Origin of the sequence: Bacillus mobilis (genome assembly GCF_001884045.1) — a bacterium.
Lineage (GTDB): Bacteria > Bacillota > Bacilli > Bacillales > Bacillaceae_G > Bacillus_A > Bacillus_A mobilis.
Genome location: NZ_MACF01000086.1, coordinates 57,672 through 115,342 on the forward strand (window position 1 = coordinate 57,672; position 57,671 = coordinate 115,342).

Consider the following 57,671-nt stretch of genomic DNA (forward strand, 5'->3'; position numbering starts at 1 on the left):
TGTAACTGGTGCGTTCGCCTTTACTGATATTCTACCAGTAAGGCAAATGGGGCTTGGCGTTGCATTAGCGATATTCCTTGATGCAACAATTATTCGTCTTATGCTCGTACCAAGTTTAATGAAATTGTTTGGAGACTGGAACTGGTGGTTGCCATTTCGAAAGAAAAGAGAGAAATCATCGTAAAAAATACTCATCTATAAGATGAGTATTTTTTTATGAATAGCAAGGCCTACATTTTGCAAATAGTATGTGATAAGAAGATTACATATAAGTAGGTGAAGGCAATGTTTCGTTATTTTAAGTTTAAGCTAAATGATACAGTACAGTTTGCAGAAAACGATGGGCATATGTATCGCATTGTCGGTTATCGGTTAGAAAAAGGATTTTATCCAAAAGATGAATGGACTCATATTATTTATGAATTACTGAGAGATTTTGATGGATATACGATGGATGCGGAAGAGGAGGAACTTGTAAAGGTCATTCAAGTAGAGGATGAGTATTACAAAATACAAGAGGTATCGGGCTATCGTTATCCAGTAAAAATGAAGCAAAAACAACACGTGATGAAAGTAGAAAAGATGGATGATTTATTAGATACGTATAATGATTATAAAAGATTGGCGGATTTCTTTAAAGATTTATCGTATGAGCAAAAAGCCGAAGAAGTATTGCAAGAAATGAAACGGCGTAGAGCGTGAGGGGGCAGTCTACTATAAGACTGCCCTCTATTTTTGACGGTGCATCAAAGTGTATTTTCCGTTACAATGAGAGAATCAATAGAAATAAGGTGATACAGTATGGAAACGAAGAAAAAGGGCGAATGGTGCGAAATTACTGTTCCAGCGAAATGGAATGGCATAAGTATTGATTCGTTATTAAAAATAGAATGGGAAATACCGAAAAAGTTGTTGCATCAGCTTCGTATGGAGAAAGGTGTTACCGTTAACGGAGAACAAAGAAGATGGAATGAGCTTTTAAAAGAAGGCGATAAGTTGCAAGTGCATATGTTTGTGGAGGAAGAATACGATGTAGAGCCTGAATATGGTGAATTACATGTAGTATATGAAGACGATCACGTACTCATCGTAAATAAGCCTGAGAAGATGGATACACATCCTGCTGAAAAAGGTGGAACGGGAACACTTGCAAACCTTGTTGCCTTTCATTTTCAAATGCAAGGTTTAGAGACGAAGGTTCGTCATATTCATCGATTAGATAAAGATACGACAGGCGGTGTCGTGTTTGCTAAACATAGAATTGCTGGTGCAATTATGGATCGTTTATTAATGGAGCGAAAAATTAAAAGAACATATGCCGCGCTTGTGGAAGGAAAAGTAAAAGGTAAGCAAGGAACCATTGACGCAGCGATTGGAAGAGATCGTCATCATGCGACGAGACGACGTGTTTCTCCAAAAGGAGATCAAGCAATCACATATTATAAAGTAGAGAAGTATTTTAAAAAACAAAATGTTACGCTCGTAACGTTACAATTAGAAACAGGTAGAACACATCAAATTCGTGTTCATATGAGTTATCATGGTAATCCGTTAGTTGGAGATGTATTATATGGTGGACAAACGCAATATATGTCCGGGCAAGCATTACATGCGATGAAGATAAACTTCTTACATCCCATTACGAAAGAAGAGATCGAAGTGGATGTACCATTTCCTGCAAAATTAAATAATACAATGAAAGAATTTCAAAGAATGAATGCGTAAAGTATAAGTTTAAATTTGAGAAAAGTAGATTTTTGCAGGAATTTCTCTAAAAGAAGCGAAGCCGTTAAGAGAAAAGAGAGGTGAGAATCGCTTGGTCAAATGTAAATATATACTCGGAATATTTTTCGCTTGTCTTGTATTTACTCTATGCCTCTATCCATATTTACCAAACCTTATGGCAGTACATTGGAATGAAAATGGTGCACCGAACGAGTTTATGAGTAAACAAGTTGTTATAGCATTTATTCCTTGTCTTATTATTTTTTTACATGGATTCGTGTATAGTATTTCACATAATATATATAAGTTTAATGAGGGCGAGCATGTCATTACAAATGGATTTATAAAAACAATTACTTTATTTATGTTGTTTATCCATATGCTCATTCTCTTTATTAATTTTGGAAGTATGATATCCTTTCAGACAGGACTAACGATTGGAATTAGTATGTTTCTTTTTATGCTTAGTAAAGGGTTTAAAACAGTTAAGAGTACGGAAAAAGACCCAATTAAATTACAAAAAATTCGTTTAGTGAGTAGGCGGATTTTCCAAGTGATGGCATGTAGTATATTGTTTTCACTGTTTTTGGACTTGAAGTGGGGGTTTTACGTGTTACTTAGTGTAATAAGCTGTGGCTCTATTTTGTTTATGTTCTACATAATGTACTCATACATAATAGAAAGTTATGAAACGTAAAAAAGAGTCTTCTCATTATGAGAAGACTCTTTTAATCTATTTACTTCGTAATAAATTGTTGTGTCCAGTAGTTGCCGCTTTCTACATAGCCAACACCGATGTGAGTGAAGCCGTTATTTAAGATGTTTGCACGGTGTCCAGCACTGTTCATCCAAGCTTGTACTACTTCTTCAGGTGTACGTTGGCCTTGAGCGATGTTTTCACCTGCAGATTTATAAGAAATACCAAATTTCTTCATCATGTCAAACGGAGATCCGTAAGTAGGGCTATTATGATCAAAGTAGTTATTTTTTTGCATATCTTCAGATTTAATACGTGCTACTTTGCTTAATTCAGTATCGATTTGTAATGCTGGTAAGCCTTGTTTTGTACGCTCAGCGTTTGTTAATTCAACAACACGTTGTTCGAACTCGCTTAAAGATTTTGCTTCTTCAGCAGGCTTTTGCTCAGCAGGTTTTTGTTCAGCTGGTTTTTGAGTATTGTTGTTTTCAGCTGGTTTTTGAGCTTCTGGTTTTTGAACTTGCTCAGCAGGTTTTTGCTCAGCAGGCTTTTGCTCAACAGGTTTTTGTTCAGTAGGCTTTGGAGCTACTGGTTTAGCTGTTGGTTGTTCAGTTACAACATTTCCATTAGGTTGTTGACCAGGAATATAGCAGTTTGGTTGGAAGTTTCCTTGTTGCCATTGTGCGAATGACTCAACTCCCATAGATTGTAAGAATGCTTGTAATTCTTGTTGACTCATTTGCTTCATCATCACTTTAGAATGCTGAATATTTTGAACCTTTATGTTAGATGGTTGTACTGTTGCAGCTTGTGCATCTAAAGAAGATACTCCTAAAGTAAGTGCTGTTGCAGCAGCTACAGATAATAGAACACGTTTTTTCATAATGTTTGCCCCCATATTGTCTATGTTTTTATTTATTTTTTGCCAGCCGTCTAACTGACAAATTCATCGTAGCATAGATTTTGCGAGAAAAAAGATGGAAAAAAATTCATAGACTCAAAATTTACCTAATTTATCCTAAGAGGGGAAATGGGGGAAATAAGAGAAACATAGAGTATAAAAGGAATTTTCAGCATTTTTATACTTGGTCTTAAAATGATTTTTTGGTTAAATATACCTCAAGCGAAAAAGGAGAATGCTTTTGTAGCAACGATTAGAGCGTTTTTTTTAGGGATTAACTGGATGATAATTTACAAAACTGTAATGTTTCTGTTGTTCTTTTTTATAATAAAGTAACATATTTTTAATGTTGTAGCAGACAAAAAAGCGGCTATCTCTTTACGTAGACGAAGGAGATAGCCGTTTTCTTATTATTACGTATGTTACGAGTTATTACGAGTTGGTTTCAATTGCTTCTAATAATAAATCTACAATGTGAATTCCTCTCATTTTATGAGAAAGACCTTCTCGCTCAATGCCCAATTTCATTTGTAATAAACAACCTGGATTTGCAGTAACAATGGTTGCTGCTTCTGTTTCATGCACGCGATCCATTTTATAATCTAGAAATTCCATGGATAACTCTGAATGAACAATATTGTAAATACCAGCAGAACCACAGCAGCGATCCGCATCCTTCATTTCACGGTATGTTGCGCCTTGAATTGCTTCTAGTAACATACGAGGTTCTGAAGATGTTCGCATAACATTGCGTAAATGACAAGAGTCTTGATACGTAATAATTTGCGGCTTGAGTCGTAAGTCATTCCGTTTATGGAAATCCAGTTCGACTAGAATAGCAGTAATATCTTTAATTTTAGAAACAAACTGCTTCGCACGTTCAGCCCACTGTGGATCGTCTTTTAAAAGATAATCGTAGTCTACAAGATAAGCTCCGCAACCACCAGCATTCGTAATGATATAGTCGATGTTTAAATCTTCGAAGGCTTTTATATTGCGTTTCGCTAATTCTTTTGCTCCACTTTTCTCACCAGCATGTCCATGTAATGCCCCGCAGCAACTTTGTGTTTTCGGAATAACGATATCACAACCAGCTAACTGAAGTAGTTTCATCGTTGCATTATTTGTTTCTAAAAACATCGTATCCATTAAACAACCTGTGAAGAATGCAACTTGTTTCTTCTTTGTACTTTCAGCAGGTAAAAATGCAGGACGATCTTTCATTTCTTTCATTTTTGGGACTTTTGGTAAAACGAGATCCATCGTTGCAAGTGTTTCAGGGAATAACTTCATAATTCCTGTTTTATGTGTTAGCGTTTGTAAACCGGAACGTTGGTAAAATCCGATTAATCCTGTTAATGTTCTCATTCGATTTTGATGCGGGAATAGTCCTTCAAAAACGACTTTACGAACAGCTTTCACTGGCACGGAGAACTTTTTATTTTGATTTATAATATCACGAGTTTCTTCTAATAAATGTCCATAATTCACACCTGATGGACAAACAGGTTCACAAGCGCGGCAGCCAAGACAAACATTTAATGTGTTTTCAACATCTTCATCTGGCTCAATTAAACCGTCAACGACCGCTTTCATTAATGCGATACGTCCACGTGGTGAATGTGATTCTTTATATCCAGATTGAATATAAGTAGGACAAGTTGGTAAGCAGAAACCGCATCGCATACAGTTTAGTAGTTCATCTTCACTTAATCGTTCTTTAAATTCCTTTTGAATGTTTTCTTTATTTAATGTTGTCATCGCTCAACCACCACTCTTTTACGAGTGTCCTTCGCGAACATCTTTCCTGGATTCATAATGTTATTTGGATCGAAGGCTTGTTTAATCCCTTGCATAGCAGCAATACCTTCTTTACCTAATTTCATTTCTAAATACGGAGCTTTCATCGCACCAACACCATGTTCACCAGTAATCGTGCCGCCAAGTTCAATTGCTTTTGCAAATATCTCAGCAAATGCTTGTTCAGCTCGGTGCATTTCTTCTTCATTACGAGCATCTGTCATACAAGTTGGATGTAAGTTACCATCACCAGCATGTCCAAATGTACAAATAGGAATATTATATTTTTTTGCAATGGCATTAATCGCTTCAACCATTGGAGCGATTTGTGAACGTGGTACCGTTGCATCTTCCAGTATTGTAGTAGGCTTTAATCTTGCAAGTGCTGATAGTGCACTACGGCGAGCTGTCCGAAGCGCATCTGCTTCTGCTTCATCTTTGGCAACGCGAACATCAACTGCATTCATAGAGCGGCAAACGTTAGCCATTTTTTCAATATCTCGATTGACAACTTCAGGCGGACCATCTTGCTCAATTAATAAAATTGCTTTTACGTCAGTTGGTAAACCGATTTGAGCAAACTCTTCTACTACTTCAATTGTCGGTTGGTCTAAAAACTCAAGTGTCGCTGGAATGATTTTATTTGCAATAATAGAAGAAACAGCACGAGCAGCTTCATTAATATCTTCATAGAGCGCAAGCATCGTTTTCTTCGTTTCAGGCATAGGAACAAGTTTTAAAATTGCTTCTGTTACGACACCAAGTGTTCCTTCAGAACCGATAAATAACCGAGTTAAATCGTAACCAGCTACATCTTTTGCTAATTTACCACCAGTGCGAATAATATCGCCATTCGGTAAGACAAGTTCAAGACCCATCACATAATCACGTGTTACGCCATATTTCAATCCGCGTAAGCCACCTGAGTTTTCATTAATGTTACCGCCAATTGTAGAAATTTTCATCGAGCTTGGATCTGGTGGATAAAATAAACCTTTTTCTTCTACCGCTTTAATAATATCAAGCGTAATCACACCAGCTTGTACTGTGATTGTTAAATTCTCTTCATCAATTTCTAAAATGTTATTCATATGACGGAAGATAAGGACGATACCGCCTTCAAGTGGACATGTTCCTGCGCAAAGGTTTGTTCCAGAGCCACGAACATATACAGGAATGTTGTGAGTGTTACATACTTTTAACACTTCTGCTACTTCATTTGTATTACGAGGAGCAATGACAGCATCAGGCATTGCTTGGAAGTTTGGAGTGGCATCATAACTATACGTTAAACGCCCCATATTGGATGTATCTACATTATCTTCGCCAACAATGGATACGAATGAATGAATAATTTGCTTTTCTAACATTGGAAATCCCCCTCAAACTGTTAACGTATTTAGTCATTATAAAAAACGTTGTCACAGTGCTTTCATTATAATGATAAAAAAGTTGGGGGATTCTTTCTATGTATAATCATCTAAAGATTACTCTATTTTATCGTTCTTTTTTGTGTGATTATCTAATAAGAGGAGCGAGAAGTATAGAATATGTAAGTCTTTGAATTGTTTCGGATCAAGTCCTGTATGCTCCTCGACCTTTTTAAGTCTGTAATGCAATGTGTTAATGTGTATATGTAATTGTTCAGCTGTTTGTTTATAGGATTGGTTATAATCGATAAATAAGCGTAAAGTGTGCATAAGCTCAGGAGATGATAGTAAGTTTTCAATCGTGCGCCTTAGAAACTGTTCCCGCGTTTCTGCAGAAATATCTTGTAAGCACATTTCTAAACGTAAATCTTCATTAAATACAATTTGTTTCGTTTCAAGTGATACGGAAAGAGCTTGCAATGCTTGTTCGTACGACAAGTTCATATTGCTTGGCGTAACGGACTGTCCAATCCCGATATATAAAGGAATAGAAAACGAATTTTCACAGTCTTGTTTTAATCGTGTTAAAAATTGATACGTTTGTTCTTTGGAGCTTGTGGCTGTAAATAAAATGAATCGATCATTTCCCCAGCGAACAAATAGATGCTCCTTTGTTAATAGATTGCGTACGTGTTGCCAAATTTTACGCTGAAGCATCGTGTCATTTTGATCGATAGAGAACAAAATAAGTTGTTTCTTCTTATATAAATCAATACCAAGTGTTTTTGCGCGATCGAGAAAGCTTGGAGACCAGTCTGTATTTTGAAGCCAATCAAAGACAAACGCTTCATAAGAACGGTGTTCAAGTTCTAGTTGTTCTAAAAAGTAGTTTTCATGAATGAGTAGTTCGGTCATTTTACGTAATATTTCTCCGTATTGTGAAATGTTTTCAGGTTCGCCTGTAATTCCAATGACACCAATTACTTCGTCATGAAATAGTAAGGGGAGGTTCATCCCCGCCTTTACGCCTTGCAAACGTCGTTCATCTTCTTTTGTAATAATGACAGTTTTCTTTTGTTTTGCACATCGGAGTGCGCCTTCATGAAACTGACCGATTCTTTCTACATCTGTACTTGCGATAATAACGCCTTCTATATTAATGATAATAATATTTTCTTTAATTAGTCTGCGTACTTCTCGTACAATTTTATTCGCTAAATCAGGAAAAAGCATAATTTGCACACCTCAAATTCTATTTGTTGTACATTATATATGTAAATGAAGTAAGAAAGGAAAATTTCACACTTTCCACACATTTATTTGTTATTTTACAATTATAACGAAATCATCCGAAGATGGAGGGAATCTTTTGAGAAAGTATGTTTTTCTTCTCTGTTTTTTATTTCTATTAGTAGGGTGTCAAGGAAGTACATATACACCGATTGCTAAAGATAAAAGTGTTATGATAACAACGAATATAAAAGAAGGTAGTATCAGTTTTGTTGATAAACAAACTAAAAAGTTAATTACGACATGGGAACTTAATGAACCAATGGCAGGAGTTGCACTACTTCCAAACGGCGAGGATATACTTGTATATGGCAAGCAGTTAGAGTACATGTATGTATATTCACTAGCAGAGGGACGGCAAGTGGACAAGTATAAAACTGGAAAAGGCATTGTAAATGTGATTGTATCCGAAGATAAAAAGCAATTATTTGCTGCCGATCAAACTGCCCAAAAGGTAAGGTTCTTTACGATAAAAGGGAAAGAGACAGGGAGTGTATCAACAGGAAAAGGACCGATAACGATGGTAGAGTACCATAACCAGTTATCTGTATTAAACTTTTATGATACGAAGCTAACGACAATTGATACAAAGAAAAAAGAAGTGATACAATCCTTTATGATTCCCCCAGCATCAACAGGAGCGACAATTAGCCCAGATGGGAAAGAAATATGGATTGGCGGACATGGTGATGGAAATCAAGTCAATGAAAAAGTATTAGTATATTCATTGCAGAGCGGAGAAATGGTACGTTCTTTACATGCTCCGTTTATGCCTGTGAATATAACGAAGGATAATAAGTATGTATATGCATTAAGTCACGGTTCGAATACGCTTAGACAGTTTGATGTTAGCACGTATAAAGAGGTAGCCTCTGTAGAAATAGGGTCGAATCCATTTGCATTTTTGAAGAGCGGAGCAGAAGGATACGTAGCAAGCTATGATAGTGATGAAGTGTGTGTCATAGATATGAAGAATTTGAAAATAAAACAAACAATTAAAGTCGGAAAAGGGCCGTTTCAACTCATAGAGAGGGAAGGGAAGAACAATGAGTAAATATAGGGTGCTAGTTGTAGATGATGAAAGTGATATGAGGCAGCTCGTTGGAATGTATTTAGATAATTTCGGATACGAGTGGGGAGAAGCTGAAAATGGAAAAGAGGCGCTAAAAAAATTAGAGACGGATCATTATGATTTCGTTGTATTAGATATTATGATGCCAGAGATGGATGGACTTTCAGTTTGTAAAGAAATTAGAAAAACATCAGATGTACCAATTATATTTTTAACAGCAAAAGGTGAAGAGTGGAATAGGGTGAACGGCTTACGTATGGGAGCAGATGATTATATTGTAAAGCCATTTAGTCCTGGAGAACTAATTGCTCGTATGGAAGCTGTGCTAAGACGTTATACAAAGCAAGAGCAACAAGAGGAGATTCAGTTTGGACCAATCCTTATTAATGAAAAAAGTAGGAAGATTGAGGCAGGTGGTGAGCCGATTTCTCTTACAGTAAAAGAGTTTGATTTACTCTATTTTCTTTGCCAACATACAGGACAAGTATTTAGCCGGGAACAATTGCTGGAAAAGGTATGGGGATATGATTATGCCGGAAGTACAAGAACAGTAGATACGCACGTGAAAACGATGCGTTTGAAGCTTGGAGAAAGTGGAAACTACATTCAAACTGTTTGGGGTGTAGGCTATAAATTTGAGGTGTAACGTATGTTTACGATGGTACAGAAGCTTTGGTTGACAGTAGTATGTGCAGTATTTGTAACAGTTTCCTTTCTTTATTTTGTATCTTTATATTCGTATGAAAAGCTATACGTTGATAATTTAAAAGATTCATTAGTAATGGAAGGGAAGGGTCTTGCTGCGCAATATGATAAGCGTGAAGGAATAGCAACTTTTGAAGAGAAAGTACGAGCATTTGATCAAATATCTAGTTCAGACGTTCTTTTCGTATCAAACCCACGTGATTTAAGCGCATGTTTACCTTTTGATGTGCATCATCATTCTCTTATAAGTGAAGGGGACAGGCAAACATTATTAGATGGAAAAACGGTGACAAAGATAGGGTATGAGGAACATTTTGACCGTAATATTATGGGGGTTGTCATCCCCGTTTTAGAAAATAAAAAGTTAGTTGGCATTGTATATTCTTATATTCCTTTAAAGAGTATAAAAGACTTAATATATGATATGGGCCTTATTTTAGCGCCATTAGCACTTGCTATGACTTTACTAACAATATGGATTGGTAGAAAAATTATTATCGCTATTACGAGACCGCTTTCGCAAATGGAACGAGTGGCAAATCATTTAGCTACGGGAGATTTCTCAGAACGAATTACAATTTCTTCCGAAGATGAAATTGGACGATTAGGAAAAGCATTTAATAAAATGGCAAATTCTTTAGAGACAGAAGACGTAAAGCGTAAGGAATTTTTAGCTAACGTTTCGCATGAACTAAGAACACCGCTTAGTTATATAAAAGGATATAGCGAGGCTATTTTAGATGGTGTAGCGAAGGGACCGCAGCAGGAAAAAGTAACACAGCTCATTCATAAAGAAGCAGATCGAATGCAGCGCCTCGTTCATGATTTATTAGATTTAGCACAATTAGAAGGTGAACATTTTCCGTTAAAGAAACAACCTATCGTTTTTTCACAACTCATTGAAGATGTGTTAGATACGTATGAGATTAAGTTTATAGAAAAGAAAATTCGTATTTCAACAAATTTAAATCCAGAAATCATTGTAATGATTGATGAGGATCGTATGCAACAAGTGCTTCATAACGTGCTAGATAATGCGATACGGTATACAAATCCAAACGGGGATATTATGATAACGCTCATGCAGCTAGATGATTACTGTGAATTGAACATAAAAGATACAGGAATCGGTATTGAAACAGAGCATTTAGAAAATCTTGGCGAACGTTTTTACCGCGTTGATAAAGCGAGAAGTCGTCAACATGGTGGAACAGGTTTAGGCCTTGCTATTGTAAGACAAATTGTGCATATACATGATGGACAGTGGCGAATTGAAAGTGAAAAAGGGAATGGAACGACGGTTAGTATTAAATTAAAAATACAACTTGAAGAAAGCATGTTCTGACGTGAAGGACATGCTTTTCTTCATGAATACATATAAATTAATATCAAATAAATATTAAAAATTTGACGATTTTATGAACAAAACATTTGTACTTCTTACCAATTCGTTCTAAAATAGTTATGATGCAAAGTTCTTATAAATCGTTTCAATTGTTGTTTGGAAGATACTGAGGTGATTTAACTGGAGTACAAATCTATTAAACCGAAAAAAATTTACGAAGAAGTATCTGAAGCTATTTTAACAATGATTAAAAATGGTACGTTAAAACCTGGTGACAAACTACTTCCTGTACATCAATTAGCTGAGCAGTTTCAAGTTGGTAGATCTGCTGTTCGTGAAGCGTTAAGTGCGCTAAGAGCAATGGGCCTAATTGAGATGAAACAAGGAGAAGGTACATATGTGAAGAGTTTCGATTCTTCTTCATTAACAAAATCATTAAACAATAAATTATTAATGAAGAAAGAAGATATTTTGAACTTATTAGAAGTACGAAAGGTGCTTGAAGTGGGGGCAGTTCGAGCAGCTGCGGCAAAACGTACGGAAGATAATTTGCAAAATATGAAGCATTGGTTAGATGAAATGGCAAAGAGCATTGGAGATGAAAAGGCTGGTGAAAAAGCAGATTTTCAGTTCCATATGGGAATTGCGGAGTCTTCGCATAACAACATTTTGCTTGAACTCATGAATCACGTTTCAGAGATGATTGCTGAAACAATTGGTGAATCGAGACGCATTATTTTATATGGTGAACAAACAACATCAGAACGACTTATAGAAGAGCATCAAGTTATATATGATGCAGTGTTAAAGCAAGATATAGAATTAGCGCAGCAAGCAATGCTAGATCATTTAACAAATGTAGAACATATTGTCACAGGTAAAAACGATATAAATTCGTAATTTAATCTTTTAAAAATCAAATTTTTTGATAAAATAGAGAGAGATTAAGTAAGCGTTTTCTTTAGAAGAGGGAGAGGATAGGCCATGGTTGAGCCTACTTCTTCTTTCCTTAGTCATCTGATGACCATATGTTTGTTGGTGGAGTTGTAAAAAGGGGGAGTAATAGTTATGAAAGTTACTTTATTTGTTACTTGTTTAGTCGATATGTTTGAAACAAACGTCGGCAAAGCAACAGTTGAAGTGTTGGAACGTTTAGGTTGTGAAATTGAATTTCCAGAAGCACAAGTTTGTTGCGGTCAGCCTGCTTATAATAGTGGCCATGTAGAAGCAGCAAAAGAAGCGATGAAACATATGATTGAAACTTTCGAAGATGCAGAATATATCGTTACACCATCTGGTTCTTGTGCGACAATGTTTCATGAGTATCCGCATGTTTTTAAAGATGATCCGAAGTGGGCTAAACGTGCACAAAAGGTTGCTGATAAAACATATGAATTGACACAATTTATTGTAGATGTTTTAAAAGTTACAGATGTTGGTGCAAGCTTACCAGGGATCGCTACTGTTCATAAATCTTGTCATATGACACGCCTGCTTGGAGTAAAAGAGGCGCCAGGAATTTTATTATCAAACGTCAAAGGATTAACTGTGAGAGAACTGCCAAACGAGCAAAATTGTTGTGGGTTTGGGGGAACGTTTTCAGTGAAGATGACTCCAATTTCTGAGCAAATGGTAGATGAAAAGGTAGATAGTGCAATGGAAACAGGTGCTGATTATTTAATCGGTGCAGATTGTGGGTGTTTGTTAAACATTGGCGGACGTATTGAGCGTTTAGGAAAAGAAATAAAAGTAATGCATATTGCTGAGGTACTGAATAGTCGCTCATGAAGGGGGAACATAAGCTATGTCTATGAAAATCAGTGAGAAAAAATTTAATGATCGCGTTGGCGATGGAATTCAAGATTCGTTTATGCGCGGAGCAGTATCTTCTGCACAAACGCGCTTATATACGAATCGCTTAAAAGCAGCGGACGAATTAGGAAATTGGGAAGAGTGGCGTGAACTAGGTGAACAAATTCGCCAACATACGTTAGAAAATCTTGATTATTACTTAATGCAGTTAAGTGAAAATGTATCAAAAAGAGGCGGACATGTGTACTTTGCGAAAACGAAAGAGGAAGCAGCAAAGTATATTCAAGACGTTGCAAAAAAGAAACAAGCGAAGAAAGTTGTAAAATCAAAATCAATGGTAACTGAAGAAATTAGTATGAATCATGCCCTTGAAGAGATTGGCTGTGAAGTGTTAGAAAGTGACTTAGGAGAGTATATCTTGCAAGTAGATAACGATCCACCTTCACATATTATTGCGCCTGCACTTCATAAAAATAGAGCTCAAATTCGTGATGTATTTAAAGAAAAACTTGGCTATGAAAATTCTGATGATCCATACGAAATGACAAAGTTTGTTCGTAAACAACTTCGTGAGAAATTTATGGATGCAGAAATTGGTGTGACAGGTTGTAACTTCGCTGTTGCAAATACGGGATCTCTTTGTTTAGTAACGAACGAAGGTAATGCCGATCTTGTTATGTCGATTCCGAAAACTCAAATTGCAGTAATGGGTATGGAACGTATGGTTCCGACAATGGAAGAATTAGATGTTTTAGTTGGTTTACTATGTCGTAGTGCAGTAGGGCAAAAATTAACAAGTTATGTAACTGTGGCGGGACCAATTCAAGAAGAGGAAGTAGATGGACCTGAAGAATTCCACTTAGTTGTTGTTGATAATGGCCGATCTCAAATTCTTGGATCGGAATTCCGATCAGTATTGCAATGTATTCGTTGTGCTGCTTGTGTTAACGTATGTCCTGTATATCGTCACGTTGGTGGACATTCATATGGCTCTATATATTCAGGACCAATCGGTGCAGTATTAACTCCACTTTTAGGCGGATATGACGATTACAAAGAGCTACCTTATGCATCTAGTTTATGCGGAGCATGTACAGAAGCTTGTCCAGTAAAAATACCATTGCATGATTTATTATTAAAACATCGTCAAGTAATTGTTGAGCAAGAAGGACGTGCTCCACTTGCAGAAAAATTAGCAATGAAAATGTTTAGTATGGGTGCTTCTTCAGCTGCTTTATATAAAATGGGATCAAAAATGGCACCAGCAGCAATGAGTCCATTTACATCTGGTAACCGTGTATCAAAAGGTGTTGGGCCACTTAAAAACTGGACAGATATTCGTGAATTCCCGGCTCCAAGTAAAGAACGATTCCGTGATTGGTATAAAGATCATAAGAAAGGCGGGGACAAATAATGACAGGATTAATTCAAAACCGTGAGTCCTTTCTAGATAATATTGCAAAAGAACTGGGACGTGAGCGGAAAACGGAAGGCGTAAAGCGTCCAGCGTGGAAAAGTAATGTGAATGTAGAAACACTAAAAGATTATTCACAAGAAGAATTGTTAGAAGTATTTAAAAATCAATGTACAAACATTCATACAACTGTAGTGGAAACGACAAACGACCGTTTACGTGAAGATATTCAAAAAGTAATCGTGGAAAACGGCGGGGGACCTATTATGTTATCGGCAGATGAACGTTTTGATTCTTATGGATTGACTTCTTTATTTAAAGAAGAGCTTCCAAAGCAAAATGTTGAAGTGAATGTATGGGATCCTGAGAAAAAAGAAGAGAATATGCGTATCGCAGAAAGAGCGAATATTGGAATCGCATTTAGTGATTATACTTTAGCTGAATCTGGTACGATTGTGGTACAAAGTCATAAAGGTCAAGGACGTTCTTTACACTTTTTACCGACTGTATACTTTGCTATTATTCCACGTGAAACACTTGTGCCTCGTATTACACAAGCAGTTCAGGATATGAACACACGTGTAGAAAATGGTGAGACGGTGGCATCTTGTATTAACTTTATTACAGGGCCTAGTAACTCGGCAGATATTGAAATGAATCTTGTTGTCGGCGTACATGGACCATTAAAAGCAGTATATTTCATCGTATAAAAGAGGGGAAAGCAGGCCAGAAAATGGCCTGCTTTTTTAATAGAATAGAGATAATATGAAGTAGAATTTCTCTCCTTTTTTTGCTATGTTCTTCTGGAAAGGAGAGGAAGGGATGTTCACTTATTTATATGCATTGTTAGTGGGGATGGTGTTTGGTTCTTTTTTTATGGTAATTGCGATGAGAGTTCCACTAGGTGAGTCTATCATTACCCCGCGTTCACATTGTCATTATTGTAAGTATGTGCTAAAGCCAAAAGAATTGATCCCAATCATTTCATTTTGTATACAGAGGGGACGTTGTACGAATTGTAAGAGGACGATTTCAATTTTGTACGTAGTATTTGAACTTGTAACCGGAATGATATTTCTTCTTACTGTATATATGATTGGGATGGAACGAGAGCTTATCATCATTTTATCGCTATTTTCATTACTTCTTATTATTTCAGTTACAGATTACATATATATGTTAATCCCAAATCGTATTTTAGCTTGGTTTGCCTGTTTACTCATTTTAGAATGTCTTTTTGTACCGTTAGTAACTTGGACAGATAGTATAGTTGGTAGTGGCGTTATATTCATTTTGTTATATTGCATGCAAAAGATATATCCAGAAGGACTTGGTGGAGGGGATATAAAATTACTTTCGCTACTTGGGTTTATAGTGGGACTGAAAGGGATTTTTATGATTTTATTTTTAGCATCTTGTTTTAGTCTTTGTTTCTTTGGAGTTGGTATAGTATTAAAACGTCTGAAAATGAGGAGCCAAATTCCGTTTGGTCCTTTTATTAGCCTTGGGGCAATATGTTACATGTTAGTCACGTATACAAAATAGAGAGGGGATAGAACATGAATGTATATATGGATGATCAAAGAAGTTGTCCGTACGGGTATGTACCCGCCACTACAGTAGAATGTGCTTTGCAAATGGTTCGGGATTATGAGGTGAATATTCTTTCCCTTGATTTTAACATGGGTTGGGGAGAAAGAAATGGATTAGATTTTGTAGAGGCTTTTTGTAAAGAGGGTTTATATGTAAATGAAATGCACCTTCATACGAATGATGTCATCGGTATGCACAAGATGAAACAGAGAATTAATAAGGGAAAGGAAGAAGGGGAAATTAATCCTCACCTTGTTGTTAAATATGTGGGGAGCTAAAAACTCCAAAGTAAAACTTTGGAGTTTTTAATGTTTCATATGAGCTTGCAACGGAATGATCTCTTCTTGTTGAGCTGCTACTAATTCAGTTTCTTCTTGTTTTACGTCAGGTGCTTTTTTTGTTAAGTAATGATAAACCATACCGACAAATACAGACCCGCCAATAATGTTACCGATTGTAACTGGAATTAAGTTATGGATAGCACCTGCAAAAGAAATTGTCTCCGGATGCGGTGAAACTAAAGATAAAGCAAACAGTGATAAGTTTGCAATGCTATGCTCGTAACCAGATAAGAAGAATGTGAAAACGAGTAGCATCATCATCATAATTTTTGCTGTATCACCTTTCACCTGAGAAGGTAAGAAGCACGCAAGACATACAAGCCAGTTACATAAAATTGCTTTAAAGAATAATTGCATTGTAGGTGTATTCATTTTTCCTTCTACTACTTTATTCATGAAATGACCGTGATCAATTGCTTCGAAAATTCCAGTTGCATAAAATAGTAAGGCAAAGAATAAAGCTCCAGCTAAATTCCCTGCATAACAAGCGACCCAGTTACGAAGTGTATCAGAAATCGTTGTTTCTTTTCTTAAAGTTGCTACTGTGAAGTACATTGTGTTTCCAGTAAATAATTCAGCGCCGCCATATATAATTAGTACGAGGGCAATTCCGAAAAACATAGAAGCAGCTAAATAAGTTGCTGGTGAATCAGCAATGTGAAAAAAGTTACCTAATTTAAAACATAGTACAATAATAAAACCGATATAAATACCCGCAAGTGCAGCACGAATGAAATATTGCATCGGGTTTGTATCTAGCATTTGTTTTTTGCTCTTAGCCAGTTTGACAACATAATCTAATCCTTGTTCTAGCATGAGTAATACGCTCCTTTAGTACATCATCTATAAATACTCCTTATATGAATAAAGTACATGGATTCGGTCGTAGTTTCAATAAGTTTGTGCAATGTTTCACAAAAAGGACATACATACGTTAAGAAAACGTTTACAAAAGATAGTATAATAGAAATTTTTCTGGACATGGAAGGGGAGGAGGGAAAAAGAAAAAGCGCTGTAATTACAGCGCTTTTTCGTCTAAATTCTTTTCTACTTTTACTTCTACCTCTTTTGAGAAGAACCAACCGCCAACTGCGATTCCAACTAATACAATCCAGAATGTTAGCTTCCATGGCGTAGATTCTGGGAATGAATGCGGAATTACATTCAATGCAGGGTGTGCTAATGTATAGACTGCTAGTTTCACACCAACCCAACCTACAATTAAGAATGCAGCAGTTTCAAGTCCTGGCTTACGTTTTAAGATTTGTACGAAAGCAGTTGCTGCAAATCGCATAATGATTAATCCGATAAGTCCACCTACAAAGATAACAACGAATTGCCCAGTATCAAGACTACCAATTGTACCTAATCCTGTTTTTGGTAAAGTCATTGCTAATGCAACAGCAGCTAAAATTGAATCAACTGCGAAGGCAATATCAGCAACCTCAACTTTAAATACAGTCCACCAAAAGTTCTCTTGTTTTTTCTTTGCTTCTTTTTCTTCTGTTTCTTCATCCGTATTCTTTTTAACATACGTTTTAAATAAATGATTACCAGCGATAAACATAAGGTAAATGGCACCGATTGCTTGCACTTGCCATACATCGACTAGGAACGAAATCATAAATAATGATCCGAAACGGAAAACAAATGCTCCCGCTAATCCATAAAATAGTGCTTTCTTACGTTTTTCTTCTGGTAAATGTTTTACCATAATTGCAAGAACAAGAGCGTTATCAGCTGCTAAAATCCCCTCTAGTGCAATTAGGATGAGTAATACCCAACCATACTCCAATAATAATGATACATCCATGTACATTCTCCTCTCATTTCAATAAGTACTAAATAAGTGAAGAATTTCCCCACTATTTAGTTTCCCCATACTCCTGCCTACTAACTTTGGAAGGATTTGGAAATGAATACAAAAAAGACCTCTGCCGTTAATAGGCAAAGGTCTTGCTAGACATATGTAATGAAAATGCCAACAAAGCCGGAAGAACTAAGTTCTACGTAATGACGACTTTGTTTCCAAGAAATAATTCTTGGACGCTACTCCCCTTTGGAGATATGCTATTGTACTCTCATTATATGGATAATTTATACGGTTGTCAACCTGTTAAAATATCTTCATTCGGGTATTTTATTTTTCGGTTCTTTTTACGTGCAAATGAAAAAGCCAATGTTAAAGGTCCCATCTTCCCGAAAAACATCATAAAGATAATAATAGCTTTTCCAATCATAGTTAAGTGTGGTGTGAAATTCATACTAAGACCGACAGTCCCAAATGCTGAAAATACTTCGAAAGCACTCATCAATAGAGGAACTCGCTCAGTAATACTTAAAATTAAAATAGCAAAAAAGATAAATGAAATGGAAATAATAGTGATGGTCAATGATTTGACAATGAGAGTATCTTTAATAGATTTTTTAAACACGACAATATCATCTTGTTCTTGTAAAAATTTAAATACCCCAAAAAACATGATTAAAAAGGTTGTTAACTTAATTCCACCACCGGTTGAAGCACTACCAGCGCCAATAAACATAAGGAGCATCATTAATAGTAGGGAAGGCTTTGATAATGCAGAAATATCAACTGTATTAAACCCGGCGGTACGCGTTGAAACCGCCTGGAAATAAGCGGCCATTCCTTCTTCAAATGGGGTAAATCCTCTCATAGAAAGAGAATTGTGGAACTCGAATATGAAAATAAAAATAGTCGCAATAATATTGACGATTAGAGTAGAAGAGAGCATAAGTTTTGAGTGTAATGTAAGGTTTTTAAAATTTTTCTTTCTTTTTATATCTATAATTACTGTAAAACCAATCCCCCCTAAAATAATGAGGGAAGAAATAACGAGATTGACAAGAATGCTATGAGAATGGGACATTAAATTATCGCTCCACACAGAAAAACCAGCATTGTTAAAAGCAGAGATTGAATGAAAAAAGCTATAATAGATCCCTTTAGCAATACCGTATTTTGGTACCCATTCAAAAGAAAGAATCAAAGTAGCGATACATTCGACTGTAAAAGAGAATAAAAATAATGCTTTGGCAAGACGAATGACGCCACCAATGTTCGTTTGATTTAACGCTTGTTGCAGTAAAATTCGGTTTTGAAGACCAATTTTTCTGCCGAGCATAATCGCAATTAAAACGGCAAAGCTCATAATGCCAAGTCCGCCCACTTGTATAAGTGTTAAAATGACACATTGGCCAAATAAGGTAAATACTTTCCCCGTATCCACAACACCAAGCCCTGTAACCGTACAAGCAGAAACGGTTGTAAATAAAGCATCGAGCCATGAAATAGACGTTGTTGTAGCAATTGGTAGCTTTAATAAGCATGTACCGATAATGGATAACATAATAAAAGACAAAGTAAGAACACGGGGAGGACTCATGCGAATGTTAATCCGTTTCATGTCACGTATCGTTCCTTTCAGTTTACTCTTACTAGTATGTGAAAAAACACGATTATGTATGTTAACAATAGAAAGAGGCAGAGAATATCTGCCTCTAAGCCATATGTTATAGTATTATCCACGTAATTGTTGTTGAGCTAAAGCAACAAGTCGTTTCGTTACTTCACCGCCAACTGAACCGTTAGAACGAGATGCTGTATTAGAACCTAAGCTAACACCAAATTCTTGTGCAATTTCATATTTAAATTGTTCAAGCGCTTGTTCTGCACCTGGAACTAGTAATTTGTTTGTTTTTACCATGCTGATACACATCCTTATGAGTAGTCCAGTTCAGCTAAGTATTTATCTGAACTGGTAACGTTATTTTATGTGGAAACGAAGTACTCATACGCGGAAGTAATCGGTGTGATTAGAAGTTATTGGATAGAAAAAAGAGTAGCAAATTTGCTACTCTTTTTTCAGTATTGTCGCTGTACCTTCCACGACAATATCATCTGATTGATTATATATGTTTGTTTGCAACGTAATGATTTTTTTATCGTCACGTTTTTTGATGACTTCTGCCACAACGCGAAGTGTATCGCCAATTTTGACAGGAGCACGGAATGAAACGTTTTGAGATAAATAAATCGTGTTTTTGCCAGGAAGTTTCGTTCCAAGAATCGTCGAAATGAAACTGGAAACGAGCATGCCATGAGCAATACGTTCTTTAAACATTGTCGTTTTTGCAAAAGAATCTAAAATATGAATAGGATTCACATCTCCAGTTAATTTTGCAAAATTGATAACGTCCTCATCCGTAATCGTTTTTGTAAGGGATGCTTGATCACCGACTTGAATCTCATCATAACGAAGCTCCGGAACAGTTTGTGCTTCTTGAAATGGATTCATTTGGGCCTCCTTCTTTTCCATATCGAAAAATGCCAGCCATCTTGATGTAGTAGGAGGAAGAAAGAGTTTTGTTTGTGCTGCAGTTAGCTCCCACATTTTTCTTACTTGATGGAAGTAAATAAATTTTTTGAGTTTTCCTCGAACTGCTTTGCGAGTTCTAGTTGTTTGGACTTGAACTCTCCCAAAAAAACTTCTAACTGTTTTTGAACCTCTTCACGTTGTACTTGTTGTTGTTCAATAAATTGTTTTGTTGTTTCTTCAAATTGACCGCTAGTTTGAGTAATAATAGACAACGATGTTTTCGTAGGAGAAACAGTAAGTTGGTGCATTTGAGTAGAAAGTTCATTCCATTTCCCTTGCCACTCGTTAATTTGATCATTTAAGGAGTTTCCAGTTAATTGCTTCACGTAATCTGTATATTGGTTATTGAACTGAGCAGTGAATTGTTGTAGTTCTTTTTCTAGTTCATCTACTCCTGATGTTAATTTATGCAAAGCGTCTTGTTGTTGTTTTAAAGTTTCTAAAGTAAGTTGCTCCAATTGTTTCCCAGCTGAAGAGAAGAGGGAAAGAGATTGAGACCAGTTTTTCCAAAATGCATCGACTAATTCGTATGGCTTAGTTTCCATTGTTTGACCTCCAAATGTTTTTTTGCATATTGTGAACGCAGATTACTCTGCTGTACCACCAGGTGAAGATGAAGAATCCTTTTCATCCTTTTCTGGAGAAGTAGAAAATGGAAAGAATGCATTGGTGTATAACGTAAAAAACGTCCGCAACATATTTTGATAATGTTCAAAAGAAGTCGCACATGTTGTTAAATATTGCTCTCCATATTCTGTTAAAGAATAAATTCGTTTCGCTGGCCCGCCTTCGCTTGTATCCCAAGTAGAAGAAATAAGGTTTTCTTTTTCTAACTTGCGCAATGTTCTATACACATTACCTTGGTCAACAGAAGAAAAGCCGATGTCCATTAGCATTTGAATGAGTTTGTAACCATGAAGACTCCAGTCTTTTAGACAGAGAAGTAAGAAAGGAACTAAGAAGTTTTTTGGCATGGAGTTTGGTTGTTTCGCTTGGTTTTTTTCCAAACTTTCTGGGTGTTCTGGTTCATTATGTAGCATGATTGTGCATCACCTCATGAATCAGTTAGATGGAATTTTTTGCTTATAAGTGCAATTTACACCTATCTGTTTTTAATGTCAACACATTTATTGGAAAATAAAGAAAAATAAAATATAGACTTGAAGTTTTATTCAGAATATTAGAAAATAGTGAATAGGTTGAATTGTTTCAAAAACAAAAAAGGGAGTGTAGGCGAAGTGATTGATCAAAAATTCGATCCATTGCAAGCATGGAAAAATGCTTATGAACAAACCGAAACATTTTGGGGAAAAGCGCTCAATGAAACAATTAAAACAGAAGAATATTCTGCTTGGATGGGCAGCGTTCTAGACTTGAATTTGTTTTATCAAAAAGCGTTAAATGATACAACAAAAAGTTATTTAGAACAGGTGAATGTGCCTACGAAAGAGGATATCGCTAGAGTAGCTACGCTTGTTATCAACTTAGAAAATAAAGTTGATAACATTGAGGAAGTTCTAGAAGAGAAAGTGGATTCATTAGGACAAGCTCCTACATTAAAGCGTGATGTTACGAAAGTAAAACAAGATATTCGCACATTAGAAACGAAAGTTGATCAAATTTTGGAATTGCTAGAAAAGCAAAATGCAGTACTAGCGAAACTACAAGTACCTGTAAAAGAAGAAGTAAAGCCTGCGAATAAGCCAGAAAATAAAAAATGATAATAGCGTTTGTTTATAACTTGTAAAAGGGAAGGGAGAATCTCTTTTTCATGTATAAACAACGAAACATAATTAATATATGGATTTTATTCATATGAGTACCAAAATGATTCATAACAATCGTTCACAAATTCATTTAAGGGGGAAAAGAAATGGTTCAATTAAATGGCAAAGTAGCAATCGTAACAGGTGGGGCAAAAGGAATTGGAAAAGCAATTACAGTAGCATTAGCACAAGAGGGAGCAAAAGTAGTTATTAACTATAACAGCAGTAAAGAAGCAGCTGAAAACTTAGTAAATGAATTAGGAAAAGAAGGACATGACGTTTATGCAGTTCAAGCGGATGTTTCGAAAGTAGAAGATGCAAACCGACTTGTAGAAGAAACTGTGAATCATTTTGGTAAAGTTGATATCCTTGTTAATAATGCTGGTATTACAAGAGATCGTACATTCAAAAAGTTAAATCGTGAAGATTGGGAGCGCGTAATTGACGTGAACTTAAGCAGCGTATTTAATACGACAAGTGCTGTACTTCCATACATAACGGAAGCTGAAGAAGGAAGAATCATTAGTATTTCTTCTATTATTGGTCAAGCTGGTGGATTTGGACAAACAAACTACTCTGCAGCAAAAGCAGGTATGTTAGGATTTACAAAATCATTAGCGTTAGAACTTGCAAAAACAAATGTAACTGTAAACGCAATTTGCCCAGGATTTATTGATACTGAAATGGTAGCAGAAGTACCAGAAGAAGTACGTCAAAAAATCGTTGCGAAAATCCCGAAAAAACGTTTTGGTCAAGCTGATGAAATTGCAAAAGGTGTAGTATACCTATGCCGTGACGGTGCGTATATCACAGGTCAGCAATTAAACATTAACGGTGGATTATACATGTAATGAAGTAAGAAAAAAGTGCATATCCATAGCAGGAATGCACTTCTTTTTTTTAGAAAGAAATCGACCAAAAAGGAGATAGAAAAATGACTACATTCGTAACGGAATGGGAAAAGCAATTGGAGTTGTACCCAGAAGAATATCGTAAAGCATATCGCCGTGTAAAAAGAGCGAGCGAAGTTTTATTACGCGAACCAGAACCACAAGTTGGTTTAACACCGAAAGAAGTTATTTGGACGAAGAATAAAACGAAGCTGTATCGTTACATTCCAAAACAAGAAAAAACACAGAGAGTTCCAATCCTATTAATATACGCACTTATTAATAAACCGTATATTATGGATTTAACTCCAGGAAATAGTTTAGTGGAATATTTAGTAGATCGTGGTTTTGATGTGTATATGCTTGATTGGGGCACATTTGGTTTAGAAGATAGTCATTTGAAATTTGATGATTTCGTGTTCGACTATATTGCAAAAGCAGTGAAAAAAGTAATGCGAACTGCGAAATCGGACGAGATTTCTTTACTTGGTTATTGCATGGGTGGAACGCTAACTTCTATTTATGCAGCACTTCATCCACACATGCCAATTCGCAACTTAATTTTTATGACAAGTCCTTTTGATTTCTCTGAAACAGGATTATACGGTCCTTTATTAGATGAGAAATATTTCAATTTAGATAAAGCGGTTGATACATTTGGAAATATTCCGCCAGAAATGATTGATTTCGGAAATAAGATGTTAAAACCAATCACAAACTTTGTAGGTCCATATGTCGCTTTACTCGATCGTTCAGAAAATGAGCGCTTCGTCGAAAGCTGGAAATTAGTTCAAAAGTGGGTTGGTGACGGTATCCCATTCCCAGGTGAATCGTATAGACAATGGATTCGCGATTTTTATCAAAATAATAAATTAGTGAAAGGTGAACTCGTTATTCGCGGACAAAAGGTAGACCTTGCAAATATTAAGGCGAATGTCTTGAATATTTCTGCGAAACGTGATCATATCGCACTGCCATGCCAAGTAGAAGCGTTGCTAGATCATATTTCTAGTACAGATAAACAATATGTATGTTTACCAACGGGACATATGTCGATCGTTTACGGTGGAACAGCGGTAAAACAAACATATCCGACGGTTGGAAATTGGCTGGAGGAGCGTTCTAATTAAAAATAAAAAAATCCAACTAGCGTATGTTAGTTGGATTTTTTTATGGGAAATAACAAAACATAGAAAGGAGAAATTTATATTTTAGGAGTATAATTATGAAACTTATGACTGGTAAGTTGTTTTGGAATACAGGAGTTTCTATACCTTGTTATCCATCGTTAGAAAATGATATGATATGTGATGTGCTTATAGTCGGAAGCGGAGAAGCAGGTGCTCATATAGCGTATTCGTTAGCGAAAATTGGAATGCGTGTTACGCTCATTGAAAAAAGAGCAATCGCATGCGGTAGCACAGCTGCTAATACAGGTTTACTCCAATTTCTTCATGATAAATCGTTAACCTCACTGATCCATACATTTGGTGAAAAAAAAGGGGTACGAGCATATAAGCTTTGTTACGAAGCGTTACGGACAATGGAGCAAGTTGTACCGACTCTCGATATTGATCCCCAGTTTATTCCGCGAAGTAGTTTGTATTATGCAAGTAGCAATGAGGACGTATCGTTTTTACAAGAAGAATATAATACGTTACGCCATTATGGATTCCCGGTTGAATATTTTACCGATTCACATATGATGAAGAAGTATTCATTCACAAAACAAGCAGCGTTATATACGCATGGTGATGCCGAGGTGAATCCGTATTTATTAGCGCATAGCCTTTTGCATAAAGCAAATCAAATGGGTGCTACTATACATGAGCATACAGAGGCTGTACATATAAAAAAACGCCAAAATGATTTAATTTGTTACACGAAAACAGGAAATAAAGTTGTAGCAAAGAATATTATTATGGCGACAGGTTATGAAACACTTTTCGGAAAGAAAGAAAAAAATACAACAGTGGAAACATCATATGCAGTTGTGACAAATAAGATAGATTCATTTGAAGGCTGGCACGAACAATCATTAATTTGGGAAACAGCACGGCCTTACTTATATTTTCGAACGTATGAAAACCGTATTATTGTAGGTGGATTAGATGAAGCGATGCAAATTCAAACAATCGGTGATACGAAATTATTGCATAAGCGTGATCTCCTTATTAACATTGTAAAAGAGATGTTCCCGCAGTATAAGAATATACAGGCAGAGTACTATTGGGCGGCAGCATTTGGTGGTAGCCATGACGGTCTCCCTATTTTAAAAGAAGACAAAAAGATACATAATTTGTTTTACGCATTACCGTATGGAGGTAATGGGACTGTGTATGGAATGGTATTTGCCAAATTATTTGAGCAGTTATTTACAAATAAAGAAAGTGAAGATTTTTCTTTATTTAATCGATAGAAAAAAGGTAGCGAAGTGATGGAATGAGAGATATAAAAAAGTTTTTACAAAAATTACGTCCTGTACAACTCATTGTTTTGTTTTATTTATTAGCAGTAGTTGTATCGGTGATATTGCTTAGTTTCCCGTTTGTTACGAAGGCTGGTGTGAAATGGACATTTATTGATGCCCTTTTTACATCTGTTAGTGCGGTAAGTGTTACGGGATTGTCTGTTGTTACGATTTCAGATACATTTACTACGGCAGGGATTATTATGTTAGCCCTTATTTTACAATTAGGCGGCTTAGGAATTATGGCACTTGGTACGTTCGTTTGGATTATAACAGGGAAAAAGATTGGTTTGCAGAGAAGAAGGCTCATTATGGCAGACCATAATCAAGGGAATTTATCAGGCCTTGTAGAATTGATGCGCTCTATTTTAATTGTAATTATTTCGATAGAACTTATTGGAGCAATATTATTAGGTACAAGATTCTTACTTTACTTTCCAACTTGGCAAGAAGCTTATTTTCACGGTTTCTTTGCGGCTGTTAGTGCAACTACGAACGGCGGATTTGATTTAACAGGACAATCACTAATTCCGTATAAAAAAGATTACATTGTTCAAATGATTCATATGTTGCTTATTATTTTAGGGGCAATTGGTTTCCCGGTATTAATGGAAGTGAAACAATTCCTTAGTAAAAGGAAACAGCAACTATTTCGCTTTTCATTATTTACAAAATTGACGACAACAACATTTTTTGCGCTCGTTGTCGTTGGAACAATCATGATTTTTTTACTAGAACGAAATCATTTTTTAGCAGGAAAGTCATGGCATGAAACAGTTTTCTATACATTATTCCAATCTGTGACGACGCGAAGTGGTGGACTTGCTACAATGGATATACGTGAATTGTCACAACCGACGCTTTTATTTATGAGTATATTAATGTTTATAGGAGCATCTCCAAGTTCGGTTGGGGGCGGAATACGTACAACAACATTTGCTGTTAGCATATTATCGTTATACACTTTTGCAAGAGGCGGAAGAACGGTTAGAGTCTTTAAACGTCAGCTACATGAAGAGGACGTGCTGAAAGCATCTGTCGTTATGACGATGGGGATTTTATTATGTGCCACAGCGCTATTTATTTTATCTATTACGGAAAACGTACCGCTTATGAGTTTAATTGTTGAAGTGTGTTCGGCTTTCGGGACGACAGGCCTATCGACAGGTATTACGCCAGATTTAACAACGGTTGGTAAACTTGTACTCATTGTACTTATGTTTATCGGGCGTGTCGGTATTTTAACATTTATACTAGCTAGTGGTGGAAGAGAACAGCCACCTCGCTACAAATACCCGAAAGAGAGAATTATTATTGGATAATATGAAACCATTCTACCTACGTTAGGTAGAATGGTTTTTTAGTCGTTAATGCCAAATTGCGGATGCATAAAAGCATCCTTCTTATTCGTTACTTCTTTTTTTAGCAACTCTTGATTTTCTTCTGAAATCCACCCAATATCATTTGTAGGATGGATCCATTCTTCTCCAGCCATAATGGCAGGATCTACTTCATCACTCCAATTGTGAAGTGGACTATTCTCGGAATCATATTTACTGTCTCCGATTACGACGTCATATTGATTTATGAAAGGTTGTTGCATCTTCTTTCCTGTTCCTTTAAAAGATGGGAAATTCATTTGATGCGGGAGCGTTTCATCTAAAATTGGTGACTGAATTTTATCTTTCTTCTTCATAATAATTGCTCCTTTTTATAATGCTTTCTTCATAGGTAGTATTTCCATCTAGCAGTTCTTATGTACTTGTTAACACTTGCCAGTAATAATTATTGTGTGTTGATTCAAACTAGAGTAGAAAGTGAATCCTTGAGAGCAGGTGAATGTATTGGTAAAAAGAAAAGTGAAACAAAATGCGGCAATCAATAATAATAAAACTCCGAAAGAAAGCTTACCAGATGCAGAATTTGCATTAGAGTATGAAGGAGAAAATAGCGCGAAGTATGCAAATCGTAATTCAAAAAAAGGTAAACAAAAATGAGGCGTTTTTTACAAACGCCTCATTTTTTTGTGGGATTATAAAGGTTTTTTTAATTATTTGTAAATTTAGTGTTCATTATTAGCAGAAAAATGCGAAAAAACATAGAAGTAGCAACGTATTACACAAAAACAAACAACAAACAAAAGATTAATGTTGGTTTAATACTGCTTTTACACTAGTTGTTTATATTTGAATTGTACATAAGATTTATAAAAGGAGAGAGAGACAGTGAAAAAAACAATCTTTAAAGCTGTAGCGACTGGAATGGTATTTTCGTTATTAATGGGGTGTGGTGCAAAGAAAGAAGAAAGTGCTGGGGCAAAAGTGAAAGATGATAAATTATCTGGATCATTGACTGTTTACACAGCGATTGAAGAAGAACTTGTACCAATTTATCTTGATTCTTTTAAACAGAAGTATCCAGATGTAAAACTGAACATTGTTCGTGATTCAACTGGAGTTATTACAGCGAAATTGCTAGCTGAAGGAAAAAATACACAAGCAGATGTTGTATGGGGAACAGCAGCGTCTAGTCTACTAGCTTTAGATAAAAAAGATATGTTAAAAGGATACTCTCCAAAAGGAGCAGATCGTGTTCTCACGCAATTTAAAGATGATAAGCAACCAGAAAAATGGGTAGGTAATACGGCATTTATGACGGGGATTGCTGTAAATAAAGAAGAATTAAAGAAGAAAAATTTACCGATGCCAGAATCATATGAAGACTTAACGAAACCAGAATATAAAGGAACGCTTGTTATGCCACATCCGGCTTCTTCTGGAACAGGATTTTTAACAGTTTCTGCATGGTTACAAATTATGGGTGAAGATAAAGGCTGGGATTACATGAAGAAACTTCATGATAATATGGCAACTTATACTCACTCAGGATCAAAACCAGCGAAATTAGCAGGCGCGGGTGAATATCCAGTGGGCGTATCAATGGTTTATAGTGCTTTGAAAGAGAAACAAAAAGGTGCACCAGTTGAAGTTGTATTGCCGAAAGAAGGATTAGGATGGGAAGTAGAAGCGAACGCACTTATTAAAAAAGATAATGCAAAAAATGAAAAATTAGCGCAAGCATTTTTAGATTGGGCAATTACTGATGATGTAATGAAGTTATACTTCGAGAAAAATGGATTTGCGACAATTAAAAATGATTATAAACTTCCAGATGGATTCCCTAAAGATGTAACAGAAAAGTTATACAAAAAGAATGACTTTAAATGGGCAGCAGAAAATCGCGATAAAATTTTAGAAAAATGGGAAAAAGAGTTTGGCCAAAAAGCAGAACCGAAAAAGTAAGTGAGTGGGAGAGAGAAAAAATGAGCGAATATTTATCAATTCAACACATTCAAAAACAGTTTGATGCATTTACAGCGTTAAAAGATATTTCTTTTACTGTGAAAAAAAATGAGTTTGTATGTTTATTAGGCCCAAGTGGTTGTGGGAAAACGACATTGCTTCGAATTTTAGCAGGGCTAGAAGAGGCAACAACAGGTAGTATAGCTGTCAATGGAAAAGATATTACAGCATTACCTCCTGGAAAGAGGAACTTCGGAATGGTGTTTCAATCGTATGCATTATTTCCGAATTTAACAGCACTTGAAAATATTGAATACGGCTTAAAGACAAAAAAATATGGAAAAGCAGAAGTAAAAGAGAAAGCGCTAGAGGCGTTGGAACTAGTTGATTTACTGAATGTAAAAGATAAATATCCTGCTCAAATGTCTGGTGGACAACAGCAGCGAGTGGCACTTGCACGTGCACTCGCTCTGTCTCCGGATATTTTGTTACTGGATGAGCCGTTATCTGCTTTAGATGCAAAAGTACGTGAAAAGTTACGTAGAGAAATGCGTGATTTGCAAGAAAAAGTAGGAGTAACAACTATTATGGTCACGCATGATCAAGAAGAGGCATTAACGATGGCTGATAAAATTGTTGTAATGAATCATGCGGAAATTATGCAGATTGGAACACCAGAGGAGATTTATCAAAGACCAGCCAATCCGTTTGTGGCAGATTTTATTGGTTCTATTAATTTCTTTTCGAAAAATAATGAAGAGCATGCAATTCGTCCTGAACATGTAACAATTGTACAAAATGATGGTATTAAAACGGTTGTGGAAAGTATGGAATTTCGTGGATCTGTATATCGGACGGAAGTGCGAGTAGTAGAAGAGAAAACACATCTTTATAACGAGAAAATTGTAGTGGATATATTGGCATCAGAAGTAGAAAAAACCGCTATTAGAAAAGGAAAGCCGATTCAAATCTCTTTCTCAGAAAATCATATGTTGTCATATGGAAAGAAGGTCATTGTATAGATGGAGATGTTAGAAAATTTCAAGGTAGAAAGTACGAAAAAAAAGATTAAGAGACGTATTGGTAAAGAAGAGTGGATACAAAGACTATTAATTATTGGTATGCTTCTTGCTTTTTTGATCATGCTTGTATTACCTCTATTACAATTGTTTACACAAGCTTTTTACGATAAAGATGGAGCTTTCGTTGGTGTTGCGAATTTCAGTAAATATTTCACAACACCAACGCTAGTTCAATCATTACAAAATACGATATGGATTTCGGGCGCGACAACAATTATTGCAGTGACACTCGCTTTCGCCTACGCCTATGCGATTGCTCGTACGAATGTGTTTGGGAAGCGTGTATTCCAATATATCGCGTTGTTACCACTATTCGCACCAACGATGATGCACGGTATCGCACTGACATATTTATTTGGTAATCAAGGGTTAGTAACGAAAGGAATGTTTGGTTTGTTTGAAGGGATACAAATCCCTTTATATGGACCAGTAGGAATTGTAATTGCTGAAGTTATGTATACATTTCCGCAAGCTTTTCTTATATTATTAATTGCTTTTCAAGGCTCTGATTATCGTTTATATGAAGCTTCTAATATGTTAGGAGCGAGTAAAATAAAGCAATTTTTCACTGTTACTTTACCTAGTGTAAAGTACGGATTAATTAGTGCAATGTTCGTTGTGTTTACACTTAGTTTCACTGATTTTGGGGCACCAAAAATTGTTGGTGGACAATATAATGTACTTGCTACTGATGTATATAAGCAAGTAATTGGGCAACAAAATATGCCGATGGGTGCAACTGTCGGAATGATTTTATTAATCCCTGCTATATTTGCATTTGCAGTTGATCGTATTACGCAAAGAAAGCAGGCGAATCTCTTATCTTCCAAATCAGTACCTTACAGAATAATAAATAATAAGAAACGAGATGTTATTTCATTCGTATACTGTAGCGTAGTAACGCTTATGATCATTCTATTATTTGTGGCAGTTGGTATTGCAGCAAGTGTGAAAGTATGGCCATATAATATGAGCTTTACATTTGAGCATTTTAACTTTTCCAGTTTAACAGGAGATGGACTTGAAGCGTTTAAAAACAGCGTAATTGTTTCAGCAATCACAGCGGTTATTGGAGCGGTTTTAACATTTATGTTCGCTTATGCGATTGAAAAAATAGATCAGCTACAATTTTTCCGAAAAGCAGGTTACTTTTTCTCTATCGTCCCTTTAGCGATACCGGGTTTAGTACTTGGGTTAGGCTATGTCTTCTTCTTTAGTCAACCAACCATACAAATCTTTGGACTTTCCGTAACGAATCCGTTTCATTCTCTATACGGAACAATCGCTGTGCTAGTACTAGTCAATATTATTCATTTTTATTCTGTAACATTTGTTACGGCAACAACAGCTTTAAAGAAATTAGATCGAGAGTTTGAACTTGTTTCACAGTCGATGGGAATTCCGTTTTATAAAACATTCTTTCGAGTAACAGTACCGATGTGTTTACCGGCGATTTTAGAAATGGTAATGTACTACTTCGTAAATTCAATGGTAACTGTTTCGGCAGTTGTATTCCTATATGCAGCTGATTTTAAACTAGCTGCTGTATCAATTGTAAACATGGATGATGCAGGAAATGTAGCACCAGCAGCTGCCATGAGTGTACTTATTGTTGTTACAAATATTGTAGTAAGAGTTGTATATGAATGGGGAACGAAAGCACTTCGTAACCGAACTTCACAATGGCAAAAAAGATAAATAAGAAGGGTGATGGATTGAATGAAAATAGAAGCAATTATTTTTGATTGGGCGGGTACGACAGTTGATTATGGATGTTTTGCACCACTGGAAGTATTTATGGAGATTTTCCATAAACGCGGTGTTGAAATTACTGCAGAAGAAGCTCGTAAGCCAATGGGGTTATTGAAAATTGATCATGTTAGGGCATTAACAGAGATGCCTCGTATTGCGAGTGAGTGGAATCGTGTTTTCGGACAATTACCAACAGAAGCAGATATTCAGGAGATGTATGAAGAATTTGAAGAAATTCTCTTCGCTATTTTACCGCGCTATGCGTCGCCGATTAATGGAGTAAAAGAAGTGATTGCTTCTTTACGTGAAAGAGGAATTAAAATTGGTTCAACGACTGGTTATACGAGAGAAATGATGGATATTGTAGCAAGAGAAGCAGCGCTACAAGGGTATAAACCTGATTTTCTTGTAACGCCAGATGATGTTCCAGCGGGTCGTCCATATCCGTGGATGTGTTATAAAAATGCGATGGAACTTGGGGTATATCCAATGAATCATATGATAAAAGTTGGAGACACGGTATCGGATATGAAAGAGGGAAGAAATGCTGGAATGTGGACAGTTGGTGTCATTCTTGGCAGTAGCGAGCTTGGTTTAACGGAAGAAGAAGTGGAGAATATGGATTCGATAGAACTTCGTGAAAAAATAGAAGTAGTTCGCAATCGTTTCGTTGAAAATGGAGCGCACTTTACGATAGAAACGATGCAGGAACTCGAAAGCGTAATGGAACATATCGAGAAACAAGAACTTATTATTTCATAAAAGGGGAATAGGATCATGACTGAAAATCACTACTTATTATTAACACCAGGACCATTAACGACAACAAAAACGGTAAAAGAAGTTATGTTATACGATTGGTGTACGTGGGATGCTGAATATAACACGATGGTGCAAGATGTAAGAGCTAAACTTGTATTGTTAGCAACGAAGGAAGAAGAGAAATATACGACTGTTCTCATGCAAGGAAGCGGTACGTTTTCAGTTGAAGCAGTAATCGGTTCTGTTATTCCTAAAAATGGAAAATTGCTTGTTTGTACAAATGGTGCGTACGGTAAGCGAATTGTACAAATGGCAAAGATGTTACATATAGATGTGGTGGTTAGTCAAACGGAAGAATGGGAGCCTACTAATATTGCAGAAGTAGAAAAGATATTACAACAAGATAAAGAGATTACACATATTGCAGTTGTTCATTGTGAAACAACAACAGGTATTATCAATCCAATTGTAGATGTATGTAAATTAGGGAAGCAATATGGAAAAGTAACACTAGTTGATGCAATGAGTAGTTTTGGTGGTATTGAAATAGATATTGCTGAGTTGCAAATTGACTTTCTAATTAGTAGTGCGAATAAATGTATTCAAGGGGTTCCTGGGTTTGGCTTTGTTATTGCAAAGCGCGATGAATTGTTGAAATGTAAAGGGCAGGCACGTTCATTATCATTAGATTTATACGATCAGTGGGAGACGATGGAAAATCAAAATGGAAAATGGCGTTTTACGTCACCTACACATGTTGTACATGCTTTTTATCAAGCACTACTTGAATTAGAAAAAGAGGGCGGAGTAAAAGCGCGTTACAATCGATATTATAACAATCAAAAACTATTAGTGAATAGAATGAGAGAAATCGGATTTAAGTCACTAGTAGATGAAAAATATCAATCGCCTATTATTACATCTTTCATTTATCCAGAAGAGTGGTTTGATTTTGGGCAGTTATACAATGAATTAAAGCGCGATGGATTTGTTATTTATCCAGGTAAAATTTCAAAAGTAGATACATTCCGCATTGGAAATATCGGTGATGTACATGAGGCAGATATTAATCGTTTAGTTGATAGTATTGCTAAAGGAGTTGTTATAGGTTGAAAGTATTTTGCTTAGGTGGAGCAGGTAAAATTTGTCGTGAAGCAATTTTAGATTTAGTGCAATTTTCATCTTTTGAGACGATTACAGTAGCTGATTTTAATGAAGAAGAGGGCCTGAAAGTAGTAGAATGGCTCAACGATCCTCGGGTTGATTTTGTGAAAGTAGATGTAACGAATCATGAGGATACGGTTGCAAAAATGAAGGGCTATGACATTGTAATGGATGGCACGACGATAAAGCTAAATGGTTTGTCAACTCGATGTATTGCAGAAGCAGGTTGTCACGGTGTGAATTTGAATGGGTTTGGTGAAGAAAATGACTCACATTCTATATTTGTTCAAAACGGAAAAACATGTTTACCTGGTTTTGGTATGACGCCAGGTGTAACGCAAATGATGGCAATGCATGCAGCAAATCAGCTAGATACTGTAGAATCAGTTCGTGTCAGCCACGGTTCGTATCGCCCGATTGCTTTTTCTGCATCAATTACAGAAACAACGACATATGAATACGATCCACATTTACCATCGCGTACAGTGTATGAGGATGGTGAGTTTAAGCAAGTACCTCCGTTTGCGCGTCCGAGAGAAATAGAATTACCGGCGCCTTATGGTAAGGCAACGCAGTATATAATCCCGCATTCTGAAACGATTACGTTAGCAAAAGCACTGAAAAATAAAGGCGTCAAACTGATAGAGACGAGAGGGACGTGGCCAAAGCAAAATATGCAACTCGTACGTGCGTTATATGATTACGGTATATTGCGTAATGATCAAGTTGAAATAAATGGAGAAGAAATCGGTATTATGGATTGTATTTCGAAGTATTTATTGCAATCGAAAGAGGGACAAGAAACAGAAATTTATGGTTATGCACTTCATGTAGAAGTAATAGGTATGAAAAATAATGAGAAACAAAGGCACGTATTATATCATACACACCCGTTATCTGATGGATCTGTTGTAGGGTGGGGAAAATTAAGAGCTTATACGAGAAACGTCGGTATTCCGTTTGGGATTGCTACAGAGTTAATCGCAAATGGAAATGTAAATAAAGTTGGTGTTGTGACACCTGAGGAAGCTTTTGTAAAGCCACAAATTATTTTTGATGAACTAGTAAAGCGTGGTATTCATATTCATGAAGAAGTTTTTACTGAAAAAGAAAGTTATAACTTTGTATAAGTAAGGTAGTTTATGAGGTAGAAATCAATGGGGTGAGGCTATGTCTGTAGTAGGTGAAGAAAGAAAGCGAACCATTCTTGAGAAGGTAGAGTTTAAAGGGAAAGTAAAAGTTTCAGAGTTAGCGAGAGAGTTTGCTGTATCGACAGAGACGATTCGCCGTTATTTAGAAGAATTGGATCGCGAAAAGAAGTTGAAGAAAGTGTATGGTGGAGCCGTCCAACTTCCGGGAGCTGGAATAGAGGCACCAATGTTAGAACGAGAGATGCTGCATATAGAAGAGAAGAAGAGAATTGGGTATAAAGCAGCGACGTTTGTGGAAGATGGAGATGTGATTGCGATTGATGACGGAAGTACACCTCTTCAAATGGTGCCATATCTTGTTCACCGTAAAAATTTAACGATTGTAACAAGTTCATTTCCAGTAGCAACACAATTAATTTCTTCTATTAATAAAAAGATGTTTCACGGTGAAGTTTTATTTATTGGTGGAAAAGTATCTCCAAAGCATTCACGTGTGTCAGGGTCTATTTCACAGCAAGTAATCCAGCAATTTCATTTTCATAAAGCATTCGTGTCGATTGATGGATTGTTACCTGGTTTTGGGGTTTCTAGTTTTGAATTAGAAAAGGCGAAACTGTCAGAAGCGATGCTGAAATTAGCTGAGAAAACATATATTTTATGTGATCATACAAAAGTAGGGGTAAAGGGAAATTACCGAATAGCAGCATTTTCGCGTATTCAACATGTAATTTGTGATAAGAAAATGCCTTATAGTTTTGAAGAGGAAGTCAAAAAGCATAATATTCAATGGACGACTTGCTAAATAAATTGAACTCCCACCTGATTTTGAGGTGGGAGTTTTACTGTCCGCAAAAAACGGGATGAAAGATTTGGATTTATGCAAAAAGTGGACACATTTTCTCATCTCTTTCATATAATTTACCAATACAAAAAAAGTTGGTCGAAGGAAAGAAGGGAGAAGCATGTCAGAACGGATATATAATAAACTTGTAGTGTATGCAAATATTTTGCAAAAAATTGGTCTTATTAATGAAAAAGAAAAAAGTGAAATTCTTCATACGCTAGGTAAAAAGGCCCTTTGATTAAAGGGTTTTTTATTTTTTATCTTTGGAAATATAAACTTAATGTAATATTATCATTGACAATGATAATGATATTCATTATCATTTATTTGTAGGTGATTGATAACATTTATCAATTATAAAAATTATATATGATAGGGGATATTATTTTGAAAAAAAGTTATATTAAGGCGCTAGTAGTAGCCACAACATTAGTAATTCCATTTGCTACATACTCTACTCCAGCATTAGCAGCACTAAAAGCTGAAGCAAACCAGTCGGTGGCAGCAGCTAGTGAACGTACATACGATACTGAGATTAAAATATATAAGGATCAAAAAGATGAGCCATCTATGGTTTCTCAGTACATAAAAAATCCTAAAGTAGCAATTGAAAATGGGAAAAAAATCGTTACTGTAACAATACAAGATAGCGATTATTTTCAATATCTTAGAATAGAGGATAAAAACCAACCTGGTGTATTTCAAGATGTGAAAGTTTTATCAGAAGATAAGAGGAAAAATGGAACGAAAGTAGTCCAATTTGAAATTGGCGAATTCGAGAAGAAGCATAATATGCAAATGCATATACTTATTCCGGCCATCGGATATGATCACAAATATCAAGTTCAATTTGAAATTAAAGATCCAACTGTAGGTGACAAAGAAACAGAGAAACCAGATGATAACTCTAATTCAGGCAATACGGGGACGGATAATCCAGTTGATAGTCAAAATATGATAACAGATAACAAATTAAGAGAACTTGTTAATAAAAAAGTATTTAATAGAAAAGATTTAAATACACCAATTACGAAAGAGGATTTATTACAAGTAAAGGACTTGTTTTTAAACACGAATGAGATTCTTGATTATAGTGCATTAAAATATATGCCAAATTTAAAATCTTTAACAGTTGCGAATGCGAAGATAACAGATCCGTCGTTCTTTGCGAATTTAAAGCAATTAAATCATTTAGCTTTGCGTGGTAATGAATTTTCAGATGTAACGCCACTTGTTAAGATGGATAATTTAGCATCTCTTGATTTGAGTAATAATAAAATTACAAACGTTGCACCACTCATTGAAATGAAAAATGTAAAAAGTTTATATCTATCAGGCAACCAAATAGAAGACGTAACAGCATTAGCGAAAATGGAACAACTAGATTACTTGAATTTAGCAAATAATAAAATTACGAATGTTGCTCCATTAAGCGCGTTGAAAAATGTAACATACTTAACTTTAGCAGGTAATCAAATTGAAGATATTAAACCGTTATATTCATTACCTTTAAAAGACTTAGTATTAACGCGTAATAAAGTTAAAGATTTATCGGGTATTGATCAAATGAATCAATTAAATAAATTATTTATCGGGAAAAATCAAATTGAAGATGTGACACCACTTGCTAAAATGACTCAGCTTACAGAATTAGATTTACCTAATAATGAGTTAAAGGATATTACTCCATTATCAAATCTAGTAAACTTACAAAAACTTGATTTAGAAGCAAATTATATTTCAGACTTATCGCCAGTTAGTAAGTTGAATAAGTTAGTATATTTAAGTTTTGTTGCAAATGAAATCCGCGATGTTAGACCAGTAATAGAACTAAGTAAGAAGGCTTATATTAATGTTCAAAACCAAAAAGTCTTTCTAGAGGATACAGAAGTAAACAAAGAAGTAAAAGTACCTATATACGAAAAAGACGGCGAGGTATCTACAAAAATCCGTTTGAAGAGTGATGGTGGTACGTATAGTAATGATGCAGTTAAGTGGAGTACACCAGGTGAGAAAGTATATGAGTTTGGAGTGAAAGATCCATTTGCGGATACAGGAATCTTCTTTACAGGTTCGGTAATTCAAAATGTGTTAGAAGGTAAAGGGGATAATACTTCTAAAGAAGATGAAAAAGTAGAAGTAGTAGAATTTAAAGATGTACCAAAAGGACATTGGTCAGAAGAAGCAATTAATTATTTAGCGAAAGAAAATATTTTCAAGGGATATGGAAATGGACAATTTGGATTTGGAGATCGTATTACTCGTGGACAAGTTGCGTCTTTAGTACAAAGGTACTTGAAATTAGAAAATAAAGGAGAGCAGAAAGAGAGATTTACAGATACGAAAGGGCATATGTTTGAGCATGATATTGCTACAGTTGCGCAAGCAGGAATTATGCAAGGTGATGGTACTAGGGAGTTTCGCCCAGATGGAGTATTAACTCGATACGAAATGTCTGTAGTATTATATAAAGTATTTCAGTTAAAAGAAGATGGAAATAATAAAGTGAACTTTACAGATGTACCGACTGGTCATTGGGCAGAAGGATATGTGAAAGCGTTAGCGGATAATAATATATCAAAAGGTGATGGAAAAGGAAACTTTTTAGGTGATGATTTCGTAACACGTGAACAATATGCACAGTTTTTATATAACGCGATAACGAAATAAAAGATGAGAAAATACGTTATTCTTTGATTTAATAAGAATAACGTATTTTTTATGTACAAAATGAAATAGGCAATAGACAGGAGTATAGATATATGAATGGCCCATTTTAAAGAAGAGCTGTGAAACTATATTGACAAAAAGGCATTCTCGTGTGATAATTCAATTAAATTTTTAGAATAATCAAAAAATACTCCTTTTACATAGAAAGGATTCGAACATTATATAAATATTATGCCGGGGGTGACGAAATGTTATTTTTTCTAAAGAAATGGAATGAATTAAAAGATGTGAAATCTGAATTGGCACTTCGTGATTGGTTTTATGGTACAAAAATTAGTTTATCACTCTGTACGTCAAAAGAACCGTTAACTTTTTTAGTAAATGTTGAGGGAAGAGATAAAGGGTTATTTTCAGAAGAAGACTTTATTGTTGTTAATTGTATGTGTGAGCCAGTATTTGAAAATGAAGAAAAACCAGCTGTAGAATCGTTTATGCATGCGGATATTTATAAAAAGAGTAGTGCAGAATGTATTTTACAAGTGCAGACTGTAGATAGCCATTTAATATCAGAGTTATATGGAGAAGAAGGGGAAGTAACATTTGATAAACGTAGCGTGGAACGTGTTTTTGGAAAAGAAGGTATAACAGAAATGACAATTCCCATTGTAGAAGATGAGAAAAAATTTGCTGATTTATTAGAAAATAATGTACCGAATTTTATTGAAGGTGGAGGAGTAGTTCTTGTTCATAATTATGGCATGATTGTGTGGGGGAAAACTCCAGAAGAAGCGAAAAAATGGCTAGAGGGTATAGAATATTTAATGAATTACCATGTAAAGTTGTTAATGATAAAAGGTGCAAAGAGCTCTGTTATATAAAATGTTTGTGATGTCGTTACAAGCCAACAAACAAATGAAAGCGTTTTAAAAATAATTTTACTCATAAAATATAGGTCTCCTTATTATATATAGATTACATGTTGACATGTAAGGAGGAACATATTTTGCGAGTTAAATATCATTTTCTGCCAAAACAGCAAGTAACATTTTGCAAAATAAGCGATTCAGGTGAAGAGGCTTTGCACATTATGAATGAAACGGGATTTCGAGCAATCCCTGTATTAGCAGAAGATGAAAAGAAATTCATGGGGATTATTTATAAAGTAGATCTTTTAGAAAAAAAGTGTGAAAGCGGATTAGAGAAATTAAGTACGGAACATATGCTGGAAGATTCCTCTGCATGTATTTTTGAAAAGGATTCTTTTTTTAGAGCATTTTATGTTATTCGTCGGCTTCCATTTTTAGCTGTGCTAAATGACTATAATGAATTTGTCGGTATCTTAACGCATTCCAATATATTTGATGTTATTGAAGATTCATTCGGTATGCGGACGGGTGGTTATATATTAACAATTGCAACACAAGATTGTAAGGGAACGATTAAAGAACTTGGGACATTGTTGAAAGCTTTTAATATCGGTGGACTATTTACGCTAGATAACGGTGATCAATATATTCGCCGCGTTATCGTAAATATAGCAGATGAGTTAAATGAAAAAAGACTGAAGCAATTAATCGAAAAAATAGAGAAAAAAGGATTCAGGGTGAGCCATGTAGATTATATTTAAGATGGAAAGGTACCAATTTGCTATATGCAGATTGGTACCTTTTTTAGTGTGAGTAATGAATCTTATTTTGAAACAGGAGGCGGAGATAATGCTAAATCAGATAAAAAAATAAAATCGGCATGTTCACGAATGTTAGGGATAGAAGACTCTATAACACGTGATGTAATTTCACCTGGAGGTCCAACGTGTCCGATAGCTACCATAATTGGTTTTTCTTGAAGTTTTTTAATGAGTAATTGGGCCTGTTTTGAAATATGTGCCGCTGTATACACATCATCAAAAAATAATTGGTTTTCAATAATAGGCACTCCTAATTCTTTCCCGATTTTTGGGACAACACTCTTAGGATTAGTTTTGCTATCTAAATAAAATAAACCGTGTTTTTTACAAGCTGCAAGTATAAGCCTTACAATTCTTTCGTCTGCAGTCACTTTTGATCCCATATGATTGTTCATCCCAATTGCATGTGGTACTTCTTGAATCGCTTGTTCGAGTCGGTTATTTATTTCTTCGTCGCTTAAGTCAGTTGTAATTGCTTTTGGTCCAAGCCATTCTTTTTTACCTTTAATAGGTTCCATTGGCATATGTATAATAACTTCGTGCCCTTTTTTATGAGCCGCTATCGCATCTTCCTTTGTAGAAGGGAGAAAAGGCATAACGGCAACAGTCAGTGGAATAGGAAGTGATAACATTTTATCAGTCCCCTTCATATTATTGCCGAAGTCATCAATGACAATAGCAACTTTGTTTGTATGAGCTTTTGCTTGAACAGGAAATAAGAAGGATGGTAAGAACATAGTAAATATAAGCAATGCAATCGTATATTTGCGCATATAAATATTTCCTTTCTATTTTATCCGGCTATTTGCGAGCGGTGAGGAATGAACAAAATTCCGAATGATTAAATTGCACTTTATCAATCATCATTATGTTTTGCGTTTTTATATAAATTAAACAAAAAATGTCGAAGAAAAGTATATGGAAAATAGAAAATCCGCTATTTAATTGGTATTTGTAAAAAAAGAAGATGAAAAAAATGTCTATTATTGCGAATGTATTTACAAAGATAGAATAATTTGTAATAATTCTCAAAGTGAGGGTAAAGATTTGTAAATTACAGGGAGAAAATGTTAAATTTTCTGATTCTTCAAATTCAAATATGATGTAAGTAGTTAAAAGGCCGATGGAGAAGTGAAGCAGAGAGCATGGAAGTATAATAAGGGGGATATGAATGTTTACTGTAAAAAGGAAGTACACATTAGAAAAGCTTTCACGTGATATTCATATGAAACGTGAAGAAATGATTCAATTAGGTTTAACGAGTGGGTTAAATAGTATGGAGACGATTCAAGTGAGTCAAGAATTGGACAAGCTTATTTTACAGTACCAGTGTTATAAAGAAAAACAAACACCAAAATGGTTATCAATTATAAAGGTACCTATTTTTCAAATTGGGTATGAAGGGAAATCGAGTAATTTTTGGCGAATGCTTGTAGCTGGTTTTATGAAATAAGTATAATTACCCTTTTGGGAGAAGGATAATTATACTAGGTGTAACGGAATTTCGATATGAACGGTCGTTCCTTCGTTTTCTATACTGTCGATAAAAATATGCCCATTGTACATCTCTACAATTCGTTTACATATGACAAGTCCAAGACCTGTTCCAGTATCTTTATTAGTAAAGAACGGATGAAAGAGGTGTTTTTGAATATGTTTTGGAATCCCTTTTCCAGTATCTTTAATTTGCAATTGTGCGTGTGTTTCATTGTTCGTTACGGAAATAGTTAGTGTGTCACCAGAAGTCATGGCTTCAATTGCATTTTTTGTAATGTTTAAAACCACTTGTTTCATATGGTCTTTTGAGCAACGGATATGAACAGGATGGTCTGGCAAATGTAAATTGAATATAATGTTATGTAGATTCGCCTCAGATTGAATAATTAATGCTACCTCATTTAGAATGTTTCTCACATCATATGTTTGTTCAATGATAGCAGTTGGCTTTCCAAGAATAAGAAATTCGCTTACAATTTCATTAATCCGTTCTATTTCTTGTTCGATAACGGAAAAATAGAATTGATCTTGTTCATCTTTATATTTCTCTTTCAATAGAGCAACGAGTCCTTTAATTCCGGTAAGGGGATTACGGATTTCGTGGGCTGTACTAGCTGCAAAAGTGCCAACCAATTCAATTTTTTGTAGTTCATTTTGTTGTCTTTCCAGTTTTGTTTGACGTTTTAACAACATATATTGAGCAAGTAAAAATAAAATAGACATTAAAAATAAAGTAGCTATACACTCTATTGAAACCCACTGATATAATGTTTTTTGATGGATAGGTAATGGAGAAACAGAGACCTTCCAATTTAATCTTTGGAGTGGGGTAGTAAGCATATTAGAATGCGCATCACTTGTTTCTTTATTATCATCGGTGAGAAAAACTACATCATGTTTATCAGTTACTTCAAAATGGTATTGTGGCTTAATAGCATTTAAAGATGCTGAAATGTAGTCAAAGCGTAAACTTGCTAACAATAAGCCTGAGATTTCCTTCTGTTTATTAAAAATGGGAGAAGCAATTATAATAGCTTGATGTCCAAGAACACGATCCGTAATGACTGATGATATAGTTGTTTTCTTCGTCTGTAACGCGTCTTGAATATATTTACGATCTGAGACATCAACAGGTGGTCGGTCGCCTTCGGATGCGACTGTAATGATACCTTCTGGTGTAGCGTAATATAAACCAGAAAAGCGTGCATCGTTTTCATCAGTATCATGTACAATTTGTTTTACTCCATTTATATTTCCAGTCTCGGTTCCTACGACCTTTGAGAGCATTTCTAATGCGGAAATTGCTTCACCAAGGTGATGATCTAAATAGTCTCTATATAAAAAGAGAACCGTGTGAGCAGATAGTTTGTTTTCCTGCTTCATTTTATACGAATGATATGAATAAAATGTAGCACCAATCCCTATCGTTGGTAGGATAACAAGCAATATATATAAAACTATGCTGTGGAATTTGACTTTCAAATTTGGTACTCCTTCTTTTTTATTATCATTATATATAAACTATGTTAAAATTGTCATGTTTTTATTCAAGAATCATTCATAATATATTTGGGGAGAGGTAATGAATGAGTGAATACTCATTCGGAATTTACATGAAGTACTAAACTGTTTTTCTTTTTATTACTGAGAATTTAAGTGAAGGGTTGAAAGTTGTATGACATCAAATAATGAACGAGAAGATATTTCTCAATCTCTAAAAGTATTTATTGCATTATCTCGTGTACATCGTTCTGTTATGGATACTACAAATAAATCTATACAAAGTAACGGGTTAAATCCAACTGAATTTGCTGTATTAGAACTGTTATATCATAAAGGTGGTCAACCACTTCAGCAAATTGGTGAGCGTATTTTAATAGCGAGTGGCAGCATTACATATGTTGTAGATAAGCTAGAGAAAAAGGGACTAGTAAAGAGAATTCCGTGCCCGAATGACAGACGTGTTATTTATGCACAATTAACTGAGTCTGGAGAGAACTTTATTGCTTCTATTTTTCCAGGGCATGAACAAGTTATACATCAGTCTTTTGAAATGTTAACGAAAGAGGAAAAGGATGAATTACTTGATCTATTAAAAAAGATTGGAAAGTATGAAAAGTAATAGTATGTTCCAAAGGAGCTTTGGATAATGAAATCCAAGGCTTTTTTGTTTATATGTAATTATGACAGGATCTGCCGTATTTTGCTGAAGAATAAGAGGAGATTTGTAAGTAAGCATTGAATTATAGTAAGGATGCACATAATGGAGAGGAGGCTCGTTCATGTCATTTAAAGACTATGAATATAAACGGCCAAATATTGAAGAATTAAAAGAGAAGTTTACTGTTGCTTTAGAGAAGTTTGATAACGCCAAAACGGTAGAAGAGCAAAAACAAGTCATCAATTCAATTAACGAAATTCGCAACGACTTCGGTACAATGGGGAATCTTTGTTACATTCGTCATTCTGTCGATACGACAGATGCCTTTTATAAGGAAGAGCAAGATTTCTTTGATGAATTCTCTCCAGTTGTACAAGGATATGGTACAAAGTATTATCATGCGTTAATACATTCTCCATACCGTGAAGAATTAGAAGCGTATTATGGGAAGCAATTATTTGCTTTAGCGGAGTGTGATTTAAAAACATATTCTGATGATGTCGTGAAAGATTTACAATTAGAGAATAAATTGTCTTCACAATATACGCAGTTATTAGCATCTGCAAAAATTGACTTTGCAGGAGAAGAAAGAACGTTATCGCAGCTTATTCCATTTATGCAGGGGAAAGAAAGAAGTGAACGTAAAGTAGCAAGTGAAGCATATTACGGATTTTTAGCTGGGAATGAGGAAGAGTTAGATCGTATTTATGATGAGCTTGTTAAAGTGAGAACGAAAATCGCTAAATCTTTAGGTTTCAAAAACTTTGTTGAACTTGGATATGCAAGAATGTACCGTACAGATTATAATGCGGAAATGGTGGCGAATTATCGTCAGCAAGTACTTGATTATATCGTTCCAGTTACAACGGAATTAAGAAAACGACAACAAGCACGTATCGGTGTAGAGAAGTTAGCGTATTACGACGAAAACTTTGAGTTTGCTACTGGTAATCCAACTCCGAAAGGAGATGCGGATTGGATTGTTAATCATGGGAAAACGATGTATAAAGAGTTATCGGCTGAAACGGATGAATTTTTCAATTTCATGCTAGATAATGATTTATTAGATTTAGTTGCGAAAAAAGGAAAAGCTGGTGGCGGATATTGTACATATATTGAGAATTATAAAGCGCCATTTATTTTCTCAAACTTCAATGGAACATCTGGCGACATTGATGTATTAACACATGAAGCTGGTCATGCTTTCCAAGTATATGAAAGCCGTAAGTTTGAAATTCCAGAATACAATTGGCCAACGTATGAAGCATGTGAAATTCATTCTATGAGTATGGAATTCTTTACATGGCCATGGATGAAGTCATTCTTTGAAGAAGATGCAGATAAATATTATTTCTCTCACTTAAGTTCAGCACTTCTGTTTTTACCGTATGGTGTATCTGTTGATGAATATCAACATTATGTATATGAAAATCCAGAAGCATCACCAGAAGAGCGTAAGACAGCATGGCGTAATATAGAGAAAAAGTATTTGCCGCATCGTGACTATGAAGATAATGATTATTTAGAGCGCGGTGGTTTTTGGCAACGTCAAGGACATATTTATAGCTCGCCGTTCTACTATATCGACTACACGTTAGCACAAATTTGTGCACTGCAATTTTGGAAACGTGCAAGAGATAATAGACAAGAGGCGTGGGAAGATTATGTAACTCTGTGCCAACAAGGTGGAAGTAAATCATTCTTGGAATTAGTGGAAGTTGCAAATTTAACATCACCATTTGCTGAAGGTTGTGTGAAAAGTGTCATTACAGAAATAGAAGCGTGGCTACATGCGATTGACGACACAAAATTGTAAAAAACATGCGCTTTTTTTCACATGTTTAACATCGACATAGCGAGAAAATGATGAGATAATAAAAGAAAATTCAGAATACTAAAAGGTGTTTCTAATAGGAGCACCTTTTTTCACCAACAAAAAGGGGGAAAGAAGTATGCTTCAATCTAATATGGATGTGAGTTTAGAAAGTTTGTTGAACTCGTTACAGTCTACCCGAAGCACGCTATTATCAGAAATTGAAATGTTAAATGATACAGAAGTGAATGTAAAACCGCGCCGTGATAAATGGAGTATTATTCAAATTTTGCATCATTTACATTTAGTTGAACAATCCGTCACGTCTGCCCTTGTATATGCTTTACAAAAAAATGAAAGAAACACGACTCCATTTAAAGACCTCCAACTTACGCTTGATCGCACACATAAACGAGAAGCTCCTCAGCAAATGCAACCAACAGAAACGTTAATGAAAAAACAGCAAGGAATTCAATTACTAGAACATTCACGACAAGAACTATTACACGCGCTTCATAGTGTGCTAGATGAAAAAGATCTATTTGAAAATGGATTAAAGCATCCGGTTTTTAATGATCTGAATTTGTATCAGTGGGTTCAATTTCTTGATTTGCATGAACAAAGACATCTTACGCAGTTAAAAGAGGCGAAACACGCAATTTTACAGCGATAATTAGGAAGAAGTGGGAGACCACTTCTTTTTTGATACGTGCATAGTTTTCTTTCTTATTTTGGAATACTACAGGGAGAAAGAAAAGAAGGAGTTGAAAAGTATGTCTAAGAAAAAGAAAGAAGAAGAGCGCGCGTGGAAAGCACGTAAAGAAAATCAAAAACCACATGGAAAAGTGAAAGCTTTTGCTGAATTAGTTGAAGGAACAGAAAAAACGTGATGAGTATTTCATCACGTTTTTTGTATGAGTGGGAAAGTTAATAAGAAGGTTGTACCAGTACCTTTTTCACTTATAATATCAATTTTTCCGTTCATAGCTTGAACTACACTGAATACGACCATCATTCCAAGACCAGTACCTTTCTCTTTCGTTGAGTAGAAAGGGGATCCGAGGCGTTTTACTTGTTCTTGATCCATGCCAACTCCTGTATCTTTTATATATAATTGAATATGTTTATGATCTGGAACTAATGTGAAATAAAGATCACCGCCTTTTGGCATGGCCTCAATGCAGTTTTTTAAAATATTTAACAAGCATTGATTTAGTTTTTGTTTTTCTCCCGCGATAAAAAAAGAAGTACTTTGCTTTATATAATGAGTACGCACATTTGCTAAATTAGCAAGCGGTGTAATTAGCGATAATGCATGTAATAGTTCTTCTTCTAACTGTAATCTTTGTTCTTTTTCAATACTTGGTTTTGCAAAGGTTAAATAATCTGTAAGAACATGGTTTGCTTGTTCGATTCCGTTGATGGCTATGTCGATATATAGTTTTCGCTCTTGCTCAGTGCATGTATCTGACTGTAAAAGTTGTAAAAATCCTTTTGTTGAAGTTAATGGGTTGCGAATTTCATGAGAGATGGATGCTGCCATTTCACCAATTAAATGAAATTTTTCAGCATTCATAAGTTCGTTTTGTAGACGAACTTGAGTTTGTAATATGTGTAATAAATATAAAATAAGGATAGTACCAAGTATCGTACATAACTCATACACAATAATATGTGGTATATAATCAGCCTTATTTGTAACCTTTGAAAGGAAGAAAGGTATCCAACTAAATCCGTATGTGAGACTGTAGATAATAGCAAGTATTATTTTTATACGATTAGAAGTTCGATTGAAAAATTTGTATGTAAATAGTAGAACAATAAATAGAAGGATAGAACCGATAAGCGATGGGAAAACACCTATTCCTCCTAATAAGAAGCGATATATATTTAATACAACTAATATTGATCCACCAGCAATAGGACCTCCAGTTAATGTACCGACAACTAATACGATATGACGCATATCAAATTGAAATCCATAATTTGTTTTTGCTGCGAAAGTGATACATAGTATAGTAACGAGGCAACATAATACAATAAATATAGCTGAATTTAATTTAGGAGAGCGTTTCCCTTTTTGATTCCAAAATAAATGGTATACGAGCATTGTAACAAGGATGAATAATATATTTAGAAAGAGATAAATAATAAAGGATTTCAGTGGGATGCCTCCTCTCTTCTCATATTAAATTAATCATACTATAAAATGAAAGAAATGAAATGAGAAATAGCGGAAAAATCAGAAATTTTTTCTGGTTGTATACAATATGTTACAATAAGCTTTGTCAATGAAAGAAGGAATTCCGTGCGATGCGCGGGAGAGGTTCGCGAACTCCCTCTATAAAAAACTATGGAAACAACAATATCTTTAGGTATTGTTTTGTTTTTTTATTGTGACAGTTCAAGAACGTTCTTTCTTCTTATTCGTAGTAGAGAAGGAGAATGAGTGAAATGAAAAAAGAAAAGGCAGTTGTTGTTTTTAGTGGAGGACAAGATAGTACGACATGTTTATTTTGGGCAATAGAGCAGTTTGCAGAAGTAGAGGCTGTAACGTTTAATTACAATCAACGTCATAAGTTAGAAATTGATTGTGCAGCAGAAATTGCAAAAGAGCTAGGAATTAAACATACGGTACTTGATATGAGTCTATTAAATCAACTTGCTCCAAATGCGTTAACGAGAACGGATATGGAGATTACACATGAAGAAGGTGAATTACCATCGACGTTTGTAGATGGACGAAATTTACTATTCTTATCATTTGCTGCTGTATTAGCAAAACAAGTTGGAGCACGTCATATTGTAACGGGTGTATGTGAAACTGATTTTAGTGGTTATCCAGATTGCCGTGACGTGTTTGTGAAATCGTTAAACGTTACTTTAAATTTATCCATGGATTATCCGTTCGTAATTCATACACCACTTATGTGGATTGATAAAGCGGAAACATGGAAATTATCAGATGAACTTGGAGCATTCGAGTTTGTTCGAGAAAAAACATTAACATGTTATAACGGAATCATTGGTGATGGTTGTGGTGAATGTCCAGCATGTCAACTTCGTAAAGCAGGATTAGATACGTACCTACAAGAGCGCGAAGGAGCGAGTAACTAATGGATAACTTCTTTGGATTTCGCATCGTAGAAAATTTGCAAAAAATGGACAAGGATATTCAGCGCAAACAGCTTAAATATCATAATAAAAGAGTAATGGTCAGCAAGGAATTTACATTTGATGCAGCACACCATTTACACTGTTATGAAGGGAAATGTAAAAACTTACATGGTCACACATATAAAGTTGTATTTGGTATTAGTGGATATGTGAATGAAATAGGTCTTGCGATTGACTTTGGAGATATAAAAGAAATTTGGAAGAATGAAATAGAAATTTATTTAGACCATCGTTATTTAAACGAAACGTTACCAGCGATGAATACGACTGCTGAAAACATGGTCGTTTGGATTTACGAAAAGATGGCAGAAGCATTAATAAAAGATAATCGTGCGAACGAATATAAAGGAGCTCGCGTTGAATTTGTTCGTCTGTTCGAGACGCCAACTAGTTATGCGGAAGTAAGACGGGAGTGGATGCTTGATGAGTAAAATCCCTGTCTTAGAAATATTTGGTCCGACTATTCAAGGTGAAGGAATGGTTGTGGGACAAAAGACGATGTTTATCCGTACAGCAGGTTGTGATTATAGCTGTGCATGGTGTGATTCTGCTTTTACGTGGGATGGATCGGCTAAGGATCAAATTAGACAGATGACAGCAGAGGACGTATGGAATGAGCTTGTAGAAATTGGTGGCGAAAATTTTTCTCATGTTACGATTTCAGGTGGAAATCCAGCATTGTTGAAAAATATTGAGTTTCTTCTTTCTATATTAAAAGAGAATGGAATGCGGACGGCAATCGAAACACAAGGGAGTAAATGGCAAGATTGGTTACTTCAAATTGATGAGATAACGATTTCTCCAAAACCACCAAGTTCGACAATGAATACTGATTTTCAGAAGTTAGATGCTGTTATTCAGAAACTAGCAGGAAAAGATATTAGTTTAAAGGTAGTAGTATTTGATGACTATGACTTTGAGTATGCAGTTAAGATGCACGAACGTTATCCAGATGTACCATTTTTCTTACAAGTAGGGAATGATGATACAAAAACTGTGGATGATGCAATGTTAATTAAAAAGCTATTAGATAAGTATGAGTGGCTTATTGAAAAAGCTGTTAACTGTAAAGAAATGAATAATGCAAAAGTATTGCCGCAGCTTCATGCGTTAGTATGGGGAAATAAACGCGGAGTATAATGAGAAGGGATGTTTAAAATGGCAGGAAGATTAGATGAAGATTTAAAAGATGTAACATTATTAGGAAATCAAAATACAAAATACTTATTTGAATATAGCCCAGAAATTTTAGAGGTATTTGATAACAATCATCCAAACCGTGATTACTTTGTTAAATTTAATTGTCCTGAATTTACAAGCTTATGTCCGAAAACAGGCCAACCAGATTTTGCGACAATTTATATTAGCTACATTCCAGAACAAAGAATGGTAGAGAGTAAATCTTTAAAGCTATATTTATTTAGTTTCCGCAATCACGGTGACTTCCACGAAGATTGCATGAACGTTATTATGAATGATTTAATTAAATTAATGGATCCGCGTTACATTGAGGTATGGGGTAAATTTACACCACGTGGAGGGATTTCCATTGATCCTTACTGCAACTACGGTCGCCCAGGAACGAAATATGAACAAATGGCAGACTACCGCATGATGAACCATGATCTATATCCAGAAACAATTGATAATCGTTAATATATAATAGAAAGAAAGGATCTGTATGACATACAGATCCTTTCTTTCTATTATATTATGCATTTTGATTAATGACAGTATAGTTTTTATGACTTACAACTGTAAGAGGTTCCATATCTAGTTCTCTAAAATTTTCCATAATTGTTATATCTACAATAACGGAGTTTTGATTTACTTTTTGAACACGGCCTTGCATTCCACCTTTAAATTCAATGATATCTCCAGTTTCTGCGATCTGCATAAGCAACTCTCCTTGTTACAGTTTTCCCAAAAAAGAATAATTTTGGTTTTTTTATTTCTTCCTATTTTGAACCATATTGTCCAGTTTGTAAATGTTTCCAAAGTAAAAATTCGAAAAATATTCACATTTTGTAAGAAAATATGCAAGAACTCCATGTTAATAGAAAAAAAGAACGGTTTAAATGCGAACATCTTTATATGGGGGTATAATAAAAAATATACAATAACCTACTAAAGTGGGAGAAATTAGAGGCGGTAAAATGATGTTTGAATTTGTGGGGAGTGTTATAGCATTAACTTTATTTGTATTTTCTTATATAAATTTAAAAAAGATTCGTCATCATGAAACGACTACATATTTTGATGGGATGGATGGTATACATGCTGGGGTCACGTATGAGAGTGGCGGGGATATGTAAAGGTGTATAACTTTCTTTTTTTGCGTGGTATGATATTAAAAAATAGTACATAATAGAGTTCGTAAGTGATGAATGGAGAGTGGAAAGAATGAAGATTTCTTTTATTCGTCATGGTCGCTTAGATCGTACTATAGAACCAATGACGGTTACATCCTTTCATGCATGGATGAAAGGATATGACTTACATACTACAACAGAACAAGCACCTATACCAATGGAAACAAAGGAAGCGGTTGAAGCAGCAAAATTGATTGTAACGAGTGATCAAAGGTGTGCTGTACAGTCAGCAGCTGAATTAATGGATTCTTTATCCTTTATGCAAAATTCTCTTTTTAGGGAAGCTGAAGTTCCGACGAGTTTTTATGCTCCGAAATGGTTGAAATGTAAACCTAATGTATGGATGTTTATCGGACGAACATTATGGATACTTGGTTACCATAAAGATGTTGAGTCTTATAAGGAAGTAAGAGCGCGGGCAAGGCAAGCGGCTTACTTATTACATCGTTACGCCCTCGTACATGGAAGTATTGCTCTTGTAGGTCATAATTATATGAATGCAATGATTGGTGCGGAACTGAGAGCAATGGGATGGTCCGGTTCTCCTATTTTACATAGGAAGCCATGGGGATGTACAATCTATACATTCCACGAAGCGATGGATGGTAATGCATTACATACAAATTTAACATAAAAGCACACGATTTATATAAATCGTGTGCTTTCTTTTTAAGATATAGAAACTTTGATGTTTAATGTTTTTACAAGATGTGCATAAGGTTCGCCTACGAGCATAACGATTTGATCTTTTTTATAACCTAGCTTCTCGTATAGTGAATAGGCACGTTTGTTTTCTAAATTAACAAGTAATGCGATTTTTTCATACACCTTTTCAGTTGCATGGATTTCAGCAGCTTCAATTAATTTAGAACCAATGCCTTTTCCGCCATATGCACTTGAAACTGATAATGTATCAATGTAATATTCATCAAGTTCAGCTTCTTTTTCTAACGTAATCGATTCATCTTTATGTAATTCTCTTAAGTAATGTACAATTGGTGTATCAAGCGTTGTTGCTTCACTACCGTGATAAGCGACAATAACTCCAACTGCATCACCGTCTTGTTCATATACAAAACAGTTTTCGTAGCTCAGTCGATTTCTCTCTTTTGAGAACCATGTTTCAAGTCCTAGTAATACTTCTGTCTCAACTGTGCTACCAGTGATTTTTTCAGCAATTTCGTGCAGAGCGTTATACAATAAAGGCGCTACTAGCTTCGCATCTGTCTTTTTTGCTTTCCGAATCATAGTATCCCTCCTAGTTCTATTTGTATATTGTAGCATAGTGGTATGGAACTTTGCATAATTGAATGTCGAAATGTTTGATATAGAGAAGTAGCTATGTTAGTATATGATATTTAGTGGACATATAGTAAAGTGATATCGTTTGCAAATAATGAAAATGAAATGAAGGTATAGCATCTGGATAATTTTACAGTTGTTGACCTAAAGAATATACGATAAAATAAAATATTGCATAGAGGTGAAATACATGGATGAGCAATTAGCAAATACAATTTTGGATCAGCTGAAAAATGGTGAAATAAAGGAGTATGTTGCAACGAAAGATGTATTTTATACGTTTAGGAAAGTTGTAGTAGGGCGTGAAGATTTTAAACATATTATTGGGAACGCGCAGCGCGGCGGACAAGTAATTTATACATATTCAGAAACGCCACGTTCGTAACTAGAAGACTATAGGGGAGGAGAATTATGGGCGATTTTAAACAAGGTATATTACCGCATTGGGATTATATGTGGAAAGACAGAGTCGGCAATAGGTTTATGGGGATGGTTATGTACCCAGAGAAACGAAAGTGTTCGGAAAAAATGCTTCGAAAAATAAAAAGAGCATATGAAGAGGCTATAGAAATTAAAGTAACTGTACAAGTTCAACATACATATCAGCACGTAGAAGGAATGATTGTGTACTTTGATGAAGAAGCTCCTGTATGTACAATGATTGATAAAGATGAAAATCCACATCATATATTTGTAAAAGATATTTTGCGTATTGAGCACTCTGAATAATCTTTTCATAAATAAGTTGAATTTCCATAGTAATAATCTTTTTCTATAATAGTTATCTTTTAGTATGTAACGCGAACCGAAAGTATATGTATAATATTTAATAAACTAAAATTGATAAATGTAATCGTTTTTTAGAACAGATTATCGTTTCATGTCTGTTCTTTTTTGCGTGATGCTGGAGAAATATATTCCTCCAGCATTTGCCGTTTTATGACAAAATATATTGGTAACTTTTTTAAAAATAAGGTTAAATTCGTTGACAACTTTTTTGAAAAGCACTTTATTGACATGAGTTTTAGAATGTTGTTTCATAGTCATTGTATTGAAAAAAATCGACTATCTTGTCGAAAAGTAAAATTTAAAAAAAGAAAGAATTTATACATATATCTTGTGTCTTATTTTGAAACGTAATACAATATATAGAGAAATCAAGAAGCAACATACAGAGAGTATAGATTGGAGAGGGAGGGTCGGAAATGATAGTTGCATATGATTCTATGACAGGAAACGTGAAGCGTTTCATTCACAAATTAAATATGCCGGCCGTTCAAATTGGTGAAGATCTAGTAATAGATGAAGACTTTGTTTTAATTACGTATACAACAGGTTTTGGCAACGTACCAGAACGTGTTTTAGAATTTTTAGAGCGCAATAATGAAAAATTAAAAGGCGTATCTGCAAGCGGCAATCGTAACTGGGGAGACATGTTCGGTGCAAGTGCTGACAAAATTTCTGCTAAATATGAAGTGCCTATTGTATCAAAATTTGAGTTATCAGGAACAAATAACGATGTAGAATATTTTAAGGAAAGGGTGCGGGAGATTGCGACACATTGAACTGAATAATGAAATCACGCAAATGCAGGACGGTTTTTATCAGCTTCATAAAGATAAAGAGGCATTAGAAGTCTTTATGGAAGAAGCTAGAGAGAATACCGTTCATTTTAATAGCGTGGCAGAGCGAATGGAGTATATGAAAGAACATGATTACTATTACAACGTTCTGGACGAGTATAGCTTGGAGGAAGTAGAAGAGGTATATAACATCGCTTATGGTGAAAACTTCGAGTTCCAATCTTATATGGCAGCATCTAAGTTCTACAAAGATTATGCGTTAAAAACAAATGATCAAAAACAATACTTAGAAAGCTATGAAGATCGTGTAGCAATTGTTTCATTATACTTAGGACGCGGTGATGTTGCGAAGGCAAAACACTTCGCAAGCATGATTGTAAAACAAAACTACCAACCAGCGACACCAACCTTTTTAAATGCGGGACGAAGCAGAAGAGGAGAAATGGTGTCTTGTTTCTTGTTAGAGATGGATGACAGCTTAAATTCAATCGGCTTTAACATTAATACTGCAATGCAATTATCGAAAATCGGCGGGGGAGTAGCCTTAAACTTATCTAAGCTACGCGCACGCGGTGAGCAAATTAAAGGTATCGATAATGCTGCAAGTGGTGTAGTACCTGTTATGAAATTACTTGAAGATTCGTTTTCATATGCGAATCAGCTTGGCCAACGAAAAGGTGCCGGCGCAGTATACTTAAACATTTTCCATTGGGATATTATTGAATTCCTTGATACCAAAAAAATAAATGCCGATGAGAAGAGCCGTATTCAGTCTCTATCAATCGGAATTATCGTTCCAAGTAAGTTCTTTGAGCTTGCTGAGAAAAACGAACCTTTCCATGTTTTTGCGCCTTATACGGTGTATAAAGAATATGGCAAGCATCTAGATGATATTGATATCGATGAAATGTACGATGAATTAATGAGCAATCCGAAAGTGAAGAAGAAGCCGCTAGATATTAGTGCACGTGATATGCTTATTAAAATCGCTATGATTCAGCTTGAGTCTGGTTACCCATACTTAATGTTTAAATCAAATGCAAATAACCAACATCCACTGAAGGATATTGGAACTGTGAAGATGTCGAACTTGTGTTAAATATGTAGCACCTTCTAGTAGAAATGCTAGTCGAAAACTCCGTTAAACGGGGAAAGCCTCAAATTTGAGGTAACCTACCGTGCTAAATCTTATCTTAGAATGAAAATATAAAAGTTCAGAATGTATCTTATTATTTTGTATAGCAGAGTTATGGGACAACATAAAGTAATAAGAGACTTTCTGAAGTATTAAGATAAGTAAAAGCCTAACGACTATCCCTTAGGGGAGTAGAGCGCAAGCGATTGGCGTTCGAAAAGCGGAGCACCTAATCAGGTAATGCTGTAGGTGATGATATAGTCTGTCCTGTATGGTGACATACAGCAGTTGCTTGAGCAACGGACTGAGGAGTAGCGAACTCGGTTGAACATTCGAGACAGAAATCTTCCAGCTTCAAGAAACTTCTGAAATAAATGATTACGGTACAGATGATATTATCCGTCGTGATATTAACTGTAATTTAGGATCGTTAAATATCGTGAATGTAATGGAAAATAAAGAAATTCGTGAAGCAGTTCATGCAGGAATGGAAGCTTTAACAGCTGTTTCTGATATGACGATCATTCCGAATGCACCAACTGTGAAAAAAGCAAATGATGAGCTTCATTCAGTTGGACTTGGTGCCATGAACTTACACGGATATTTATCTAAAAATAAAATTGCTTATGAAAGTGCAGAAGCGAAAGAGTTTGCTCGTACATTCTTTATGATGTTAAATTACTACTCTATTGAGAAAAGTATGGAAATCGCTAAAGAAAAAGGCGAAACATTTAAAGACTTTGATAAGTCTGATTATGCGAACGGCACATACTTTGAAAAATACGAAACGACTGATTATAGCCCGGTAACTGAAAAAGTTCAGCAACTATTTGATGGAATTCATATTCCAACAAAAGAAGATTGGACAAGTTTAAAAGAGCAAGTGAAGAAGAATGGATTATATAATTCATACCGTCTTGCCATCGCACCTACGCAATCGATCAGTTACGTTCAAAATGCAACTTCAAGCGTAATGCCGATTGTAAGCCAAATTGAGTCAAGAACGTATGCGAATGCGACAACATATTATCCAATGCCGTATTTATCAAAAGATACGTTCTGGTACTATAAATCGTCTTACGATATGAATCAGTTTAAATTAATTGATTTAATCGCAGAAATCCAAGAACATATTGACCAAGGAATTAGTACAATTCTTTACGTTAACAGTGATATTTCAACACGTGAATTAGCACGTTACTACATCTATGCACATAAAAAAGGCTTAAAGAGTCTGTATTATACAAGAACACGTAAGTTAAGCGTAGAAGAGTGCGTGGCTTGTACCGTTTAATGGCATATGGCCATACTAAATGAATAACCCAACAGTATGAGCAGGGTTATGAACCCTGCTCATACTTGGTTTGTTCTACTAAACGGTTAGCTTTTCATTGTTAGATGGAAATTTAACCGTTCAGTAGAACAATAATAGATATAGGGGTGATTCAATGCGCGCTGTTAACTGGAATAAAAAAGAAGATGATTTCAGTTTAATGTTTTGGAAGCAAAACATCGCTCAGTTTTGGACAGAAGAAGAAATTGCGGTTTCATCTGACAAAAATACTTGGGTGCAATTATCAAAAGAAGAGCAAATTGCTTATAAGCGTGTATTAGGTGGTTTAACACTTTTAGATACGAAACAAGGTGGCGAAGGTATGCCTCTTGTACTTGTTCATCTTGAAAATTTACAAGCAAAAAGTGTATTAGCTTTCATGGGTGCTATGGAAGAAGTACATGCGAAAAGTTACAGCCATATTTTCACAACGTTAGCTACTGAAGAAGAAATCGATGATATTTTTGACTGGGTAGACAATCATCCATTACTTGAGAAAAAAGCTGGTATTGTTACTAGTTACTATCGTCGTTTATTAAAGCCTGAAGTAACGAAAAAAGAGTTATACATGGCAATGGTAGCAAGTGTGTTCTTAGAAAGTTACTTATTCTATAGTGGATTCTTCTATCCACTTTACTTAGCTGGTCAAGGGAAATTGACAGCAAGTGGTGAAATTATTAACCTTATTATCCGTTAACTTATAGCGGCCTTTGGTAGAGATACCAATTGAAAAACCCTTTTAATTGCTGGGAACCCCTATTGTAAATTTATCTGTTTTATTATTGATGAATACATTCATTCAGGTTATTCTCTAACTATCAATAGATGGAAAGGAGAATAGCTGATAGGGCAATCAGCAGCGAAGCCTTTATCTAGCGATAACATGTACGGAATTTACTATTTGAAAATCAATGGGAAGTATTATATTGGTAAAGATGTGCAAGTTTCTAATTTAAAACGAATTAAGGAACATATGTGGATGTTAAAGAGTGGCACACATTATAATAGGTATTTACAAGCAGCATACTGTAAATATGAATTCACCTTAGAATATGGAATTCTAGAGGAGATAGAATGTTCATTGGAAGAATTGAGTGAGATTGAGCAACAGTATATCTGGCAATATGACTCTTATAATAATGGCTATAATTTGACTTTAGGTGGAGAAGGATTAGGTGGCATTAAATTCACTGAAGAACAATTAGAGAAGAAAAGACAACGTGTTATAGGTGAAAAAAATCCACAATCTAAAATTACAGATGCGCAATTTTTTGAGATTGTAGAACTATTAAA

62 protein-coding genes, 2 pseudogenes and 2 riboswitches (2 of these 66 cut by a window edge) are annotated in these 57,671 nt (G+C 35.3%); of the genes and pseudogenes, 47 read left to right on the top strand and 17 right to left on the bottom strand.

What is annotated here, in order from left to right:
- From BAQ44_RS15285 to BAQ44_RS15300, 4 genes are all read left to right on the top strand, one after another.
- A protein-coding gene (locus tag BAQ44_RS15285) for an MMPL family transporter (RefSeq protein WP_071722225.1) crosses the window boundary here: on the top strand, positions 1-184 show its 3' end. The gene continues 2,009 nt to the left of window position 1, outside the view; only the last 184 of its 2,193 coding nucleotides appear in the window; the start codon falls outside the window, past its left edge; it ends in the stop codon at positions 182-184.
- A 101-nt stretch (positions 185-285) separates the two neighbouring features.
- The gene (locus tag BAQ44_RS15290) at positions 286-702 is read left to right on the top strand and encodes a YodN-related protein (protein WP_061678834.1); all 417 of its coding nucleotides are present in this window, start codon (positions 286-288) and stop codon (positions 700-702) included.
- Positions 703-801: 99 nt separating this feature from the next.
- Positions 802-1,725: an RluA family pseudouridine synthase gene (locus BAQ44_RS15295; protein ID WP_071722227.1), complete on the top strand. Its 924-nt coding sequence runs from the start codon at positions 802-804 to the stop codon at positions 1,723-1,725.
- A gap of 91 nt (positions 1,726-1,816) precedes the next feature.
- On the top strand, positions 1,817-2,422 hold the full coding sequence (locus tag BAQ44_RS15300) for a DUF1648 domain-containing protein (protein ID WP_071722229.1): 606 nt from the start codon (positions 1,817-1,819) through the stop codon (positions 2,420-2,422).
- A gap of 40 nt (positions 2,423-2,462) precedes the next feature.
- Here BAQ44_RS15300 and BAQ44_RS15305 read toward each other — a convergent pair whose 3' ends face one another.
- The 4 genes from BAQ44_RS15305 to BAQ44_RS15320 all read right to left on the bottom strand — a co-directional run bounded on the left by BAQ44_RS15305 (position 2,463) and on the right by BAQ44_RS15320 (position 7,726).
- Positions 2,463-3,305 (bottom strand): CAP domain-containing protein, encoded by an 843-nt coding sequence (locus tag BAQ44_RS15305; RefSeq protein WP_071722231.1) that lies wholly within the window; start codon positions 3,303-3,305, stop codon positions 2,463-2,465.
- A 450-nt stretch (positions 3,306-3,755) separates the two neighbouring features.
- The gene (locus BAQ44_RS15310; protein ID WP_071722233.1) at positions 3,756-5,084 is read right to left on the bottom strand and encodes a (Fe-S)-binding protein; all 1,329 of its coding nucleotides are present in this window, start codon (positions 5,082-5,084) and stop codon (positions 3,756-3,758) included.
- Entirely contained in the window at positions 5,081-6,493 is a 1,413-nt protein-coding gene (glcD, locus tag BAQ44_RS15315) for a glycolate oxidase subunit GlcD (RefSeq protein ID WP_063261882.1), read from the bottom strand. Before glcD ends, BAQ44_RS15310 begins: the two co-directional genes overlap by 4 nt.
- Before the next feature lie 117 nt (positions 6,494-6,610).
- Positions 6,611-7,726 carry a CdaR family transcriptional regulator gene (locus BAQ44_RS15320; RefSeq protein ID WP_071722238.1) on the bottom strand — a complete coding sequence of 372 codons (1,116 nt, stop codon included), beginning with the start codon at positions 7,724-7,726 and terminating at the stop codon, positions 6,611-6,613.
- A gap of 136 nt (positions 7,727-7,862) precedes the next feature.
- On the opposite strand from BAQ44_RS15320, the gene BAQ44_RS15325 reads away from it, so the two are divergent.
- The 9 genes from BAQ44_RS15325 (at position 7,863) to BAQ44_RS15365 (ending at position 16,002) form a co-directional block, all read left to right on the top strand.
- Entirely contained in the window at positions 7,863-8,837 is a 975-nt protein-coding gene (locus tag BAQ44_RS15325) for a YncE family protein (protein WP_061678845.1), read from the top strand.
- Positions 8,830-9,501 carry a response regulator transcription factor gene (locus tag BAQ44_RS15330; protein ID WP_061678846.1) on the top strand — a complete coding sequence of 224 codons (672 nt, stop codon included), beginning with the start codon at positions 8,830-8,832 and terminating at the stop codon, positions 9,499-9,501. The genes BAQ44_RS15325 and BAQ44_RS15330 overlap by 8 nt, the downstream gene beginning before the upstream one ends.
- Before the next feature lie 3 nt (positions 9,502-9,504).
- Positions 9,505-10,905: a sensor histidine kinase gene (locus BAQ44_RS15335; RefSeq protein WP_071722240.1), complete on the top strand. Its 1,401-nt coding sequence runs from the start codon at positions 9,505-9,507 to the stop codon at positions 10,903-10,905.
- A gap of 210 nt (positions 10,906-11,115) precedes the next feature.
- The gene (locus BAQ44_RS15340) at positions 11,116-11,805 is read left to right on the top strand and encodes a FadR/GntR family transcriptional regulator (RefSeq protein ID WP_277710574.1); all 690 of its coding nucleotides are present in this window, start codon (positions 11,116-11,118) and stop codon (positions 11,803-11,805) included.
- A gap of 168 nt (positions 11,806-11,973) precedes the next feature.
- Complete coding sequence (locus BAQ44_RS15345) at positions 11,974-12,693, top strand: (Fe-S)-binding protein (RefSeq protein WP_071722244.1); 720 nt, start codon at positions 11,974-11,976, stop codon at positions 12,691-12,693.
- Between the two features lie 16 nt (positions 12,694-12,709).
- Positions 12,710-14,131 (top strand): LutB/LldF family L-lactate oxidation iron-sulfur protein, encoded by a 1,422-nt coding sequence (locus tag BAQ44_RS15350; RefSeq protein WP_000061923.1) that lies wholly within the window; start codon positions 12,710-12,712, stop codon positions 14,129-14,131.
- On the top strand, positions 14,131-14,841 hold the full coding sequence (locus BAQ44_RS15355) for a LutC/YkgG family protein (RefSeq protein WP_000147206.1): 711 nt from the start codon (positions 14,131-14,133) through the stop codon (positions 14,839-14,841). The genes BAQ44_RS15350 and BAQ44_RS15355 overlap by 1 nt, the downstream gene beginning before the upstream one ends.
- Positions 14,842-14,953: 112 nt before the next feature.
- On the top strand, positions 14,954-15,676 hold the full coding sequence (locus BAQ44_RS15360; RefSeq protein WP_071722246.1) for a prepilin peptidase: 723 nt from the start codon (positions 14,954-14,956) through the stop codon (positions 15,674-15,676).
- A 14-nt stretch (positions 15,677-15,690) separates the two neighbouring features.
- Positions 15,691-16,002 carry a cyclic-phosphate processing receiver domain-containing protein gene (locus BAQ44_RS15365; protein WP_063261888.1) on the top strand — a complete coding sequence of 104 codons (312 nt, stop codon included), beginning with the start codon at positions 15,691-15,693 and terminating at the stop codon, positions 16,000-16,002.
- A 27-nt stretch (positions 16,003-16,029) separates the two neighbouring features.
- Here BAQ44_RS15365 and BAQ44_RS15370 read toward each other — a convergent pair whose 3' ends face one another.
- From BAQ44_RS15370 to phaQ, 7 genes are all read right to left on the bottom strand, one after another.
- Positions 16,030-16,881: a formate/nitrite transporter family protein gene (locus BAQ44_RS15370; RefSeq protein WP_061678852.1), complete on the bottom strand. Its 852-nt coding sequence runs from the start codon at positions 16,879-16,881 to the stop codon at positions 16,030-16,032.
- 202 nt (positions 16,882-17,083) lie between these two features.
- Positions 17,084-17,878, bottom strand: coding sequence for a TerC family protein (locus BAQ44_RS15375; RefSeq protein ID WP_000383326.1), 795 nt, complete (start codon positions 17,876-17,878; stop codon positions 17,084-17,086).
- Between the two features lie 90 nt (positions 17,879-17,968).
- Positions 17,969-18,135: riboswitch (yybP-ykoY riboswitch) on the bottom strand.
- A gap of 38 nt (positions 18,136-18,173) precedes the next feature.
- Positions 18,174-19,493 carry a TrkH family potassium uptake protein gene (locus BAQ44_RS15380; RefSeq protein ID WP_061678854.1) on the bottom strand — a complete coding sequence of 440 codons (1,320 nt, stop codon included), beginning with the start codon at positions 19,491-19,493 and terminating at the stop codon, positions 18,174-18,176.
- 114 nt (positions 19,494-19,607) lie between these two features.
- The gene (locus tag BAQ44_RS15385) at positions 19,608-19,793 is read right to left on the bottom strand and encodes an alpha/beta-type small acid-soluble spore protein (protein ID WP_000241212.1); all 186 of its coding nucleotides are present in this window, start codon (positions 19,791-19,793) and stop codon (positions 19,608-19,610) included.
- A gap of 147 nt (positions 19,794-19,940) precedes the next feature.
- Positions 19,941-20,384, bottom strand: coding sequence for a MaoC family dehydratase (locus tag BAQ44_RS15390; protein ID WP_001067916.1), 444 nt, complete (start codon positions 20,382-20,384; stop codon positions 19,941-19,943).
- A 101-nt stretch (positions 20,385-20,485) separates the two neighbouring features.
- Positions 20,486-21,010, bottom strand: a complete 525-nt coding sequence (gene phaP / locus BAQ44_RS15395) for a polyhydroxyalkanoic acid inclusion protein PhaP (RefSeq protein WP_061678855.1) — start codon at positions 21,008-21,010, stop codon at positions 20,486-20,488.
- Positions 21,011-21,052: 42 nt separating this feature from the next.
- On the bottom strand, positions 21,053-21,505 hold the full coding sequence (gene phaQ / locus BAQ44_RS15400) for a poly-beta-hydroxybutyrate-responsive repressor (protein WP_000903018.1): 453 nt from the start codon (positions 21,503-21,505) through the stop codon (positions 21,053-21,055).
- 198 nt (positions 21,506-21,703) lie between these two features.
- Between phaQ and phaR the strand changes: the two genes are divergently transcribed.
- From phaR to BAQ44_RS15425, 5 genes are all read left to right on the top strand, one after another.
- Positions 21,704-22,186, top strand: a complete 483-nt coding sequence (phaR, locus tag BAQ44_RS15405) for a polyhydroxyalkanoic acid synthase subunit PhaR (protein ID WP_000566960.1) — start codon at positions 21,704-21,706, stop codon at positions 22,184-22,186.
- Between the two features lie 152 nt (positions 22,187-22,338).
- Positions 22,339-23,082: an acetoacetyl-CoA reductase gene (locus tag BAQ44_RS15410; RefSeq protein WP_000250414.1), complete on the top strand. Its 744-nt coding sequence runs from the start codon at positions 22,339-22,341 to the stop codon at positions 23,080-23,082.
- A gap of 83 nt (positions 23,083-23,165) precedes the next feature.
- Positions 23,166-24,251 (top strand): class III poly(R)-hydroxyalkanoic acid synthase subunit PhaC, encoded by a 1,086-nt coding sequence (gene phaC, locus BAQ44_RS15415; RefSeq protein WP_000206842.1) that lies wholly within the window; start codon positions 23,166-23,168, stop codon positions 24,249-24,251.
- Positions 24,252-24,346: 95 nt separating this feature from the next.
- Positions 24,347-25,540, top strand: a complete 1,194-nt coding sequence (locus BAQ44_RS15420) for an NAD(P)/FAD-dependent oxidoreductase (protein WP_071722249.1) — start codon at positions 24,347-24,349, stop codon at positions 25,538-25,540.
- A 23-nt stretch (positions 25,541-25,563) separates the two neighbouring features.
- On the top strand, positions 25,564-26,913 hold the full coding sequence (locus BAQ44_RS15425; RefSeq protein ID WP_063261890.1) for a TrkH family potassium uptake protein: 1,350 nt from the start codon (positions 25,564-25,566) through the stop codon (positions 26,911-26,913).
- 38 nt (positions 26,914-26,951) lie between these two features.
- Here the strand turns inward: BAQ44_RS15425 and BAQ44_RS15430 are convergent, their stop codons facing one another.
- The gene (locus tag BAQ44_RS15430) at positions 26,952-27,287 is read right to left on the bottom strand and encodes a DUF3905 domain-containing protein (protein WP_061678858.1); all 336 of its coding nucleotides are present in this window, start codon (positions 27,285-27,287) and stop codon (positions 26,952-26,954) included.
- A 148-nt stretch (positions 27,288-27,435) separates the two neighbouring features.
- Here BAQ44_RS15430 and BAQ44_RS30860 point away from each other — a divergent pair, with 148 nt between their 5' ends.
- The 11 genes from BAQ44_RS30860 (at position 27,436) to cbpA (ending at position 39,945) form a co-directional block, all read left to right on the top strand.
- On the top strand, positions 27,436-27,588 hold the full coding sequence (locus tag BAQ44_RS30860) for a protein YkzP (RefSeq protein WP_000240799.1): 153 nt from the start codon (positions 27,436-27,438) through the stop codon (positions 27,586-27,588).
- Positions 27,589-27,816: 228 nt separating this feature from the next.
- Complete coding sequence (locus tag BAQ44_RS15445; protein WP_061678859.1) at positions 27,817-28,893, top strand: putative 2-aminoethylphosphonate ABC transporter substrate-binding protein; 1,077 nt, start codon at positions 27,817-27,819, stop codon at positions 28,891-28,893.
- A 20-nt stretch (positions 28,894-28,913) separates the two neighbouring features.
- A complete protein-coding gene (locus tag BAQ44_RS15450) occupies positions 28,914-29,915 on the top strand; it encodes a putative 2-aminoethylphosphonate ABC transporter ATP-binding protein (protein ID WP_061678860.1) in 1,002 nt (333 codons plus the stop codon).
- Entirely contained in the window at positions 29,916-31,673 is a 1,758-nt protein-coding gene (locus BAQ44_RS15455) for a putative 2-aminoethylphosphonate ABC transporter permease subunit (RefSeq protein ID WP_071722251.1), read from the top strand.
- A 21-nt stretch (positions 31,674-31,694) separates the two neighbouring features.
- Positions 31,695-32,489 (top strand): phosphonoacetaldehyde hydrolase, encoded by a 795-nt coding sequence (phnX, locus tag BAQ44_RS15460; RefSeq protein ID WP_071722253.1) that lies wholly within the window; start codon positions 31,695-31,697, stop codon positions 32,487-32,489.
- A 15-nt stretch (positions 32,490-32,504) separates the two neighbouring features.
- Complete coding sequence (gene phnW, locus BAQ44_RS15465) at positions 32,505-33,602, top strand: 2-aminoethylphosphonate--pyruvate transaminase (protein WP_071722255.1); 1,098 nt, start codon at positions 32,505-32,507, stop codon at positions 33,600-33,602.
- On the top strand, positions 33,599-34,783 hold the full coding sequence (locus BAQ44_RS15470) for a saccharopine dehydrogenase family protein (protein ID WP_071722257.1): 1,185 nt from the start codon (positions 33,599-33,601) through the stop codon (positions 34,781-34,783). The genes phnW and BAQ44_RS15470 overlap by 4 nt, the downstream gene beginning before the upstream one ends.
- A gap of 40 nt (positions 34,784-34,823) precedes the next feature.
- Complete coding sequence (locus tag BAQ44_RS15475; protein ID WP_071722259.1) at positions 34,824-35,606, top strand: DeoR/GlpR family DNA-binding transcription regulator; 783 nt, start codon at positions 34,824-34,826, stop codon at positions 35,604-35,606.
- Between the two features lie 429 nt (positions 35,607-36,035).
- Complete coding sequence (locus tag BAQ44_RS15485) at positions 36,036-38,318, top strand: NEAT domain-containing leucine-rich repeat protein (RefSeq protein ID WP_071722263.1); 2,283 nt, start codon at positions 36,036-36,038, stop codon at positions 38,316-38,318.
- A gap of 248 nt (positions 38,319-38,566) precedes the next feature.
- Positions 38,567-39,196: a class II aldolase/adducin family protein gene (locus BAQ44_RS15490; RefSeq protein WP_061678866.1), complete on the top strand. Its 630-nt coding sequence runs from the start codon at positions 38,567-38,569 to the stop codon at positions 39,194-39,196.
- Positions 39,197-39,321: 125 nt separating this feature from the next.
- The gene (gene cbpA / locus BAQ44_RS15495; protein WP_061678867.1) at positions 39,322-39,945 is read left to right on the top strand and encodes a cyclic di-AMP binding protein CbpA; all 624 of its coding nucleotides are present in this window, start codon (positions 39,322-39,324) and stop codon (positions 39,943-39,945) included.
- Between the two features lie 62 nt (positions 39,946-40,007).
- Here cbpA and BAQ44_RS15500 read toward each other — a convergent pair whose 3' ends face one another.
- Positions 40,008-40,778, bottom strand: a complete 771-nt coding sequence (locus tag BAQ44_RS15500; RefSeq protein WP_071722264.1) for a divergent polysaccharide deacetylase family protein — start codon at positions 40,776-40,778, stop codon at positions 40,008-40,010.
- A gap of 398 nt (positions 40,779-41,176) precedes the next feature.
- Here BAQ44_RS15500 and BAQ44_RS15505 point away from each other — a divergent pair, with 398 nt between their 5' ends.
- Positions 41,177-41,458, top strand: a complete 282-nt coding sequence (locus BAQ44_RS15505) for an aspartyl-phosphate phosphatase Spo0E family protein (protein WP_000495532.1) — start codon at positions 41,177-41,179, stop codon at positions 41,456-41,458.
- A 29-nt stretch (positions 41,459-41,487) separates the two neighbouring features.
- Here the strand turns inward: BAQ44_RS15505 and BAQ44_RS15510 are convergent, their stop codons facing one another.
- Positions 41,488-42,984: a sensor histidine kinase gene (locus BAQ44_RS15510; protein ID WP_063261899.1), complete on the bottom strand. Its 1,497-nt coding sequence runs from the start codon at positions 42,982-42,984 to the stop codon at positions 41,488-41,490.
- Between the two features lie 193 nt (positions 42,985-43,177).
- Between BAQ44_RS15510 and BAQ44_RS15515 the strand changes: the two genes are divergently transcribed.
- From BAQ44_RS15515 to BAQ44_RS31440, 4 genes are all read left to right on the top strand, one after another.
- Entirely contained in the window at positions 43,178-43,624 is a 447-nt protein-coding gene (locus BAQ44_RS15515; RefSeq protein ID WP_000203340.1) for a MarR family winged helix-turn-helix transcriptional regulator, read from the top strand.
- A 160-nt stretch (positions 43,625-43,784) separates the two neighbouring features.
- Positions 43,785-45,479, top strand: a complete 1,695-nt coding sequence (locus tag BAQ44_RS15520; RefSeq protein ID WP_063261900.1) for a M3 family oligoendopeptidase — start codon at positions 43,785-43,787, stop codon at positions 45,477-45,479.
- Positions 45,480-45,615: 136 nt separating this feature from the next.
- On the top strand, positions 45,616-46,149 hold the full coding sequence (locus BAQ44_RS15525) for a DinB family protein (protein ID WP_061678871.1): 534 nt from the start codon (positions 45,616-45,618) through the stop codon (positions 46,147-46,149).
- Positions 46,150-46,249: 100 nt separating this feature from the next.
- Positions 46,250-46,366, top strand: a complete 117-nt coding sequence (locus BAQ44_RS31440; protein WP_000038254.1) for a DUF6254 family protein — start codon at positions 46,250-46,252, stop codon at positions 46,364-46,366.
- 11 nt (positions 46,367-46,377) lie between these two features.
- Here the strand turns inward: BAQ44_RS31440 and kinB are convergent, their stop codons facing one another.
- Entirely contained in the window at positions 46,378-47,586 is a 1,209-nt protein-coding gene (kinB, locus tag BAQ44_RS15535; protein WP_071722266.1) for a sporulation sensor histidine kinase KinB, read from the bottom strand.
- A 207-nt stretch (positions 47,587-47,793) separates the two neighbouring features.
- A riboswitch (PreQ1 riboswitch) is annotated at positions 47,794-47,837 on the top strand.
- Between the two features lie 93 nt (positions 47,838-47,930).
- Here kinB and queC point away from each other — a divergent pair.
- Genes queC through queF form a run of 4 tightly spaced genes read left to right on the top strand, consistent with a single transcriptional unit; the run spans position 47,931 to position 50,309 of the window.
- Positions 47,931-48,593, top strand: coding sequence for a 7-cyano-7-deazaguanine synthase QueC (gene queC / locus BAQ44_RS15540; RefSeq protein WP_000711596.1), 663 nt, complete (start codon positions 47,931-47,933; stop codon positions 48,591-48,593).
- Positions 48,593-49,084 (top strand): 6-carboxytetrahydropterin synthase QueD, encoded by a 492-nt coding sequence (gene queD / locus BAQ44_RS15545; RefSeq protein WP_000368410.1) that lies wholly within the window; start codon positions 48,593-48,595, stop codon positions 49,082-49,084. The genes queC and queD overlap by 1 nt, the downstream gene beginning before the upstream one ends.
- Positions 49,077-49,793, top strand: a complete 717-nt coding sequence (gene queE / locus BAQ44_RS15550; RefSeq protein WP_071722268.1) for a 7-carboxy-7-deazaguanine synthase QueE — start codon at positions 49,077-49,079, stop codon at positions 49,791-49,793. The genes queD and queE overlap by 8 nt, the downstream gene beginning before the upstream one ends.
- 18 nt (positions 49,794-49,811) lie before the next feature.
- Complete coding sequence (gene queF, locus BAQ44_RS15555; protein ID WP_000918895.1) at positions 49,812-50,309, top strand: preQ(1) synthase; 498 nt, start codon at positions 49,812-49,814, stop codon at positions 50,307-50,309.
- Between the two features lie 55 nt (positions 50,310-50,364).
- Here queF and BAQ44_RS15560 read toward each other — a convergent pair whose 3' ends face one another.
- Positions 50,365-50,550, bottom strand: coding sequence for a YkvS family protein (locus BAQ44_RS15560; RefSeq protein ID WP_001165081.1), 186 nt, complete (start codon positions 50,548-50,550; stop codon positions 50,365-50,367).
- Positions 50,551-50,809: 259 nt separating this feature from the next.
- On the opposite strand from BAQ44_RS15560, the gene BAQ44_RS30685 reads away from it, so the two are divergent.
- Positions 50,810-50,968, top strand: coding sequence for a hypothetical protein (locus BAQ44_RS30685; protein WP_161491759.1), 159 nt, complete (start codon positions 50,810-50,812; stop codon positions 50,966-50,968).
- An 88-nt stretch (positions 50,969-51,056) separates the two neighbouring features.
- Positions 51,057-51,659, top strand: coding sequence for a histidine phosphatase family protein (locus tag BAQ44_RS15575; RefSeq protein ID WP_071722272.1), 603 nt, complete (start codon positions 51,057-51,059; stop codon positions 51,657-51,659).
- A 35-nt stretch (positions 51,660-51,694) separates the two neighbouring features.
- On the opposite strand, the gene BAQ44_RS15580 is transcribed toward BAQ44_RS15575, so the two are convergent.
- Complete coding sequence (locus tag BAQ44_RS15580) at positions 51,695-52,273, bottom strand: GNAT family N-acetyltransferase (protein ID WP_063261904.1); 579 nt, start codon at positions 52,271-52,273, stop codon at positions 51,695-51,697.
- Between the two features lie 244 nt (positions 52,274-52,517).
- Here BAQ44_RS15580 and BAQ44_RS15585 point away from each other — a divergent pair, with 244 nt between their 5' ends.
- From BAQ44_RS15585 to BAQ44_RS15620, 7 genes and pseudogenes are all read left to right on the top strand, one after another.
- Entirely contained in the window at positions 52,518-52,712 is a 195-nt protein-coding gene (locus BAQ44_RS15585) for a protein YkzS (RefSeq protein WP_000344283.1), read from the top strand.
- A gap of 26 nt (positions 52,713-52,738) precedes the next feature.
- A complete protein-coding gene (locus BAQ44_RS15590; protein ID WP_071722274.1) occupies positions 52,739-53,056 on the top strand; it encodes a hypothetical protein in 318 nt (105 codons plus the stop codon).
- A 476-nt stretch (positions 53,057-53,532) separates the two neighbouring features.
- The gene (nrdI, locus tag BAQ44_RS15600; protein ID WP_000634376.1) at positions 53,533-53,892 is read left to right on the top strand and encodes a class Ib ribonucleoside-diphosphate reductase assembly flavoprotein NrdI; all 360 of its coding nucleotides are present in this window, start codon (positions 53,533-53,535) and stop codon (positions 53,890-53,892) included.
- Positions 53,879-55,006, top strand: a pseudogene (locus BAQ44_RS15605) (ribonucleotide reductase N-terminal alpha domain-containing protein); the annotation flags it as partial. The gene nrdI and the pseudogene BAQ44_RS15605, both read left to right, overlap by 14 nt.
- Before the next feature lie 382 nt (positions 55,007-55,388).
- Positions 55,389-56,339: a ribonucleotide reductase barrel domain-containing protein gene (locus BAQ44_RS15610; protein WP_306472068.1), complete on the top strand. Its 951-nt coding sequence runs from the start codon at positions 55,389-55,391 to the stop codon at positions 56,337-56,339.
- 154 nt (positions 56,340-56,493) lie between these two features.
- A pseudogene (locus BAQ44_RS15615) lies at positions 56,494-57,072 on the top strand (ribonucleotide-diphosphate reductase subunit beta); the annotation flags it as partial.
- A gap of 189 nt (positions 57,073-57,261) precedes the next feature.
- Positions 57,262-57,671, top strand: partial view of a GIY-YIG nuclease family protein gene (locus tag BAQ44_RS15620; RefSeq protein ID WP_063261906.1) — the 5' portion only. The gene runs 358 nt beyond the window's last position; only the first 410 of its 768 coding nucleotides appear in the window; its start codon is at positions 57,262-57,264; its stop codon lies off the right edge, out of view.

Coding starts and splice junctions, on each gene's coding strand:
- BAQ44_RS15365 (WP_063261888.1), top strand. CDS start 15,691: ATGAATGTATATATGGATGATCAAAGAAGTTGTCCGTACGGGTATGTA.
- BAQ44_RS15330 (WP_061678846.1), top strand. CDS start 8,830: ATGAGTAAATATAGGGTGCTAGTTGTAGATGATGAAAGTGATATGAGG.
- BAQ44_RS15505 (WP_000495532.1), top strand. CDS start 41,177: ATGTTTACTGTAAAAAGGAAGTACACATTAGAAAAGCTTTCACGTGAT.
- BAQ44_RS15360 (WP_071722246.1), top strand. CDS start 14,954: ATGTTCACTTATTTATATGCATTGTTAGTGGGGATGGTGTTTGGTTCT.
- phaQ (WP_000903018.1), bottom strand. CDS start 21,505: ATGCTACATAATGAACCAGAACACCCAGAAAGTTTGGAAAAAAACCAA.
- BAQ44_RS15455 (WP_071722251.1), top strand. CDS start 29,916: ATGGAGATGTTAGAAAATTTCAAGGTAGAAAGTACGAAAAAAAAGATT.
- BAQ44_RS15425 (WP_063261890.1), top strand. CDS start 25,564: ATGAGAGATATAAAAAAGTTTTTACAAAAATTACGTCCTGTACAACTC.
- BAQ44_RS15500 (WP_071722264.1), bottom strand. CDS start 40,778: ATGCGCAAATATACGATTGCATTGCTTATATTTACTATGTTCTTACCA.
- BAQ44_RS15350 (WP_000061923.1), top strand. CDS start 12,710: ATGTCTATGAAAATCAGTGAGAAAAAATTTAATGATCGCGTTGGCGAT.
- BAQ44_RS15515 (WP_000203340.1), top strand. CDS start 43,178: ATGACATCAAATAATGAACGAGAAGATATTTCTCAATCTCTAAAAGTA.
- BAQ44_RS15520 (WP_063261900.1), top strand. CDS start 43,785: ATGTCATTTAAAGACTATGAATATAAACGGCCAAATATTGAAGAATTA.
- BAQ44_RS15585 (WP_000344283.1), top strand. CDS start 52,518: ATGGATGAGCAATTAGCAAATACAATTTTGGATCAGCTGAAAAATGGT.
- BAQ44_RS15575 (WP_071722272.1), top strand. CDS start 51,057: ATGAAGATTTCTTTTATTCGTCATGGTCGCTTAGATCGTACTATAGAA.
- BAQ44_RS15380 (WP_061678854.1), bottom strand. CDS start 19,493: ATGAAACGGATTAACATTCGCATGAGTCCTCCCCGTGTTCTTACTTTG.
- BAQ44_RS15375 (WP_000383326.1), bottom strand. CDS start 17,878: ATGGATGTATCATTATTATTGGAGTATGGTTGGGTATTACTCATCCTA.
- BAQ44_RS15370 (WP_061678852.1), bottom strand. CDS start 16,881: ATGCTAGAACAAGGATTAGATTATGTTGTCAAACTGGCTAAGAGCAAA.
- BAQ44_RS15385 (WP_000241212.1), bottom strand. CDS start 19,793: ATGGTAAAAACAAACAAATTACTAGTTCCAGGTGCAGAACAAGCGCTT.
- queC (WP_000711596.1), top strand. CDS start 47,931: ATGAAAAAAGAAAAGGCAGTTGTTGTTTTTAGTGGAGGACAAGATAGT.
- BAQ44_RS15305 (WP_071722231.1), bottom strand. CDS start 3,305: ATGAAAAAACGTGTTCTATTATCTGTAGCTGCTGCAACAGCACTTACT.
- phnX (WP_071722253.1), top strand. CDS start 31,695: ATGAAAATAGAAGCAATTATTTTTGATTGGGCGGGTACGACAGTTGAT.
- queE (WP_071722268.1), top strand. CDS start 49,077: ATGAGTAAAATCCCTGTCTTAGAAATATTTGGTCCGACTATTCAAGGT.
- phaP (WP_061678855.1), bottom strand. CDS start 21,010: ATGGAAACTAAGCCATACGAATTAGTCGATGCATTTTGGAAAAACTGG.
- BAQ44_RS30685 (WP_161491759.1), top strand. CDS start 50,810: ATGATGTTTGAATTTGTGGGGAGTGTTATAGCATTAACTTTATTTGTA.
- nrdI (WP_000634376.1), top strand. CDS start 53,533: ATGATAGTTGCATATGATTCTATGACAGGAAACGTGAAGCGTTTCATT.
- queF (WP_000918895.1), top strand. CDS start 49,812: ATGGCAGGAAGATTAGATGAAGATTTAAAAGATGTAACATTATTAGGA.
- queD (WP_000368410.1), top strand. CDS start 48,593: ATGGATAACTTCTTTGGATTTCGCATCGTAGAAAATTTGCAAAAAATG.
- BAQ44_RS15590 (WP_071722274.1), top strand. CDS start 52,739: ATGGGCGATTTTAAACAAGGTATATTACCGCATTGGGATTATATGTGG.
- BAQ44_RS15490 (WP_061678866.1), top strand. CDS start 38,567: ATGTTATTTTTTCTAAAGAAATGGAATGAATTAAAAGATGTGAAATCT.
- BAQ44_RS15525 (WP_061678871.1), top strand. CDS start 45,616: ATGCTTCAATCTAATATGGATGTGAGTTTAGAAAGTTTGTTGAACTCG.
- BAQ44_RS15390 (WP_001067916.1), bottom strand. CDS start 20,384: ATGAATCCATTTCAAGAAGCACAAACTGTTCCGGAGCTTCGTTATGAT.
- BAQ44_RS15560 (WP_001165081.1), bottom strand. CDS start 50,550: ATGCAGATCGCAGAAACTGGAGATATCATTGAATTTAAAGGTGGAATG.
- BAQ44_RS15420 (WP_071722249.1), top strand. CDS start 24,347: ATGAAACTTATGACTGGTAAGTTGTTTTGGAATACAGGAGTTTCTATA.
- BAQ44_RS15295 (WP_071722227.1), top strand. CDS start 802: ATGGAAACGAAGAAAAAGGGCGAATGGTGCGAAATTACTGTTCCAGCG.
- glcD (WP_063261882.1), bottom strand. CDS start 6,493: ATGTTAGAAAAGCAAATTATTCATTCATTCGTATCCATTGTTGGCGAA.
- BAQ44_RS15345 (WP_071722244.1), top strand. CDS start 11,974: ATGAAAGTTACTTTATTTGTTACTTGTTTAGTCGATATGTTTGAAACA.
- phnW (WP_071722255.1), top strand. CDS start 32,505: ATGACTGAAAATCACTACTTATTATTAACACCAGGACCATTAACGACA.
- BAQ44_RS15410 (WP_000250414.1), top strand. CDS start 22,339: ATGGTTCAATTAAATGGCAAAGTAGCAATCGTAACAGGTGGGGCAAAA.
- BAQ44_RS15290 (WP_061678834.1), top strand. CDS start 286: ATGTTTCGTTATTTTAAGTTTAAGCTAAATGATACAGTACAGTTTGCA.
- BAQ44_RS15430 (WP_061678858.1), bottom strand. CDS start 27,287: ATGAAGAAGAAAGATAAAATTCAGTCACCAATTTTAGATGAAACGCTC.
- phaC (WP_000206842.1), top strand. CDS start 23,166: ATGACTACATTCGTAACGGAATGGGAAAAGCAATTGGAGTTGTACCCA.
- BAQ44_RS15320 (WP_071722238.1), bottom strand. CDS start 7,726: ATGCTTTTTCCTGATTTAGCGAATAAAATTGTACGAGAAGTACGCAGA.
- BAQ44_RS15355 (WP_000147206.1), top strand. CDS start 14,131: ATGACAGGATTAATTCAAAACCGTGAGTCCTTTCTAGATAATATTGCA.
- kinB (WP_071722266.1), bottom strand. CDS start 47,586: ATGCTCGTATACCATTTATTTTGGAATCAAAAAGGGAAACGCTCTCCT.
- BAQ44_RS15580 (WP_063261904.1), bottom strand. CDS start 52,273: ATGATTCGGAAAGCAAAAAAGACAGATGCGAAGCTAGTAGCGCCTTTA.
- BAQ44_RS15475 (WP_071722259.1), top strand. CDS start 34,824: ATGTCTGTAGTAGGTGAAGAAAGAAAGCGAACCATTCTTGAGAAGGTA.
- BAQ44_RS31440 (WP_000038254.1), top strand. CDS start 46,250: ATGTCTAAGAAAAAGAAAGAAGAAGAGCGCGCGTGGAAAGCACGTAAA.
- BAQ44_RS15450 (WP_061678860.1), top strand. CDS start 28,914: ATGAGCGAATATTTATCAATTCAACACATTCAAAAACAGTTTGATGCA.
- BAQ44_RS15335 (WP_071722240.1), top strand. CDS start 9,505: ATGTTTACGATGGTACAGAAGCTTTGGTTGACAGTAGTATGTGCAGTA.
- BAQ44_RS15310 (WP_071722233.1), bottom strand. CDS start 5,084: ATGACAACATTAAATAAAGAAAACATTCAAAAGGAATTTAAAGAACGA.